The organism is Limisphaera sp. 4302-co, assembly GCF_049537155.1.
Taxonomy (GTDB): Bacteria; Verrucomicrobiota; Verrucomicrobiia; order Limisphaerales; family Limisphaeraceae; genus Limisphaera.
The window spans coordinates 1-57,671 of record NZ_JBMVQZ010000009.1; the positions used below are offsets into that span (position 1 = coordinate 1).

General features: G+C 65.9%; 50 protein-coding genes. 29 read left to right on the forward strand and 21 right to left on the reverse strand.

Features of this window, described 5'->3' with window-relative positions:
• The 3 genes from ACPDIX_RS09905 to ACPDIX_RS09915 form a co-directional block, all read left to right on the forward strand.
• A partial coding sequence (locus tag ACPDIX_RS09905; RefSeq protein WP_423431634.1) for a hypothetical protein occupies positions 1–264 on the forward strand: 264 nt, incomplete at its 5' end.
• A 28-nt stretch (positions 265–292) separates the two neighbouring features.
• Positions 293–1,063 (forward strand): ribonuclease H-like domain-containing protein, encoded by a 771-nt coding sequence (locus tag ACPDIX_RS09910; RefSeq protein ID WP_423431635.1) that lies wholly within the window; start codon positions 293–295, stop codon positions 1,061–1,063.
• 58 nt (positions 1,064–1,121) lie between these two features.
• The gene (locus tag ACPDIX_RS09915) at positions 1,122–1,826 is read left to right on the forward strand and encodes a hypothetical protein (protein WP_423431636.1); all 705 of its coding nucleotides are present in this window, start codon (positions 1,122–1,124) and stop codon (positions 1,824–1,826) included.
• On the opposite strand, the gene ACPDIX_RS09920 is transcribed toward ACPDIX_RS09915, so the two are convergent.
• A complete protein-coding gene (locus tag ACPDIX_RS09920) occupies positions 1,816–3,051 on the reverse strand; it encodes an efflux RND transporter periplasmic adaptor subunit (RefSeq protein WP_423431637.1) in 1,236 nt (411 codons plus the stop codon). The two genes, ACPDIX_RS09915 and ACPDIX_RS09920, sit on opposite strands and share 11 nt — an antisense overlap.
• Positions 3,052–3,397: 346 nt before the next feature.
• Here ACPDIX_RS09920 and mgtE point away from each other — a divergent pair, with 346 nt between their 5' ends.
• Together mgtE and ACPDIX_RS09930 are read left to right on the forward strand one after the other, a co-directional pair.
• Complete coding sequence (gene mgtE, locus ACPDIX_RS09925; protein ID WP_423431638.1) at positions 3,398–4,711, forward strand: magnesium transporter; 1,314 nt, start codon at positions 3,398–3,400, stop codon at positions 4,709–4,711.
• 113 nt (positions 4,712–4,824) lie between these two features.
• Positions 4,825–6,132: a bifunctional folylpolyglutamate synthase/dihydrofolate synthase gene (locus ACPDIX_RS09930; RefSeq protein ID WP_423431639.1), complete on the forward strand. Its 1,308-nt coding sequence runs from the start codon at positions 4,825–4,827 to the stop codon at positions 6,130–6,132.
• A gap of 42 nt (positions 6,133–6,174) precedes the next feature.
• On the opposite strand, the gene trpA is transcribed toward ACPDIX_RS09930, so the two are convergent.
• On the reverse strand, positions 6,175–6,975 hold the full coding sequence (gene trpA / locus ACPDIX_RS09935; RefSeq protein ID WP_423431640.1) for a tryptophan synthase subunit alpha: 801 nt from the start codon (positions 6,973–6,975) through the stop codon (positions 6,175–6,177).
• 169 nt (positions 6,976–7,144) lie between these two features.
• On the opposite strand from trpA, the gene purS reads away from it, so the two are divergent.
• Positions 7,145–7,390: a phosphoribosylformylglycinamidine synthase subunit PurS gene (purS, locus tag ACPDIX_RS09940; RefSeq protein ID WP_423431641.1), complete on the forward strand. Its 246-nt coding sequence runs from the start codon at positions 7,145–7,147 to the stop codon at positions 7,388–7,390.
• Between the two features lie 20 nt (positions 7,391–7,410).
• The gene (gene purQ / locus ACPDIX_RS09945) at positions 7,411–8,133 is read left to right on the forward strand and encodes a phosphoribosylformylglycinamidine synthase subunit PurQ (protein WP_423431642.1); all 723 of its coding nucleotides are present in this window, start codon (positions 7,411–7,413) and stop codon (positions 8,131–8,133) included.
• 122 nt (positions 8,134–8,255) lie between these two features.
• Here the strand turns inward: purQ and ACPDIX_RS09950 are convergent, their stop codons facing one another.
• From ACPDIX_RS09950 to ACPDIX_RS09965, 4 genes are all read right to left on the reverse strand, one after another.
• Entirely contained in the window at positions 8,256–8,753 is a 498-nt protein-coding gene (locus tag ACPDIX_RS09950) for a hypothetical protein (protein WP_423431643.1), read from the reverse strand.
• Positions 8,750–9,319 (reverse strand): hypothetical protein, encoded by a 570-nt coding sequence (locus tag ACPDIX_RS09955; protein WP_423431644.1) that lies wholly within the window; start codon positions 9,317–9,319, stop codon positions 8,750–8,752. Before ACPDIX_RS09955 ends, ACPDIX_RS09950 begins: the two co-directional genes overlap by 4 nt.
• A gap of 338 nt (positions 9,320–9,657) precedes the next feature.
• A complete protein-coding gene (locus tag ACPDIX_RS09960) occupies positions 9,658–9,825 on the reverse strand; it encodes a hypothetical protein (RefSeq protein ID WP_423431645.1) in 168 nt (55 codons plus the stop codon).
• 402 nt (positions 9,826–10,227) lie between these two features.
• Complete coding sequence (locus ACPDIX_RS09965) at positions 10,228–11,298, reverse strand: dipeptide epimerase (protein ID WP_423431646.1); 1,071 nt, start codon at positions 11,296–11,298, stop codon at positions 10,228–10,230.
• Between the two features lie 234 nt (positions 11,299–11,532).
• Here ACPDIX_RS09965 and ACPDIX_RS09970 point away from each other — a divergent pair, with 234 nt between their 5' ends.
• The 10 genes from ACPDIX_RS09970 to ACPDIX_RS10015 all read left to right on the forward strand — a co-directional run bounded on the left by ACPDIX_RS09970 (position 11,533) and on the right by ACPDIX_RS10015 (position 23,597).
• Positions 11,533–11,814 (forward strand): hypothetical protein, encoded by a 282-nt coding sequence (locus ACPDIX_RS09970; RefSeq protein WP_423431647.1) that lies wholly within the window; start codon positions 11,533–11,535, stop codon positions 11,812–11,814.
• Between the two features lie 392 nt (positions 11,815–12,206).
• Complete coding sequence (locus tag ACPDIX_RS09975) at positions 12,207–13,673, forward strand: PQQ-dependent sugar dehydrogenase (protein WP_423431648.1); 1,467 nt, start codon at positions 12,207–12,209, stop codon at positions 13,671–13,673.
• 264 nt (positions 13,674–13,937) lie between these two features.
• Positions 13,938–14,492 carry an NfeD family protein gene (locus tag ACPDIX_RS09980; protein WP_423431649.1) on the forward strand — a complete coding sequence of 185 codons (555 nt, stop codon included), beginning with the start codon at positions 13,938–13,940 and terminating at the stop codon, positions 14,490–14,492.
• Between the two features lie 12 nt (positions 14,493–14,504).
• Positions 14,505–16,073, forward strand: coding sequence for a flotillin family protein (locus tag ACPDIX_RS09985; protein ID WP_423431650.1), 1,569 nt, complete (start codon positions 14,505–14,507; stop codon positions 16,071–16,073).
• A 4-nt stretch (positions 16,074–16,077) separates the two neighbouring features.
• Positions 16,078–16,479, forward strand: coding sequence for a PLD nuclease N-terminal domain-containing protein (locus tag ACPDIX_RS09990; RefSeq protein WP_423431651.1), 402 nt, complete (start codon positions 16,078–16,080; stop codon positions 16,477–16,479).
• A gap of 391 nt (positions 16,480–16,870) precedes the next feature.
• The gene (locus ACPDIX_RS09995; protein ID WP_423431652.1) at positions 16,871–17,560 is read left to right on the forward strand and encodes a PEP-CTERM sorting domain-containing protein; all 690 of its coding nucleotides are present in this window, start codon (positions 16,871–16,873) and stop codon (positions 17,558–17,560) included.
• Positions 17,561–17,565: 5 nt separating this feature from the next.
• Complete coding sequence (locus ACPDIX_RS10000) at positions 17,566–18,342, forward strand: type II secretion system protein (RefSeq protein ID WP_423431653.1); 777 nt, start codon at positions 17,566–17,568, stop codon at positions 18,340–18,342.
• 55 nt (positions 18,343–18,397) lie between these two features.
• Positions 18,398–19,642, forward strand: coding sequence for a carbohydrate-binding module family 20 domain-containing protein (locus ACPDIX_RS10005; protein ID WP_423431654.1), 1,245 nt, complete (start codon positions 18,398–18,400; stop codon positions 19,640–19,642).
• Positions 19,639–21,006, forward strand: a complete 1,368-nt coding sequence (locus tag ACPDIX_RS10010) for a glycoside hydrolase family 53 protein (RefSeq protein ID WP_423431655.1) — start codon at positions 19,639–19,641, stop codon at positions 21,004–21,006. Before ACPDIX_RS10005 ends, ACPDIX_RS10010 begins: the two co-directional genes overlap by 4 nt.
• Before the next feature lie 113 nt (positions 21,007–21,119).
• Entirely contained in the window at positions 21,120–23,597 is a 2,478-nt protein-coding gene (locus ACPDIX_RS10015; protein WP_423431656.1) for a glycoside hydrolase family 2 TIM barrel-domain containing protein, read from the forward strand.
• 17 nt (positions 23,598–23,614) lie between these two features.
• On the opposite strand, the gene ACPDIX_RS10020 is transcribed toward ACPDIX_RS10015, so the two are convergent.
• Positions 23,615–26,101, reverse strand: coding sequence for a c-type cytochrome domain-containing protein (locus ACPDIX_RS10020; RefSeq protein ID WP_423431657.1), 2,487 nt, complete (start codon positions 26,099–26,101; stop codon positions 23,615–23,617).
• A 2-nt stretch (positions 26,102–26,103) separates the two neighbouring features.
• Positions 26,104–26,964, reverse strand: coding sequence for a cytochrome c3 family protein (locus tag ACPDIX_RS10025; protein WP_423431658.1), 861 nt, complete (start codon positions 26,962–26,964; stop codon positions 26,104–26,106).
• A gap of 113 nt (positions 26,965–27,077) precedes the next feature.
• Here ACPDIX_RS10025 and ACPDIX_RS10030 point away from each other — a divergent pair, with 113 nt between their 5' ends.
• From ACPDIX_RS10030 to hemN, 8 genes are all read left to right on the forward strand, one after another.
• Positions 27,078–29,216 carry a glycoside hydrolase family 65 gene (locus ACPDIX_RS10030; protein WP_423431659.1) on the forward strand — a complete coding sequence of 713 codons (2,139 nt, stop codon included), beginning with the start codon at positions 27,078–27,080 and terminating at the stop codon, positions 29,214–29,216.
• A 136-nt stretch (positions 29,217–29,352) separates the two neighbouring features.
• On the forward strand, positions 29,353–32,253 hold the full coding sequence (locus tag ACPDIX_RS10035) for a DNA topoisomerase III (protein WP_423431660.1): 2,901 nt from the start codon (positions 29,353–29,355) through the stop codon (positions 32,251–32,253).
• A 101-nt stretch (positions 32,254–32,354) separates the two neighbouring features.
• Positions 32,355–33,332 carry a tyrosine recombinase XerC gene (locus ACPDIX_RS10040; RefSeq protein ID WP_423431661.1) on the forward strand — a complete coding sequence of 326 codons (978 nt, stop codon included), beginning with the start codon at positions 32,355–32,357 and terminating at the stop codon, positions 33,330–33,332.
• A gap of 460 nt (positions 33,333–33,792) precedes the next feature.
• Positions 33,793–34,653, forward strand: a complete 861-nt coding sequence (locus ACPDIX_RS10045; RefSeq protein ID WP_423431662.1) for a hypothetical protein — start codon at positions 33,793–33,795, stop codon at positions 34,651–34,653.
• Between the two features lie 198 nt (positions 34,654–34,851).
• A complete protein-coding gene (gene moaA / locus ACPDIX_RS10050) occupies positions 34,852–35,823 on the forward strand; it encodes a GTP 3',8-cyclase MoaA (protein WP_423431663.1) in 972 nt (323 codons plus the stop codon).
• A 162-nt stretch (positions 35,824–35,985) separates the two neighbouring features.
• Entirely contained in the window at positions 35,986–36,444 is a 459-nt protein-coding gene (locus tag ACPDIX_RS10055) for a rhodanese-like domain-containing protein (protein WP_423431664.1), read from the forward strand.
• Between the two features lie 199 nt (positions 36,445–36,643).
• Complete coding sequence (hemE, locus tag ACPDIX_RS10060; RefSeq protein ID WP_423431665.1) at positions 36,644–37,699, forward strand: uroporphyrinogen decarboxylase; 1,056 nt, start codon at positions 36,644–36,646, stop codon at positions 37,697–37,699.
• A complete protein-coding gene (gene hemN / locus ACPDIX_RS10065) occupies positions 37,696–39,075 on the forward strand; it encodes an oxygen-independent coproporphyrinogen III oxidase (RefSeq protein ID WP_423431666.1) in 1,380 nt (459 codons plus the stop codon). The genes hemE and hemN overlap by 4 nt, the downstream gene beginning before the upstream one ends.
• 26 nt (positions 39,076–39,101) lie before the next feature.
• Here the strand turns inward: hemN and ACPDIX_RS10070 are convergent, their stop codons facing one another.
• From ACPDIX_RS10070 to ACPDIX_RS10080, 3 genes are all read right to left on the reverse strand, one after another.
• Complete coding sequence (locus ACPDIX_RS10070) at positions 39,102–40,943, reverse strand: CAP domain-containing protein (protein WP_423431667.1); 1,842 nt, start codon at positions 40,941–40,943, stop codon at positions 39,102–39,104.
• Between the two features lie 316 nt (positions 40,944–41,259).
• Positions 41,260–42,573, reverse strand: a complete 1,314-nt coding sequence (locus ACPDIX_RS10075; RefSeq protein WP_423431668.1) for a Gfo/Idh/MocA family protein — start codon at positions 42,571–42,573, stop codon at positions 41,260–41,262.
• A 46-nt stretch (positions 42,574–42,619) separates the two neighbouring features.
• Positions 42,620–43,987, reverse strand: coding sequence for an MFS transporter (locus tag ACPDIX_RS10080; protein WP_423431669.1), 1,368 nt, complete (start codon positions 43,985–43,987; stop codon positions 42,620–42,622).
• A gap of 294 nt (positions 43,988–44,281) precedes the next feature.
• Between ACPDIX_RS10080 and ACPDIX_RS10085 the strand changes: the two genes are divergently transcribed.
• The 4 genes from ACPDIX_RS10085 (at position 44,282) to ACPDIX_RS10100 (ending at position 46,736) form a co-directional block, all read left to right on the forward strand.
• Complete coding sequence (locus ACPDIX_RS10085; RefSeq protein ID WP_423431670.1) at positions 44,282–44,545, forward strand: DNA-directed RNA polymerase subunit omega; 264 nt, start codon at positions 44,282–44,284, stop codon at positions 44,543–44,545.
• Positions 44,546–44,612: 67 nt separating this feature from the next.
• Complete coding sequence (gene smpB / locus ACPDIX_RS10090; protein ID WP_423431671.1) at positions 44,613–45,074, forward strand: SsrA-binding protein SmpB; 462 nt, start codon at positions 44,613–44,615, stop codon at positions 45,072–45,074.
• Between the two features lie 121 nt (positions 45,075–45,195).
• The gene (locus tag ACPDIX_RS10095) at positions 45,196–45,753 is read left to right on the forward strand and encodes a UbiX family flavin prenyltransferase (RefSeq protein ID WP_423431672.1); all 558 of its coding nucleotides are present in this window, start codon (positions 45,196–45,198) and stop codon (positions 45,751–45,753) included.
• Positions 45,750–46,736: a UbiA-like polyprenyltransferase gene (locus ACPDIX_RS10100; RefSeq protein WP_423431673.1), complete on the forward strand. Its 987-nt coding sequence runs from the start codon at positions 45,750–45,752 to the stop codon at positions 46,734–46,736. The genes ACPDIX_RS10095 and ACPDIX_RS10100 overlap by 4 nt, the downstream gene beginning before the upstream one ends.
• 86 nt (positions 46,737–46,822) lie before the next feature.
• On the opposite strand, the gene ACPDIX_RS10105 is transcribed toward ACPDIX_RS10100, so the two are convergent.
• The 10 genes from ACPDIX_RS10105 to ACPDIX_RS10150 form a co-directional block, all read right to left on the reverse strand.
• The gene (locus ACPDIX_RS10105; RefSeq protein ID WP_423431674.1) at positions 46,823–47,365 is read right to left on the reverse strand and encodes a hypothetical protein; all 543 of its coding nucleotides are present in this window, start codon (positions 47,363–47,365) and stop codon (positions 46,823–46,825) included.
• A 1,345-nt stretch (positions 47,366–48,710) separates the two neighbouring features.
• On the reverse strand, positions 48,711–49,217 hold the full coding sequence (locus tag ACPDIX_RS10110) for a hypothetical protein (protein WP_423431675.1): 507 nt from the start codon (positions 49,215–49,217) through the stop codon (positions 48,711–48,713).
• Positions 49,218–49,223: 6 nt separating this feature from the next.
• Positions 49,224–49,466 carry a hypothetical protein gene (locus ACPDIX_RS10115; protein ID WP_423431676.1) on the reverse strand — a complete coding sequence of 81 codons (243 nt, stop codon included), beginning with the start codon at positions 49,464–49,466 and terminating at the stop codon, positions 49,224–49,226.
• Between the two features lie 86 nt (positions 49,467–49,552).
• Positions 49,553–49,858 (reverse strand): hypothetical protein, encoded by a 306-nt coding sequence (locus ACPDIX_RS10120; protein ID WP_423431677.1) that lies wholly within the window; start codon positions 49,856–49,858, stop codon positions 49,553–49,555.
• Positions 49,859–50,475: 617 nt separating this feature from the next.
• A complete protein-coding gene (locus ACPDIX_RS10125; RefSeq protein WP_423431678.1) occupies positions 50,476–52,854 on the reverse strand; it encodes an alpha-L-arabinofuranosidase C-terminal domain-containing protein in 2,379 nt (792 codons plus the stop codon).
• Between the two features lie 132 nt (positions 52,855–52,986).
• Positions 52,987–54,306 carry an endo-1,4-beta-xylanase gene (locus tag ACPDIX_RS10130; protein WP_423431679.1) on the reverse strand — a complete coding sequence of 440 codons (1,320 nt, stop codon included), beginning with the start codon at positions 54,304–54,306 and terminating at the stop codon, positions 52,987–52,989.
• 1,200 nt (positions 54,307–55,506) lie between these two features.
• Positions 55,507–55,839, reverse strand: coding sequence for a hypothetical protein (locus ACPDIX_RS10135; RefSeq protein ID WP_423431680.1), 333 nt, complete (start codon positions 55,837–55,839; stop codon positions 55,507–55,509).
• Complete coding sequence (locus ACPDIX_RS10140; RefSeq protein WP_423431681.1) at positions 55,839–56,636, reverse strand: DUF1559 domain-containing protein; 798 nt, start codon at positions 56,634–56,636, stop codon at positions 55,839–55,841. Before ACPDIX_RS10140 ends, ACPDIX_RS10135 begins: the two co-directional genes overlap by 1 nt.
• Positions 56,633–56,965, reverse strand: coding sequence for a hypothetical protein (locus ACPDIX_RS10145; protein WP_423431682.1), 333 nt, complete (start codon positions 56,963–56,965; stop codon positions 56,633–56,635). Before ACPDIX_RS10145 ends, ACPDIX_RS10140 begins: the two co-directional genes overlap by 4 nt.
• A 191-nt stretch (positions 56,966–57,156) precedes the next feature.
• Positions 57,157–57,621, reverse strand: a complete 465-nt coding sequence (locus ACPDIX_RS10150) for a hypothetical protein (RefSeq protein ID WP_423431683.1) — start codon at positions 57,619–57,621, stop codon at positions 57,157–57,159.
• Positions 57,622–57,671: the final 50 nt, after the last annotated feature.

Below are 57,671 nucleotides of genomic sequence, written 5' to 3' on the forward strand. Positions count from 1 at the left end.
TTTTTTTTGTGCGTCGCGCAAAAAATTGTTGCCAAGATGACGCTTGCTTGTGTAGAAGCGCGCTTGGACAGCGATGGCAACGGCGCACATTACTCGCAATTGCAAGCGGGTTGTACCCTTCACCGCCATGCCTCTTCTTCTCTCCGCTTCAGATTTTCCCGTCCTCAAACCGTGGAACCATCAACCCTGGTTGGAATGGAGGTGAGAACCGAGATGGCAACCAAGAAAAAAGCTGCCAAGAAAAAGGCTGCCAAGAAGAAATAAGGGCTGACGAATACCAGGATGGAAGACCGTGCCGGCAACCGTCTGCCGGTCTCCCATCCTGGTTTTCTTTTCGGGGGAAGCCATGGCCTGTCTGGTGTTTGACATCGAAACGGCCGCGCTGCCGGTGGAGGAATTCGACGAGGCGCAACGCGAATTTTTGTTTCGCGACGCCGAGCGGTTGCCCGACGAGGCGGCCCGGTGCCAACGCCGCGAGGAGATTGTTCGCCAGATGAGTCTGTGGCCGCTGACCGCCCGGGTGGTGTGCATCGCCATGCTCAACGCCGACAGCCTGCGCGGACAGGTGCTTTTCCTGGCGGAGGATTATGAAGAGGACGCGGAGGCCGGGCCGGTGGAGTTTGTGCCCTGCATGGACGAGGTGGAGTTGTTGACGGCGTTCTGGGACGTGGCCCGGCATTACGAGGAGGTGGTCACCTTCAACGGGCGCAGTTTCGATGTCCCATTCCTTTATCTGCGGTCGGCCCTGTTGAACGTGCCCATCAGCCGCAAGGACTGGCTGGGCTACCGTTTTGCCACCTCGCCGCACTGTGATCTGGCGGAGCAACTGACCTTCTACGGCGTCAGCGGCAGGGAAGGGGCGGCGCGGCGGTTCAACCTGGACTTTTACTGCAAGGCTTTCGGCATTGATTCCCCGAAGGGGCACGGCGTAACCGGTCGCGACGTGGGCGCCCTGCTGGCCGCCGGTCGGTATCGCGAGGTTGCCGAGTACTGCCTGGGGGACGTCCGCGCCACGGTGGAGTTGTACCGGCTCTGGCGCGAGCGCCTCGCGGGTATCAAGTGAACGCGCCCGCCCCCGGCCGCCCGGTACGAGCGATGAAACCAGCCGAGTGGTCCGTCCCGTGAATGTTTCACGTTCTTCTGTTGGCCCGGCCGGTGTTTGGATCTGTTGCGCCCTGACGGTGGAGGCGGGGACCCTGCGCCGGCTGCTGCCCCCCTGCCCGGGAGTGGAGATCCGGGTGACGGGCATGGGGCCGGAACGGGCGCGCGGAACGGTGGCAGGCTGGCTGCGGACGTGCCGGCCCCTGCTCGTGTTGAACGCCGGCTTTGCCGGCGGACTGAACCCCGCCCTGCCGGCGGGCACGGTGCTTTTCGCCACCGAACATCCGGACTGGGCCCGGCGCCTGCGTGCCGCCGGGGCCGTTCCGGGCCGGTTCACCACCACCACACGGATCCTGCGAACCGCGGCTGAGAAGACGGGATTCTGGCGTGCCACGGGTGCCGATGCCGTGGACATGGAATCGGAGGCGGTCGCGGGCGCCTGCCGCGCGGCCGGCGTACCCGTGGCGATCGTTCGAGCGATTTCGGACGGTGCCGGCGACGACCTGCCGCTCGATTTCCCGGCCTTCCTCCGGGAGGACGGTTCATTGGATCTGCGCGGTTTGACAGGCGCCGTGTGGCGGCGTCCGCGGGCGTGGGTGGGGCTGTGGCGATTGGCCCGGCAATCGCGCCGAGCGGGTCGGGCCCTGGCACAGGTGCTTGCGCGCGTTCTGGGCGAGGCGCCGGTGGAGTGCCTTTCCCAAGGCCGCCGGTCCGTCACGGGCTGATTGAGACCGGGCGGATCCGCTGGTTTTCGTGGACCCGTTCGCCGGGGTAGAGGATCACGGTCTCGCCCTCACGCAATCCTTCCCGGACCTCGGCCTCGCGTTCGCTGCGGTGGCCGAGAACCACGCGGCGCAACCGGGCCCGGCCATCTTCCAGGACGAAGACCGCCCAGTCCGGACCGCGCCGGAACAGTGCGCCCAAGGGGACCTTCAGCACGTCGTTCCCGGACCAGACGATCACCACCGCCTCCACCCGGTATTGATCGCCCAGGCCCGGGCGCTGTTCCACCGGACTGACCAGGTCGGCGATGACCCGCACCCGCTGTTCTTCCACGCCGAGCGCGGACACCTTGGTGAATGCGGAAGGTTCGATCCTCCGGATTCGCGCTTCCAGAGGTGTTTCGCCTCCCCACTGTTCCAACCGCACCGGCATGCCCGGCTGCAATCGCACCGCTTCCTGCGACAACACCTCGATCACCACTTCTAGATCGCCGGGGTCTCCCACCTCGAGCAGGGGCGTGCCGGGGCTCACCACGCGGGCGCTGGGCTCGTACACCCGCAGGACCTGCCCGTCCACGGGGGAACGCAGTTCGACCTGTTCCCCTTCCGGGAGTGCCCCGTCGGCGGCGTCCGTGAACAGTTTTCGTTCCGCCTCAGCCATGCGCAGGCGGTGCTCGGCCGCGTTCAACTGCTGGGCCGCGTCTTTCTCCCGCCACACGGCGGCGTCGAGTTCCTGCGGGGTGGCGGAGCCGGTTTCGTAAAGGGACTGGACCCTGCGGGCTTCCGCCCGCGCCCAGTCCCAGGCGGCGCGGGCGCGATCGCGTTCGGCCCGCGCGGCGTCGCGGCGGGCCTCGGCCATGGCTCGTGCCCGTGGGTCGAGCAACGCTGCAGGCAGGGGTTCGATTCGGGCCAACACAGTTTCACCCGCCTGCACGGGGTCGCCCGGCTTGAGGAAGATGCGCCGGAGCCTGCCGGCGACCGGTGCGCTGATCAGGTAGCGCTCTTTGAGCCGCGTTTTGCCCTCCTCGCGCAAGGTGGCCTCGAGGGGACCGCGCACGACCTTGCCGACTTCCACGGGTTCCGGCCCCGGTCGGAGGCCCCAGGCCAACAAGACCAGGACGGTGCCCGCAACCAGCAGGGTCGGTATCCAGCGGCGCCCGGGCTGCCGCTTCGGGACCCGCCCTTCCGACTCATCCGATGAACGCCCCATGATGACCTGCATCTGCATCCGGGCCACGTTTGGATCCCGGCCCGGTCCCGGAAGCTTAAGAATGTGAATCGGGTGGGGGAAGCCGGGAAGCCGGGACCCGCCGCAATGGTGCGCCGCCGACGGGCGGATGGAGAGGGGAAGGAGAGGAAAACCCACCGCGGCCAGGTCCGGATCGGTCTGGAAGAGCCGCGCACTCGGGCATCGGGCAGGGCGGGTTTGCCTGGTCAGGGTCGGCCGGGTCAAAATGGACTGCTGGTGGGGCCGGACGGGCGGGACGGGCTTGCAGCGCGCGTGGACAGCGTTGCCCTGCCCGTGCCGGGGGCAGATCCCGGGCCGTTACAATCGAAGGACGCGAGAGGAAAGCATGATTCAGGAAACCCCGGTTTTTCTGAAGGAGTACCTGCACCTGCATGCGGCGGACCTGGCCGATCGTCTCCAACGGTTGGATACCGGGGAGGCGCGGGAGTTGCTGCGTCAACTGCCGCCGGAAAAGGCCGCGGCCGCACTTGCCGAAGTGGACCGCGAACGGCTGGCCGGGCTGCTGAAGGGATTTGACGCCCACCAGTTGAGCGGTCTTTTGAGTTCCCTGCCGCCCGAGGACGCCGCGGATCTGTTGCAGGAGGTGTCAGCCGGTACCCGGCGCGAGGTGTTGGCGGAGCTTCCGCCTGAGTCCGCCGAGGGTCTGCGGGCCCTGATGCAGTACCCGGAGGACACCGCCGGCGGGGTGATGAGCAACCGCTTCATTGCCCTGCGGACGGACATGACGGTGGAGGAAGCCCTGCAAGTGCTCCGGGCCCGGGCCCGCGAGGAAAATCCGGAGGACATCAGCTACCTTTACGTCACCGATGCCGACCGGCGGTTGGTGGGCATCGTAAGCCTGCGCGATCTGGTGTTTCGGCGGCCCGATCGGCGGATCTCGGAGATCATGAACCCGGACGTGAAATTCGTGCGGGCCGAGACCGATCGGGAGGAACTGGCGCGGCTTTTCGAACACTACCATTACCCGGGGCTGCCGGTGGTGGACGCCGAGGGCCGGCTGGTGGGCGTGGTGAAGGCCAGCGACGTGCTGGAGGTGGTGACCCGCGAAGCCACCGAGGACATGCAACTGATGGTCGGTCTGTCCGGGGAGGAACGGGCGCTGTCCCCGTGGTTTTACTCGGTCAAACGGCGGCTGCCCTGGCTGTACATCAACCTGGCGACTGCTTTCCTGGCCGCGTTCGTGGTGGGTCTGTTCGAGGACACCATCGCCCGTTGGACCGCCCTGGCGATTTTTCTTCCCGTGATCGCCGGCCAAGGCGGCAACGCGGGCATGCAAACACTGACCGTGATCATTCGCGATCTCGCTCTGGGTGAACTGGCCCCGCAGGATGGTCGCCGCGCCCTGTTCAAGGAGCTCCTGGTGGCTTTGCTCAACGGGTTGGCGGTGGGGATTGTTGTGGGCCTGATCGGATGGTGGTGGAAGGGGAGTCCGGCCCTCGGCCTGGTGGCCGGTGTGGCCATGGTGCTGAACCAACCGGCGGCTGCCGTGGCCGGTGTGTGGATCCCGCTGGGTCTTCGCGCCGTGGGGCTCGATCCGGCGCTGGCTTCGAGCATTCTCCTCACCACGGTGACGGACCTGGCGGGGTTCTTTTTCTTCCTGGGCCTGGCGTGGTTGGGGTTGCACTGGAGCGGGCTGTGAATCGCAGGGCACTTGCGTCAGCTGCCGGGGTGCTGCAATGTACCGCCCGCCCGGCGGGCCGGCATGGTCGCGTTGCCACGTTGGAAACGCCCTGACCGACCCGGGGAGGGTTCATGACCTACGACGAGGCCATCGAATTCCTGTACGGACTCCGTTGGTTCGGTGCGAAACTGGGGCTTGAGAATCCCCGGCGACTGGCTGCATGGGCCGGTCATCCCGAGCGGCAACTCCGGTTCATCCACGTCGCCGGCACCAATGGCAAGGGGTCCGTTTGCGCCTTTTTGGAAAGTGTGTACCGCCGGGCCGGATACCGCGTCGGCCTGTTCACCTCCCCGCATCTGGTCCGCTTCGGTGAACGGATCCAGGTCAATCGCCAGCCGATCCCGGAATCCGCGGTGGCCCGTCTGGTGGCGCGGATGCAGCCGCGGCTGCGCCGGTTCCCGCCGGATCAGCATCCCACCTTTTTCGAGGTGGTGACGGTGATGGCCCTCGAGTACTTCGTCGAGCAGGAGTGCGAGGTGGTGATCTGGGAGACCGGCATGGGCGGCCGGTTGGACGCCACCAATATCGTGACCCCGTTGGCCGCCGTCATCACCAACGTGCAGTACGATCATCAGCGGTGGCTCGGGTTCACTCTCCGGGAGATTGCCACGGAAAAGGCCGGGATCCTGAAACCGGGCCGGCCTGCCCTCACTGCCGCGGACGAGCCGGAGGCACTGGAGGTGATCCGCACCACGGCGCTGCGACTGGGCTGCCCGCTGCGATTCGTCGGCTCCGACGCCGCGCAAGCCGCGTGGCTGCGGTCGCTCTCCCTGCCCCTGCCAGGGGAACATCAGCGGCGCAACGCCGCTCTGGCGGCCGAGACCGTGCGTGTCCTGCAGCACGAACTGCCCGTGTCTCAAACGGCCTTGGAGACGGGTCTGCAGGAGGCCTTCTGGCCCGGCCGTTTCCAACGGTTGCGCCTGCCCGGCGGCGGCGAGCTGGTTTTGGACGGCGCCCACAACCCGGCTGCCATGGAGGCGCTCTGCCGCACGCTGGACGAACAGTATCCAGGGATCCGACCCGTTGTCGTTCTGGGTGTCATGGCGGACAAGGACCTGGCCGGGATTGCGCGCCATGTGACGCGCCGGGCTGCGCGGGTGCTGTGTGTGCCGATTCCCAGCGAGCGAAGTGCCGATCCGGACCGACTGGCCCGGGCATGTCAGGAGGCCGCGCCGGACCTGCCGGTGCGGGTCTATCCCTCGCTGGCCGCCGCTTGGGAGCAGGTGCGGGAGGAGCGCCTCGTGGTGGTGACCGGCTCTCTCTATCTGGTCGGGCAGGCCCTGGAACTCCTCGGCAGCCTCGGCACACCGGCCAGGGACGAAAAACCGTTGAACACCTGGACCGCCCCGGCACTGTCGGGGCAGGCCCCCGGCGTCTGAAGGTCCGCCCTGCTCAAGCGCGATCCGCCGAGGGGCAAAAGTTCAGACGGATTTGACCGCTTCGACCAGAGTGCGCACGAAACCCGTCACGGCCGGCACCAATTCCGGGCTGCGCCCCAGTTGGCCGATGCGGTGCACCACCGCGCTGCCCACGACCACCGCATCGCCCAGCGTGGCCACGGTTCGTGCCTGTTCGGGTGTGGATATGCCGAAGCCGATGGCGATGGGCAGGTCCGTGTGGGCGCGGATCCGCGTCGTCATGGTCCCGATGTTGTCGGCCAGTTGATCGCGCATGCCGGTCACGCCCTCGCGCGAGATGTAATAGATGAACCCGGAAGCGCGCCTGGCGATCGTTGCGATGCGCGCCTCCGGTGTAGTGGGTGCGACGAGATAGATGGGGCACAGGCCCGCCCCGCGCATGGCCTCTTCGTAACCTTCATTTTCATCCGGCGGCAGGTCCAACACCAGCAAACCATCCACCCCGGCCTCGCGCGCACGCTGGACGAACCGTTCCACCCCCATGCGGTGCATCAGGTTGTAGTACAGGTAGAGCACGACCGGGATTTGAGATTCCCGGCGGATGGCCGCCACCGTTTCCAGCACGCCGGCCGGGGTGGTGCCGGAGGCCAATCCCCGCTGGGCCGCCAGTTGGTTCACCAGCCCGTCGGCCAACGGGTCGCTGAAGGGTACCCCCAGTTCGAGGATGTCCACACCCGCGCGATCGAAGGCCAGCGCCAGTTCCCGTGTGGCGTCCAGGTCGGGATCGCCGGCCCCGATGTAGACGATGAGGCCTTTTTTGCCCTCCCGGCGCAGGGCCGCAAAACGTTGTTCGATGCGGTTCATGCCCGCGGCAGGATACCGGAGGTTAACGTGCCTTCAACGCCGGAGGCGGGTTCTCCGAGCCCTGGACGGCCCAAGGGGCCGGCCCGGGAAATTTGCTCGCCGGCCGGGCCGCGCCCCGGCAAGATGCGGGCCGGTTTTTCGGGAGAGCGATTGTTCGGCGCACAACCACATGAAGGCACGCATCATTGTGACACCGAAAAAGGCGGTGGTGGATCCGCAGGGCAAGACCGTGCAGAATGCCCTGGCGCACCTGGGCTACACCGGGGTGCGGGCCGTGCACGTGGGCAAATACATCGAGATCGAGCTCGAACCCGGCACCGACCGTGCCACGGCCGAACGTGCACTGGACGACGCGTGCCGCAAGTTTCTGAGCAACCCGATCATCGAGGATTACCACCTGGAGATCGTGGACTGAGGGACGGAGGGGCAGGCAGGATGAACGTGGCGGTCGTACAGTTCCCGGCCAGCAATTGTGATCAGGATGCCGTGCACGCCATCCGGGTGCTCGGGCACTCGGCCTGGCTGGCCTGGCACCGGGACACCTCCCTGGGCCCGGCCGATGCGGTCATCATTCCCGGTGGATTCAGTTACGGGGACTACCTCCGCTGCGGGGCCATCGCCCGGTTCAGCCCGGTGATGCAGGCGGTTCGTTCCTTTGCCGAGCAGGGCGGGCTGGTGCTGGGGATTTGCAACGGGTTTCAGGTGCTGACCGAGGCCGGTCTGCTGCCGGGGGCGCTGGTGCGGAACCGTTCCCTCCAGTTCCGCTGCGAGCACGTGTTTCTGCGGGTGGAGCATGCGCGGTCTCCGTTCACGTGGCGGGCGGATCCCGCCCGGCCGTTGCGGATCCCGATCGCCCACGGCGAGGGTTGTTACTATGCCGACGAGGAGACGCTCGACGCCATGGAGGCCCGGGGTCAGGTGTTGTGGCGTTATTGCAATGCGGCGGGTGAGTGCACGGAGGAGGCCAACCCCAACGGGTCGCTGCGAAACATTGCCGGCGTCTGCAATGAACAGGGGAACGTGGCGGGACTGATGCCCCATCCGGAACGGGCCTGCGAGGCCATTCTGGGCAGTACCGACGGTCGGTTCATCCTGGAGAGCATGCTGGGCTGGCTCGAACGCCGCGCCGCCGGCGCTTCCGCACCCGCCGCGGCCTGACATTTCCCGTCCGTCCCACTCCGGTCTGATGGGCCGAACGAGCCTCGAATGGAGGTGTTTCCCGTGGCCTTTTGCCGTCTGCAACCTCGGCGAGCAGGCCGGTGCGGCGGCAGTGAGCCTCTTCACGCGCCGGACGAGCCTGGTGGAGGCGCGAACGTTCCGTTGCAGGGATTACCGGCCGGGGTACGCGCCTCACAGGAGACGTCCCGCGTGGTGATGCGCACGCTCCACGTGCAGGTGACGGGATCCACCGTTTGTTCGACGACCTCCACCTGCCGGGTCGCCGGCCAGCGCACGAAACCGTCCTTTCCTTCCACACGATGGATCACATCCCAGCAGGCGTAAGGAAGCACTGTTACACCCGGAAAGTCGGCCTCCTGGCGAAGTCGGACCCCCGTGGGCCAGTCGACCCAGATGTCCAGTTCGGCAAGGTAGCAAGGGGTGGTGCCGCGCGGAGGCGTCAGGCAATGTCCCGCAGGCAGACAAACATCGTTCGTCTGAACGTAGCATGCACCGGCAGCCGCGAGGACCATGGCGAACAGCGCACCGGAAAGCACCCGGGGGCTGGCGCCGCCCGGAGCATGGCAAGCTGCGGCAGGAACAACAATTGGCTGTTTCATGGTCGGTTCTCCTTTCCACGAGTTCGACGTCTGGGATGCAACAGAACGCCAAGGGCTCCGAGGGCGAAAGCCAGCCAAAGCAAGAGGAGCGTGGTGTGCCAAGCCGATCGGCCGCCGGCCGCCGGCTCGCCCGGAATGGCAGGCACGGGCGCCGGGGCCGCCAGTGTCTGTCCATGCCCGCCGCCGACACGGACCCAACCCTGGGTGGTTTCATAAAGGATCATCTCCGGCACGGTCACGCTTCCCCGGGTTACGAACGGATTGGAGGCCGGCAGAAACGCGGATGCCTCGAGGGGTTCGGGCCACCACTCGAACTGATGGATATGAAATCGTTTGTCGAACAAGCGAACGCCCGGCCGCACAATGCGGCAGCGAGTGAGAGTGCCGGGGTACGACCCGAACGGCCATGATCGGTAATCGGCAAACTCGATCACCCATTCTTTGATGTTGCCCGGGCCGGTGACCTCCATCCGGTCCAGCGCATTCCCCCGGATGGAAAAGGTGACGTTTTTCAACTGTCCCGTGGAAACCACCAGCACGCCACGGTTCCCGTAGATCCATTGCACGGTGTACAAGTCAGGGATTCCCAGCCGCAGTGTGGCTTGGAGCCAAAGGTGGACCTGGGAAACCAGGTGGCGGGTCGTATTCCCCCGGAGTTTCTCGAAGTCGAACAAAGGGGTTGGCGTCCGCTCCTCCCTCGCTTTCCAGCGGCCCGCGGGCCAGGTTGACGTCCACATCCGGCGTCAGCGTCCAATGCAGGTTCGAAGGGGCATAAAAGGCGTGAATCTTGTTGCCCGTGAACACCCGGCCTTTCGGGGTGCGGTAAGCAAATGGGGTCTGGAACGCCCCGAAGCTGTTTCCCTGAACGAACGCTTCGAAAGGATCCGAATAATGTTCGACTGAATTACCCTCCCTGGCGTTTCTCCAGCGGCCCGGCGCCCCGCCGATTCGGATCGTGCTGCACCTCGAAGACCAGCCGGAACGATGCAGAAGCCGTCCGGAGGGTGAGGAAGGCGGGAAAAGGATCGGGCAGGATGCCCGGATCTCCGGCCCAGAGAGGCAGGGCGGTCACCCATGCACATCCCAGGGCAAGGGCCGTGCCGGCACGAGTTCGCTTTCTTCCTTTCCCTGGCTCCAAGAGGCGGTTCAAACCGGCTCGGGCTTCGGACGTGTCGAGCAGATCCTTGACCTGTGGCTTTTGCAGCTGGAGCGTACGATGCTGTCGGATGGGTCGAGGAATATCCAGAGCCAACTCTCTCTCGCTCTCGACTTTGTCAAGTGCCTCTTTGCAAACGGTCGGTCTGACAAACCGGGGCGGGGAGGCACCCGCTTCCACGGCGGCACAGGAAGACCGTGGAGGGCTGGGAGTGGGGGCGCGACGCATCCTCGCGGGCCAGCCCGAGCCGGGGAAACGGTAGGTTTTATCCGAGGCTCCCCGGCCGGGAGGTTCGGTGGTTGCCGGGCCCGGCCCGGGTCAGTCCGTCAGCCAGCTGGCGAAGGGCGTTCCCGGCCGGGGGCAGACCCGCAGGCCGGTGCGCTCCGGCGTGGCAGCGAACGTCAGCCGGCCTGCCTCCTGGGTGACCCCGAGGAACGGGTCGTTGCTTATGAGGAGGTTTCCGTCCAGGTCGAGGTGATCGCACAAACCGGCCAGATGCGCGCCGGCGCTGATCAAGACGCTCGTTTCGATCATGCACCCCAGCATGGTGCGAAGTCCGAACCGCCTTGCCTCCTCCAGGGCGGCCCGTGCGCCGGTCAGGCCCCCGGTTTTCACCAGCTTGACGTTCACCCCGTGAAAACCCTCGGCACAACGCGGCACATCGGCCGCCGTCTGACAGGATTCATCGGCAAAGATGGGCAGGGGCGAGCGTTCCTTGAGCCAGATCCAGTCCGCGATCGGCCGGCTGGCGGGCATGGGTTGTTCGACAAACTCCACCGCGGGATCGCGCGCGAGCCATTCGAGCTGGCGCAGGGCCTGCCCGGGGGTGGGCCAGCCTTCGTTGGCGTCCACCCGGATGCGCGCCTGCGGGGCGGCCTCGCGCACCGCCGACCACACGGCTGCGTCGTTGGGTCCGCCCAGCTTCACCTTGAGCACCGGGAGATGGGCCGCGGCTTGTGCCTTGAGACGCATGACGGCCGGGTCGTCCAATCCCAGCGTGAAGGAACTCAGGTGTCGGCCCTCTTCGAACCCCAGTCCCAGATAATCGTAAAGTGCGCGGCCGGCCCGACGTGCCGCCCCGTCCCACAGGGCCACGTCCAGTGCGCAACGGGCAACCCTCGGCATGGGCTCAAGTTGGTCGAGATACTTCCGGCTGCTTTCGGGATCTTCCAACGACAGGCGACGTGCATCCACGCGGGCGAGGGCATCGAGCACCGCGGGCACGCTCTCACGGTAACGCAGGGAAGGCGCGGCTTCGCCCCAGCCCACCACGCCGTCTGCATCCCGCAGGGCGACGATCACCACCGTCTGGGTGCGGGTGACCGGCACGTTGGCGATTTGCCAAGGGTGCGTGAGGGCGAGGTCAACGGCTTGAAACTTGAGTTCCACGGCGCCAGGAAAACCTGGCGGGGTGGCGATGGCAACTTCACGATGGCGGGGCGCCGGTCCTCGACCGGCCGGGCTGCGCGGCAACCGGAGGTGCAAACGGTTCGTGCCGGACGGCGTGTGTGAGGAGCGTCCCGGTTGCAGGAGCTCTGCCCCGCAGGTAACGTCGGGGGCGTCGGGCGTTGTGGATCAGGCTCGAATGAAGCGGAAGCGCAACCACCCGGGAGCAAGGATGCCATGAAGACAGCTTACGAAATTGCGATCGAACGGCTCAACAAGACCGCACCGTTGACGCCGTTGACGGAGGAACAAAAGCGGGCCATTGCAGAGGTGGAATCGCGGTACAAGGCCCGCATCGCGGAACGAGAGATCACGTTCCAACAGCGGATCGCTGCGGCCAAAGCCGCCGGCGAATGGGATCGGGCCGCTGTCCTGGAGCAGGAACTGGCGGCGGAGCGGCGCAAGCTCCAGGAGGAACTCGAGGCTGAAAAGGAGAAGATCCGGCAACGGCAAAGTTGATCCCGCTCGCACGGGGCAGGGCTGTCCCGGTGCGCGACGGACGGACGGTTCCGTCCGGAGTTGCCCGGATTCACGGGCAGATGGTGGAGCAACGGCACCGGAGGCGGGGCGCCCATCGGGGGCCGTGCCGGCACCGATGTGCTGTGCTTCCCTCGCAAAACCAACCGCTGCCACGCCCACCTCGGGGGTTGTGACCGTGCCTCGTGCTTGCGGGTTGCCCGAGCCAGTCTCCGGGGCTTCACCTTGGCAAACTTTCTGAGAAGCCCCTCTCCCGAGCCGGCTCTTTGCGCGGGTGTCCCGTGGCGGGGATGGAATGAACCGGGCCGGCGTCCCGGGGACCATTTGACACCGGCCACGGTTGCAGTCCAACTTCCGCGCCGCCCATGAGAATGATGAGTCAAGACGTTCTGCTCCGCCGGATCAGCCGGATGAAGAAACTCGTCTGGTTGCTGGTCCTGGCGCTGCTCGGATGGGATCCGCCGCAGGCGCATGCGCAGACTGCGCGGCGCAACGTGGCCTCCCTTTACCAGGAACTGTGTGCCAACTGTCACGGGCCGGACCTGCGGGGTGGCCAGGCCCGGAGCTTGTTGGATGACGAATGGGTCCACGGCAGCGGGGACGACGCGACGTTGTTCGCCGTGATTCGCGACGGGGACGAGCTCAACGGCATGCCGCCATGGAAAAACGTCCTGAGCGACGAAGAGATCCGTGCGCTGGTCATTTACATCCGGGAAAAGGCCACCGAGGCGCGGCATGCGGCCACCCGGTACGCACAGCCGCGGCCTGATCAGGTGGTCGGGAGCAAACTGCACCGGTTCCGGGTTCGGACCGTGGCGGAGGGGTTGGCGGCCCCGTGGTCCATGGCCTGGTTGCCCGACGGCACGATGTTGGTGACGGAGCTGCCCGGGCGCCTGCGGCTGGTGCGGGAGGGCCGGCTGTTGCCGGAGGCGGTCAAAGGGCTGCCGGAGGTCCGGTACCGTGGCCAGGGCGGGCTGATGGAGGTGGCGGTCCACCCCGGTTACGCCACCAACGGCTGGATCTACCTGGCATACAGCGAACCGGGTCGGGACCAGCAGGGCCGCGACGTCAGCATGACCACCCTGATTCGGGGTCGTCTCCGGGGCCTGACCTGGGCTGACTCCGAGATCGTCTGGCGGGCGCCGCTTTGGAGTTTTCGTCCCGGCAACATCCATTTTGGCTGCCGTATTGCTTTCGGCCCCGACGGTTACCTCTACTTCTCCCACGGCGAACGCGGGCACGGACCGGACGCCCAGGACCTGCGCCGGCCCAACGGCAAGATCCACCGCATCCACGACGACGGACGCATTCCGGCCGACAACCCCTTTGTGGGGCAGCCGGAGACCTTTCCCTCCATTTGGAGTTACGGCCATCGCAATCCGCAGGGGCTGGCGTTCCATCCGGTGACCGGCGAATTGTGGGAAACCGAACACGGCCCGCGCGGCGGCGATGAATTGAATCTGATCGTCCGGGGACGCAACTACGGTTGGCCGGTCATCACCTACGGCATGAACTACGACGGCACACCCATCACCGCGCACACGGCCGCCGAGGGGATGGAACAGCCGGTGGTGCACTGGACCCCCTCCATAGCGGTGTGTGGGATGGATTTTTACCGGGGCGAGCGGTTCCCGCTCTGGCGGCATCACCTCTTCGTGACCGGGCTGGCCTCCCAGGAACTGCGACGACTGGAGATTCGCGGCCATGCGGTGGCCGAGCAGGAGATCCTGTTCAAGGGAATCGGCCGGGTCCGTCACGTGGCCACCGGGCCGGACGGATACCTGTACGTCGCATTGAACGGGCCGGATCGGATCATCCGATTGGAACCGGCTGATCAGTAGGATCCGAACGCCGTTGAAGGGCCCCTGCCGGTGACGGCTTTTTGGGGGCGGGCGGGAGACAACCGCGGCGAAACGGGACGTCCTGCCTCTTGAAGGAACTCGCACCGGGCACGGCACGGTACGACGGGTGTGGTGCGGCGCGGGTTTTTTGGGCGAACCATCCGGGCCGTTGGACGTTTGTACTGTGTGCCTTGCCGGGTTCGCACTTGCCACGAATCCGGGCCGGGACTTTACTGGTCGCGAATCGCGAATGACGGCCCGGCTATGGAAATCTGGATCTACGCGATCTGCCTCGTGCTCGGGTTGATGTTCTCCCTGGTGAGCGCGATTCTGGGGCACATCTTCGGCGGGGATGGTGAAATAGGCACGGGCGGCCACGCCGAGGCCGGCATCACCGACAGCGGTCTGCCCGGGGTTTCGTTCTTCAGTCCCACCGTCATGGCGAGTTTTGTGACGGCTTTCGGGGCGGCGGGCTTGATTCTTACGCGGATCGAGGCCACGCGCAGCGTGTGGATCAGCGCGCCTTTGGCGGCTGCGTCCGGCGGGGTGATCGCCGGGCTGACCTTCTGGTTCTTCAACACGATGTTCAAGAAGACGCAGGCCTCCAGCGAGGCACGCGTTTCCCAGGTGATCGGCACCACCGCTTCGGTCATCACGCCCATTCCGGCCAATGGCGTGGGAGAGATTGCCTATGTAGTGGCCAACACACGGTATTCGGCGCCGGCCCGTTCGGAGGGCGGAGTGGCGATTCCGGCGGGACGGCCCGTCCGCATCAAGCGGATGGTCGGCACGGTGTTTTACGTGGAACCCATCGAGTAAGGAGCAGCGATCATGAACCTCCAGACTCCGGAACCGGTTCCCCTGTGGCTGGCGGCTGAGTTCAGTTGGTCGCCGGTGATCCTCGGGGTGGGAGCGGTGCTGATTGTGTTTTTCCTGTTCCTGGCGATCTGGGCGCGCCGGTACACCAAGGTGGGTCCCAACGAGGTGCTGATCATCTCGGGACGCAAACGCAAGGTGGTGGACCCGGACGGCACCGTGCGGCAGGTCGGGTACCGGATCGTCAAGGGCGGCGGCGTGTTCGTGTGGCCCGTCCTCGAGAAGGTGGACGTGCTGAAGCTCGAGCTGATGACCATCGATGTGGTCACGCCCGAGGTGTACACGGTCAAGGGCGTGCCGGTCCGCGTGGACGGGGTGGCACAAATCAAGGTCAAGGGCGACGACATTTCCATTGCCACGGCGGCCGAACAGTTCCTCAGCAAGGGGGTGGACGAGATCCGGAACATCGCCACGCAGACCCTGGAAGGTCATCTCCGGGCCATTCTGGGCACGATGACCGTGGAGGACATCTACCAGAACCGGGACGCCTTTGCCGCCAAGGTGCAGGAAGTGGCGGCGGGGGACATGGCCAACATGGGGTTGGCCATCGTCAGTTTCACCATCCGCGACATTCGGGACAGTCAGGGGTACCTGGATGCACTGGGCAAACCGCGCATCGCGCAGGTCAAACGCGACGCGGTCATCGCACAAGCCGAGGCCGACCGGGACGCCACCATCCGCAGCGCCCAGGCCCAGCAGGCCGGTCAGGAGGCCCGGTTTGCCGCCGAAACCAAGATCGCCGAGGCCCAGCGGGATTATCAGATGCGCGTGGCCGAGTTCCAGGCCGACGTGAACCGCAAACGGGCCGAGGCCGACCTGGCGTATGACCTGCAAAAGTTCAAGACCGGCCAGCTGGTGAAGGCCGAGGAGGTGCAGGTCCAGATCGTCGAAAAGCAAAAGCAGATCGAGCTGCAGGAACAGGAAATCAAACGCAAACAGCGCGAATTGGAGGCCACCGTCCAGCGCCCGGCCGATGCGGAACGTTACCGGGTCGAAACCCTCGCCAATGCCCGCAAGTACCAGTTGGAAACCGAAGCCGCGGGACAGGCCGCCGCCACCAAGGCCACGGGGCTGGCCCAGGCCGAAGTCATCCAGGCCACCGGCCTGGCCGAAGCCGAGGCGCAGAAGGCACGCGGGTTGGCGGAAGCAGCCGTGATCGAGGCCCAGGGCCGTGCCCAGGCCGAGGCCATGCGGCTCAAGGCCGAGGCGTTCAAGCTGTACAACGAGGCGGCGGTGATCGAGCTCATCATGAAAGGGCTGCCCGACCTGGCCGGGCGGATCGCCGAGCCGCTCAGCAAGACCGAGAAGATTGTCATCATCAACGCCGGCCCCGGGGGCGGCGCCAGCAAATTGACCGGCGACGTCGCGCAGATCCTGGGTCAATTGCCGCCCGTGGTGGAAAGCCTTACCGGCGTCAATCTGGAAAAGCTGCTGCAACAGGTCCCGGCCTTGCGGAAGAGCGCCGGGGCCGCGCCTGCGCCGGAAAGTCAGCCCTCCCACCCCTCCGCCTCCGTCACCACCTGAGACCATGCTCGCTCTCGCCGGAGCCGAGGCAGCCATCCTGAGTCTCCTTCTCACCGCCTTCCTGGTGGTGGCGGGCCTGATGGTCATGGTCGGCCTCTTCGTGTTCTGGATCTGGATGCTCGTTCACGCGCTGCGCAATCCGGGACTCAATGATGGAGAGCGCATCTCCTGGACGGTGGTATTGTGCGTGACGCATTTGTTGGGGGCGGTCCTGTACTTTTTCCTGGGCCGGCCCCGGGCTGCCTCGGCTCTGAACCGCAACGGTGCCGATCTCCGCCGGAGGGCCCTGCTCCGGCCGGTGCCTCCGCCGGTCCCGCCTCCGCCACCTGCCGCGCGTGGCGAAGCGACCCATGCCCTCACCGCCGCCGGAGGCCCTGCAGGCTCGCAACCGACTTCTGCCCCCTGAATGCTGCTGCCGGGCAGACGTCGGTCGCATCGCCCATTGGCGGATCGGGGGGCCGGTGCTTCCGCCATGTCAACGATTCAGTACATACCCGGCTTCGCGGATAGCTTCCCACGCGTGCCGCCCGGCGTTCGCGGGGACAGGGGCGCGTGGTTTCCGGTCGAGACTTTGGGGACGGCGTTCCCCGGTGCGCGCCGGCCGTGGGCGCCTGCCTGCCTTCCGACCTCTGCAGCTGCCAGCGGGGGCGTTCTTCCCGAGGCGCGCAGGACGCGCCCCGGTGTTGGACCCTCCGAAAAACCATACATTTGTGAGGGTGGCGGGGTGGGTCGAACCGCTGTAGAGTGGCGACCGCCCGATGGGGCAGAGACTGTTCATGCAACGCAGCAAGGCGCCCATGAAAACGACGTTCTGCTCGACCCTGGTCCTGGCGGCTGCCACGGTGCAGGTTCTGGCTGCCACGGTCTATCCGGACGCGACCGGTGATTTCACCCCTGGAGGTTTCGGCTATCTGGACATCACCTCCGTGGAGGTGGACAACGACGACGTGACACTCAGCTTCCGCATCAACCTGGCTGACAACCCGCTGGTGGTGGACTGGGCCAAGTATCTGATCGGGCTGGACACGGCGGCCGGCGGGAACACGACCGGGCCGGACGCCTGGGGCAAACCCATCTCGATGAGCATCGGCGGCATGGATTATTTCATCGGAAGCTGGATGAATTTCGGCACCGGGGCCGAGGTGCGTGTCTGGGACGGATCGGCATGGAACACCGTGTCGGATTCCGGTATCACGGTGACGACCGATCCCAGCTCGGTCACACTGGCCCTGCCCTTCAGCGTGTTGAATCTGAATCTGGGGGACACCTTCCGGTTCGATGTCTACACGACCTCGGACGGCAACTCGGTCCTGGACGCCGCCGGCAGTACCGCGCCGCTGACCTGGAACAACAATCCGTACGATTCCGGCCAAAACGTCCTGAGCTACACCCTGGTGCCGGAGCCGACGCTGCCGGCATTGCTCCTGGTGGGAGGCGCAGTCTGGTTCGGCTGGCGCAGCCGGCGTGCCCGGGGGAGCGCAGCGTGAGCGCCATGGCCAACCGGATGGATCCAACGACACCCGCCCGGCAGCGGGCCTTTACGCTAATCGAACTCCTGGTGGTGATCGCGATCATCGCGATCCTGGCCGGGATGCTCCTGCCCGCGCTGGGGAATGCGAAGTTCCGCGCCAAGGTGGTTCACTGCACGTCGAACTACCGCCAATGGGGCGTGGTTCACGCCATGTACAGCGGCGACGACGCCCGGGGTCGGTTGCCCTCCTTTCCCGTGGGGGGTGTCTCCGGGCAGAACGCCTGGGACGTGTCGCTGCAGATGATTCCGGCGCTGGCGCCGTATGGGTTGACGGTGCCGCTGTGGTTCTGCCCGGTGCGGCCCCAGGAATGGCAGGAGGCCCAGGAATGGTTTCAGCGTCGTTACAACCGGCCCATCAGCTCCCCGGAGGACCTCAACCTCTACGCGGGCATGCTTTACAACGGCACGTTCGCCGTGTTGCGTCACGCCTGGTGGGTGCCGCGGCCGCTGGCCGGCGCGCCCCGGGTCACGTTTCCTTCGCCGGATCCGGGCCGGAGTCGGGAAACGATCGGTTGGCCCACCCGACCGGATGATCCCGTGGCCCGTGTCCAGCCGGTGATCAGCGACTATTGTTTCACCCCCGGCAGCCTGCGTGACGTGAACCGGGCCGGAGCCGGGCATTCCGCCAATGGACAGTTGCGATCGGTCAACCTGGGGTTTGCGGACGGGCATGTGGAAACCCGGCCGCGACAACAAATCCAGTGGCAGTACACCGGAGTGGACACGGCGTTTTATTGAGACCACGACGCGACCCCGGGGCCGACGCCCCGGGCTTGAAACAGGAGGACCCACCATGAAACCGCGAACGCTGATGCTGTTGATGTGCCTGGCGCTGTCCGGCGCGGCCATGTCGGCCCGGGCGGTGCAGGTGACGTTCAGGGTGAACATGAGCGTGCAGATCGCCATGGGCCGGTTCAACCCGGACACCGACCTGGTGTATCTGGCCGGCACGTTCAACAACTGGAGCACCACCCAGGACCTGATGATGCGCAGCACATCGGAGCCTGACATCTGGGAGATCACCCTGAATCTGCCGGCTGGCACCTGGCCGAACTACAAGTTCGTCATGTTGCGGTCCGGCACCGGTTTTGCCTGGGAAACGCGGGGAAACCGATGGTTTCAGGTCCCTGAAACCGACACGGTACTGGACGTGGTGTACTTCGACGACATCACCGAGGTGGTGACGAACAAGCAGCCGGTGACGTTCCAGGTGGACATGAGCGTCCAGATTGCCAACGGGGTCTTCGACCCCTCGTTTGGCACGCTGGCGGTCTCCGGCGATGCCATTGATGACTGGGCCAACCGGGGCACGCACCTCCTGGCGCCCACCCCGACCAACCAGGCCCTCTGGGTGGGCACATTCGAAATCACCGCCCCGGTGGGGGCCACGGTGAATTACAAGTTCATCATGAACGGCAACTGGGAGAGCCGGCCGAACCGCAACTTCGTGATGACCAACGAGCCGATCGTGTTGCCGGTGGTGTTCTTCAACGATGTCACCAATCCCGCCGTGCCCATCCCGGTCACGTTCTCGCTGCACATGGGCGTGGCGGTCGCCCGGGGGTGGTTCAATCCGGACACCGACTTCGTCGAGGCCCGGGGTTCCTTCCTGACCACCGCCGGGGGCGCTTGGGTCGGCGGGTTCCAGCTCACCAACAGTCCCTCCCAACCCTACATCTACACGGGCACGTTCCTGACCACCAACCAGGCGCCGGGCAGCGTGATGCTTTATCAATTCGTCATCAACGGCGCCACGTGGGAGACCACGGGCGACCGCACATGGACGTTCGCCGGCACCAATGCGGTCGCGCTCCCTCTGGCGTATCTCAACAACGTGACGTCGCTCGGCCCGGTCGCCCTCCAGCTCGGTGACAGCGGCATGGTGGAACTCGGATGGGAAGCCGGGCCCCGCGTACGACTGCAATCGGCCCCGGCCCTCACCGGACCTTGGACGGATGTGCCGGGTACGGAAGGCGTGGGGACCTGGTCCGGCCCGCGGGACGGCACGGCACGTTTCTATCGTCTGATCGGGCCGTGAGAGTGTTCCGACGTCCGGGCAACCGCCGGTCAGGTGGGAAACCATGGCCGGGTGCGGCCTTCCTGGCCTGCGCGGTCATGGCCGGTGTGGCGGGGAGTGTGCAGGCCGAACCCGCCCAGGCCGGCGGGGTGGATCTCCCCTTTCTGGCCGGGGCAGACATGTCCCACCTCCGATTCTTCGAGGATCGCGGCGTGGTGTACCGGCGAGACGGCCTGGCCACCAATGCGATGGTCATCCTGCGCGAGCTGGGCATCAACTGCGTCCGACTCCGGCTGTTCACCAGCAGTTCCCAACAGGCCGCCGCCGATCCCTACAATGCCATCAACAATCTCGATTACACCGTTCCCCTGGCCGTCCGCGCCAAAAACGCCGGGCACCGGCTGTTGTTGGACCTGCATTTTTCCGACAGTTGGGCCGACCCGGGGAAGCAACGCCTGCCTGCGGCCTGGACGAACCTGAGCTTCGAGGAGCTCGTTTCGACGGTGCGGAACTACACGAGCAACGTCATCCAGACCTTCCGCGCCGCGGGCGCGGCGCCGGAATACGTTCAGGTGGGCAACGAAATCACCCAGGGCCTGCTCTGGCCGCACGGGCACGTCGGTGGGACCAACGACACGCCCGTGCAATGGGCCCGCCTGGGTCAATTGCTGCGAGCGGCGATCCAGGGCATCCGCGATGCCGTTCCCGCCGGCGGTCCACGGATCATGATCCACATTGACCGGGGCGGGGATTGGTCGGGGACGCGCTGGTTTTTCGACCGGTTGCAGACCCAGAACGTGGCCTATGATCTGATCGGACTGAGTTATTACCCCTTCTGGCACGGCAGCCTGGAGGACCTGCGGCAGACGCTCCACAACGCGGCCGCCCGATACGGCAAGCCGGTGATCGTGGTGGAAACGGCGTTTCCGTTCGAGGGCGACTCCGATCTCTGGGGGATTCCGCCCACGACCAACGGCCAGGTGCAGTATGTTCGTGCGCTGGCGGAAGTGGTGAAGAGTGTGCCCGGCGGGTTGGGCCGGGGCATCTTCTGGTGGGGTGCTGAGTACCAGTCGTTGTGGGGTTGGCGCCTGGCCGGGTTCGATCGCCGTTCCTTGTTCGGTCCCGGCGGCGAGGTGTTGCCCGCCGCGGCTGCCCTGGGGCGTCTGACCGCACCGGTGCGGCTGCACGGCCGGTTGAGACCCGGCGGTCTGGAACTGCAATGGCCGCTCAGCGGAGCCGGCATGATCCTGGTCAGCACCACCAGTGTGGCCCCTCACAGCATCTGGCAACCCGTGGCGGTCGAGCCGACCGCCGAGGCGTTGGGCTATCGCGCCGTGCTGCCGCGGGAGGGTCCCACCGCGTTTTACCGGCTCCGATCGCCCTGAAACAGGGCCAGCCCCCCGCGCGCAGGGGCCACCCATCTTTCGAGCGGAACACAGTCATGAAGGCAACAAGGAGGCTTGCAGGAACAACTGCGCTGCTTTGTCTGGCGAGCACGGTGGTCGCGATCCTTGGCGAACCGTTCAACGACGATTGGCGGTTCCTGCGCGACGATGTCCCGGGCGCGGAACGACCCGGGTTCGATGACACGGCCTGGGAGAAGGTCACCCTGCCGCACACGCCGCGGATCGAGACCCTGGTCTGCGGGAGTGAGTCGCCGCAGTGGCAGGGTGCCTGTTGGTATCGGAAGTCGTTTTACGTGCCGCCGGAGGTTTCGAATCGCGTGGCCATTCTCCGGTTTGAGGGGGCGATGAACGAGGCCCGGATCTGGATCAATGGTCGCGAGGCGGGCCGGTTCATGGGGGGATACCTCCCCTGCGTGCTGGACGTCACACGCCTGTTGCAGCCGGGACGGACCAATCTGGTGGCCGTGCGTCTGGACAACCGGGACAACCCCCTTACGGGTCCGAAACCCCTGCGAGACCTGGACTTCAATTTGTACGGCGGGTTGTACCGGCCGGCCGCCCTGATTTACAAGGACCCGCTGCACATCACGGACCCGATCCTTGCCGACCGCCCGGCCGGCGGAGGCGTGTTCGTGACCTATCCGTGGGTGACGGAGACCGGTGCTGTGGTGCGCGTGCAGACGCACGTGGTGAACGCCGGCGACCGGGACCGGGCCTTCCGGCTGCGGGCCACGTTGCGGGATGCCGGTGGATGGTGGATCGCGCGGGCGGAGCGACCCGCCCGGTTGCCGGCCGGACAGGACCTGACAGTGGTGCAGGAACTGACGGTGACCCGGCCGCGGCTCTGGTCGCCGGCCGACCCCTACCTGTACCGGTTGCAGACGGAGCTGGTGGAGGACGATCGCGTGGTGGACGCGCACGAGGAACGGATCGGCATCCGTCACATTCGCATCACCGCCGAAGGGTTCTGGTTGAACGGCCGGAAGATGTTCCTCCGCGGGGTCAACCGCCACCAGGAATACCCGTGGATCGGCAACGCCGTGCCGGATGCAGCCCAGTGGCGGGACGCGCGCAAGATCAAGGAAGCCGGGTTCGATTACGTCCGGCTCTCACACTACCCCCAGTCGCCCGCCTTCCTCGAGGCGTGCGATGAGCTGGGGCTGCTGGTCATGAACTGTCTGATGGGCTGGCAGTACTTCAATCCCGATCCACGCTTTGCGGAACAGAAACTCCGCGAGGTGCGGCAGCTGATCCGGCGCGACCGCAACCATCCCTGTGTGGTCCTCTGGGAGGTTTCCCTCAACGAGAGCCATCAACCGCGCGAGTTCATCGAACGCGCCCAGGCCATCGCCCATGAGGAGTATCCCGGAGACCAGATGTACACGGCGGGCTGGCAGCGCGGTTACGACGTCTTTCTGCAGGCACGACAACACGGCGGCTGCAAGGGCATCACCCACCTGCCGTGCGTCGTCAGCGAGTACGGCGACTGGGAATATTACGCGCAAAACGCCGGCCTGCAGCAGCACCTGTGGAAGGATCTCAAACCGGAGGAACGCAACAGCCGCCAGCGGCGTGGCGACGGCGAAACCCGCATGCTGCAACAGGCGCTGAACTTTCAGGAGGCGCACAACGACAACCTTCAAACCACGGCCTTTGCCGACGGCCTGTGGGTGATGTTCGACTACAACCGCGGATACGCGCCGGACATCGAGGCTTCGGGGTGCATGGACATCTTCCGGCTGCCGAAGTTCGCTTGGTGGTTTTACCGAACCCAGCGGGATCCGGAGGAGCTGGTGTTGGGCCGGCCGGCCGGACCACTCGTCTTCATCGCGTCGTATCACCGGCCCGGTTCGCCCCGCAGGGTGCGGATCTACAGCAACTGCGAGGAGGTGGAACTCTTCCGCAACGGCGTCTCATTCGGTCGGCGGGGACCCGACCGGGACCGCACCAGCACGCATCTCCGGCATCCACCGTTCACCTTCGAGCTGCCCGATTTCATCCCGGGCACCCTCCGGGCGGTGGGTTACCGGGCGGGAGAGCCGGTGGCCGTGCACGAGGTTCGGACTCCCGGAACATCGGCGCAGTTGGCGCTGTGGTTTGACCTGGCAGGCGTACCGTTTGGCGTTCACGGCAAGGACGCCGTCTTCGTGCACGCCGAACTCCGGGATGAACACGGCACACTGGTCCCCGCCAACGGTCAGCCCGTCGCGTTCGGCGTCCGGGGGCCGGTGCGGCTGGTGGGGGAACCCGACCTGCCCACGGAGGCGGGCGTGGCGTCGCGCCTGCTCCTGACGGAGAAGCCGCAGCCGGAGGCGGTGGTGTTTGCGCTCACCGCCGTGGAGAGCGACGCCGGTGTGCAGGTTCTGACCGCGGTGGGCACGCCCACGGGAACACGGCTGCCCCGGACCGTGGTGCGTTACACCCTGGACGGATCGCCCGTGACGCCGATGTCACCGCGGTATCGCCGGCCGCTGCCGGTGGAGCGGGCCGGGCAATTGCGCCTGGGCCTGTTTGTGGGGCGCGAGTGTGTGGCGGAGTATCCGCCCCGGGCGGGGGAGGCGTCGCGCTGAGCGCGGGCGGGTGCGGGTCACTGCCACCGCCAGGTGAGGTTCACCCAGGCCAGGTGCGCCAGTACGTCGTTCGCTCCGCCGGAGGTGGGCTCGTCATATTTCCACAGTCCGTAACGCAGCCCCACGGTCAGCCGTTCGCCGCACCGGCGTCGCACGGCCAGGCTGAGGTACTGCTCCCGCCACAGCACCCCGATCGGCAGGACGGTTTCGAGGTTGTCCCTGTGGAAGTCGCTCATGGCCCATTCGTAGCTGAACTCTGCCTCCGTCCGGTCGTTCCACGTCCAGCGGGCCAGCCCCTGCAGGCGGTAGGAGCGTCCCGCCCAGGCCGGGAGCGTGGCTGCGTCGTCCACCGCGCTTCGGACGCGATGGTCCTGCAACGAGCCCTGCAACCGGAACGACCACCGCGTCACCGGCCGCCACGACAGTTGCAGGGTCCACGCGTGGACATCGGACTCCGCGCCCAGGGTGCGCGTGCCGGGGGTGTAAAAGCCCGGCACGGGTTCGAAGGTTGCCGGGTCGAAACCGTCCAGGGGGTCGGTCGCACTTTCCGATCGGCTGCCCAGAAAGCGGTAGAGCAGCGCGGCGCGCCATTGCGGGGCCGGGCGCCAGGTCAGTCGGGCTTCGATTTGTTCGGTCCGGTGATGCCGGTCGCGGATGAAGGCCGGGTACCCGGAGTTCGGGAAATCGCCGAATTCGGTCGGAACGACGTCCTGGCGGTGATCGAAATCGGTGTCGCGCAGTCGCCACCGGTAGGACGCGCCCAGGGTGAAGTTCGGGAGCGGGGTGGTGTCGAAGCCTGCGCGCAGGTCCCATGCGCGGCCCTCGGCCAGGGTGTCCCGCCGGAACGGGGTGTCGCCTCCCGGTTGTTCCTCGAAAAGCTCGACCTTGTCCTGCTGCGCCGCCGCTTCGGCAAAAACCACGCTGCGGGGGATCGGTTCCCCCCGCAGACCGAGTCGTTCGGTCAGGACGAACCGGTCGCGCGCGCTCTCCTGAAGCGTGGGCTGCAGAAACCACTCGTCTGGCGAAAGTTCGTAGTCGAACGATGCCCGGCCCAGTCCGTGGTGGCGGGTCCATTCCGATTGTACACCCGTCACGATCGTCCAGCCGGCCCAGGGGCCTGCCACCAGGTTGGCGTTGGCCACGTGGGCGGAATGCTCAAGGGTGATCGAAGGGCTGTGCCACCGGCGCACCACGCCGGGAGCCGGGTTCAGCGGCGCTTCGTCGAGTGCAAACGACCTGTCTGCGTCGTACCGGCTGTAGAAGTAACCGCCGTTGGCGCGCAGCCAGGGACGAAAGGCGCGGTCGAACCGAACGGCATTGGCAGCTTGAAAACTCTGGTGGGTCTCCGCGACGCGGGTGAGGAACCGGGCATCGCCCTCGGGCGGATTGAAAAGCGCATTGGTCCGGGAGGTATGGCGTTCGGTCCATTGCAGCCGCAGATCTTCCTCGAACCGCCAGTCGCCCACTTCATGGTGGGCATGGAAACGGAGAATGTGGCTTTCCTCGTCCACGACCTCGTAAGCGGGCCAGAGCAGGCGCTTGGGAGTGCCGTCCGGCGGGGCGGACCAGGAGGTGATCGCCCGCGAGCCGTCTCGGTACCGGTGCTCGTAATCCAGGTGCAGTCCGGGCCAGTTGCGCCGGTCAAGTTCGAGCGTGACCCGGGCGCGGCCGATGTCGAGCGCCGGTTCCCTGTCCAGCAGGCCCACCTCTCCCGAAGGGAGTAACGGCCACTGGCCGCGGTCGGGACCGTACCATCGGTACTGGCTGACACCGAGGCTGGCCCGGCCCCACTCGGGCAACCATCCGTCCATTTGGAGGAAGGCATCGTCGCGAAGCGCGCGGGCGTGAAGGGTGAAACGCGGTCCTTCGGGGGGCTCGTGCGACCAGAAAAGGTTCTCCAATCCGCCGTCCCAACCCGAGGGCCGTTGCCACACGGAGCGCAGGAAGCTGGCGGGAGCCGATCCACCGCGCCAACCGGTGGCGACCGTCACCTCGATGCGGTCCGCGGGGCGCGGCGGCCCGGACGTCCAGGGCAGACCCTGATCAATCCAGGCCCGCAACAGTCCGATTTCTTCCGCGCTCAACGGCGGTGTGCGCCCCTCCGGCGGCATCCAGAGGTCCTCGGAAATCTCGGGCGAGCGCGCCACGGCGTGGATGAGCCGGCTGGCGGCGCTGTTGCTGAGGACCACCACGGGCCCGCCGTCACCGCCGGCCAGTATGCCCTCGCGCGTGTCCAGTCGCAGGCCGCTGCGCGGTCGTTCAGGCCCGTGACAACGCAGGCAGGACCTTTCGAGGATGGATCGGATGTCCCTTTCGAAATCCACCGGCCCGGCGGCGGGGGCCGGCAGTTGGACGCCGGTTGGAGAGGTGGGTTCCCCGCCCTGCGCGGCGGTGAATCGTTCCACACCCGTCAGCAACAGTGCGGCTGCGCAACCGACAAGGCCGGCGCGGCACGTCTTTGCCCGGTGGGAACAGGCCCGCGTCATGTGGCACGAGGAACACATGCTCAGTAGAGCAGCCGGGGGTGAACGTCCGATCCGTGCACGGCGGTGTGACAGCCGGCACTCCAACAGGTTCCCATGCGCAGGCGGTCGGTATGGTCCACCTGGCCGATGAAGATTCTTCCCGACGCCACGCCAGGTCCGGGCGTCTGGACATGGCACTGCAGGCAGAGGTGATTGTCGCGGTCGGTCAACAGGGCCGCGTGCGGTGAACCATGCGGGGTGTGGCACATTGTGCAGCCCTCGCGCAGGGCCTCGTGTTCGAACACGAAAGGACGCGCCTGGGCCTCATGACAACCGGCACAGCCCTCGTTGAGCCGGGCCCAGCCCGATCCACCGGCCGGTTTCATGATGTCCATGCCGTGTGGATCGTGACAGTCACTGCAGCTCATCCGGCCTTCCCGTACCGGATGCCGGGAGGGCTGCCGGAAATCGGCGGCCACGTCCAGATGACAGTCCAAACAGATCTGCGGGTCGCGCCCCGGATTGAGAATGAACCGGCCGCGCCCGCCGCCGGCTGCCACGTGCAGACTCCCCGGCCCGTGGCAGAGTTCGCATCCGGCGGGTTCGTGCGTGCCGGGCATGCGCAGAGGCACCCGGGCATGCGCACTGGCGGGGAAGATCCGCACCAGATTGGTGTGGCACTCGTAACAGGCGGTGTTGCCCACCAGAGCGGCCCCCTCGATCCGCGGGGGCTCCACCGTGCCGGGCCCCACGGAGGTACAGGCCACCCAGCCGAGCAACCCCGCCACCCCGCCAACCGCCGCGCCAACGGCCCGTCGAAGGAGAACGGCGACCCGCCCGGCCGGAAGTTGGGAGGGAGGCGATCCTTCCCCCCGAGGCGGCCAGGGCGGAGAGTCATTCATGGAGCGAATGCTAGGTAGCAGAGCCGTTAACGTCAACCGCTCGGGGGTGGGTGGCCTGCGGTGACTGCATTCGGCTGGACGCGCGAACGGGTTGGCTCATCTTGGGCCCTGACATGAGGCTTTGGACCAGACGCGATTTTCTGCGGGGTTTGACTGTTTTGGCCGGCAGCGGATGGATCATGCCGTCGTGGCCTGTGGCCGGTGTGGAATTGGACCGGCGCGCCATTGTCCGGCGGCACGAACCGCGCTTTTCACGCTTCGATCCCTACGGGGCGCTGACGGTGGGAAACGGTCGGTTTGCGTTCACCGCCGACGTGACGGGACTTCAGACGCTGGCAGAAGCGTGTGAAAAGGAGTTTCCCCTCTGCACGACGGCCGACTGGGCCTGGCATACCACCCCGCTGCCGGCAGGTTTGGATCCGGCCGCGTTCCGGTACGAGGAATACGACACCTACGGTCGCAAGGTCGGGTACGCGACGCGGCCGGATGGCCAGGAGGAACTGTTTCGGTGGCTGCGGGAGAATCCGCACCGGTTGCACCTGGGCCGGTTGGCTTTTGCCGCGGGAGAACGGCCCCTGCGCCATCTGCGCGCGGACGAGATCCGGGAGGTGGACCAGCATCTGGATTTGTGGGAGGGGCTCTTGACGAGCCGGTTCGAGTGGGCGGGGCAACCGGTGCGGGTTCGATCCTGTTGTCATCCGGAGTGGGACCTTTTGGCGGTGGAGATCGAATCGGGTGCGATGGTGGACGGTGGCCTGGCGGTGGTGTTGCGATTTCCCTACGGATCGCCAGCCGTGGCGATGGCGGATTGGTCGGTGCCCGAGCGTCACACGACGCGCGTGGAAAGGCAACGGCCGGGCGAACTGCGGCTGGAACGGTCCCTGGACGACACGCGTTATCACGTGGTCTGGGCATGGGAGGGCAGGGCGGTGGCGGAACCGGGCGGGCCGCATGAATGGGTGTTGCGGAGCCGCGATCCGCAACTGCGTTTCGTGTTGGCGTTCGGTCCGGAGCCGTTGCCACGGCGACTGCCCCCGGTGGGAGCGACGTTCCGGGCTTCAGCCCGGCACTGGAATGCGTTCTGGTCGGAGGGTGGGGCGGTGGATTTCGACGGCAGCACGGATCCGCGGGCGCAGGAGTTGGAACGGCGCGTGGTGTTGTCCCAATACAACACGGCCCTGCATTCTGCAGGCCGTCTGCCGCCGGCCGAGACGGGCCTTCTCTTCAACAGTTGGTACGGGAAGTTCCATCTGGAGATGCACTGGTGGCATGCGGTGCATTTCGTGGCATGGAACCGGTTCGAGCTGTTCGCCCGGGCGCTGCCGTATTACCGGGCCATCCTGCCGGAGGCCCGCGCGCTGGCGCGGCGCCAGGGATATCGGGGGGCGCGCTGGCCCAAGATGGTGGGGCCGGAAGGCCGGGACTCCCCCTCGACGGTCGGCCCGTTGTTGATCTGGCAGCAGCCGCACCCCATCTACTACGCCGAGTTGTGCTGGCGCGAGCGGCCCGTGCGGGAGACGTTGGAAACCTGGCGGGAGGTCGTCTTCGAAACGGCCGAATTCATGGCCTCATTCGCGCACCGGGACCCTGCCACGGGCCGGTACGTGCTTGGCCCGCCCCTCAAGACGGTTTCGGAAAACACCGATCCGCGCGCGACGCGCAACCCGACCTTCGAACTGACCTACTGGCGGTGGGGCCTGACCACGGCGCAACGGTGGCGTCGGCGGTTGGGGCTGCGACCGGACCCGCGCTGGGAGGCCGTGCTGCAGGGACTGGCGCCCCTGCCCGTGGCCGATGGCCTGTACCTCATGCAGGAGGGGATGACCGACACCTACACCCGGTGGAACTGGGAGCACCCGGCTCTTCTGGGGGCGTTGGGGATGTTGCCGGGACCGGGTGTGGACCGCCAGACCATGCGCCGCAGCGTTCGACGCGTGATGGAGGTCTGGCAATGGGACCGCTGTTGGGGCTGGGATTTCCCCCTGACGGCCATGGCGGCAGCCCGGTGCGGCGAACCCGAACTCGCGGTGGATGCCCTGTTGCTGCCTGCGGTCAAAAACCGGTACCACCCGAACGGACACAACTATCAGCGGCCGGGGCTCACAGCCTATCTCCCGGGCAACGGCGGGTTGCTGGCGGCCGTGGCGATGATGACCGCCGGCTGGACGGGCGCACCGCCGGAGCCCCAGCCGGGCTTCCCCAAAAACGGGCGTTGGAAGGTCCGGGGCGAGAACCTCCGACCGTGGCTCTGAGGCTGGAAGGGATGGTTGCACTTCGCCCGGCCGGGTCCACCTTGGGTGGCGGCGCGCAGCCCTTGCACCGGAAGTTGGCATTGCACAGGACGGTCGCTTGGCGTTAAAAGCGAGCCAATTGTTGCCACAAAACGTTATGGGCAAGGCCCTGGTCATTGCAGAAAAGCCGTCGGTGGCCGCCGACATTGCGCGGGCGCTGGGCGGCTGCAGGAAAGTGGGTGACCACTACGAGAACGACCGGTACATCATCGCGTCGGCCGTGGGGCACCTGCTGGAGTTGACCCCGCCGGAGGGGGTGGAACCGGCCCGTGGCAAGTGGAGTTTCAACCACCTGCCGGTCCTGCCGGACCATTTCGACCTGATGCCCATCGAAAAGAGCGAGGCGCGGCTGAAACAACTGGTGCGTCTGATCCGGCGCAACGACGTGGACGAAATCATCAATGCCTGCGACGCCGGACGGGAAGGCGAACTGATCTTTCGCAACATCATCCGGTACGCCGGCACCCGGAAACCGATCAAGCGACTGTGGTTGCAGTCCATGACACCGGCCGCCATCCGGGAGGGGTTCGAACACCTGCGTCCGGACGAAGAGCTGCAGCCGCTGGCCGATGCGGCGTTGAGCCGGGCGGAGGCGGACTGGCTGGTGGGCATCAACGGCACGCGGGCCATGACCGCCTTCAACTCGCGTTCGGGCGGCTTTTTCAAAACCACGGTCGGCCGCGTGCAAACCCCCACGCTGGCCATCGTGGTGGACCGCGAACAAAAGATCCGGCGGTTTGTCCCCCGGCCGTACTGGGAGCTCGTCGCCACCTTCGAGTGCGCCGCCGGCACCTACACGGGACGGTGGTTCGACGAATCGTTCGTCAAACCCGAGGGTCGCGAGACCGATCCGGACTTGAAACCGGAGCGGTTGTGGGATGCGGCGCGCGCCGAGTCCCTGCGCCAGCGCTGTCTGGGTCAACCGGGCGAGGTCACCGAGGAGAGCAAACCCTCCACCCAGGCTCCACCCCTGTTGTTCGATCTGACCAGCCTGCAGCGGGAGGCCAACGCGAGGTTCGGGTTCAGTGCCAATCGCACCCTGCAAATCGCCCAGGCCCTGTACGAACGGCACAAGGTCATCACCTACCCGCGCACCGATTCGCGCGCCCTGCCGGAAGATTATCTGGGCACGGTCCGTGCCACGCTGGAGAATCTCACCCGCACGGCCTACGCCCCGTGGGCCGGCGAGATCCTGCAACAGAACTGGGTGCGCCCCAACAAGCGCGTGTTCAACAACGCGCGGGTGACGGACCATTTCGCCATCATCCCCACGCCGCAGCTCCCGCGCGGCCTGAACGAGGGCGAACAAAAAATCTACGATCTCGTCACACGCCGGTTTCTGGCGGTGTTTTATCCGGCGGCCGAGTTTCTGGAAACCACGCGCATCACCCGCGTGGCGGGTGAACCGTTCAAAAGCGTGGGCCGGGTCCTGGTGAAGGCCGGTTGGTTGAGCGTGTACGGACGCGAGGACCGGGCCGACGACGAAAACCCGCAGTTGCCACCGGTGCAACCGGGCGAGACGGTTCAAACCCGCGAGATCGAGGTCCGCGCCAGCCAGACCAAGCCGCCGCCGCGGTTCACCGAGGCCACGCTGCTGACCGCCATGGAGGGCGCCGGCCGGCTGGTCGAGGACGACGAACTCCGCGAGGCCATGCGCGAAAAAGGCCTGGGCACACCGGCCACCCGGGCGGCCATCATCGAGGGATTGATCCAGGAAAAGTACCTCCTGCGCCAGGGCCGCGAGCTGGTTCCCACGGCCAAGGCCTTCGCCCTGATGGAGCTGCTTCACGGCCTGGGCATACCGGAGCTGACCAAGCCCGAGCTGACCGGCGACTGGGAGTACCAGCTCCGGCAGGTGCAGCGCCGGCAGAAAAGCCGCGAGGAATTCATGCAGGGCATCCGCGAAATGACGCGGCGCATCGTGGAGCGGGCCAGGCAGTATCAGTTCGACACCATCCCCGGCGATTTCGGCGTGCTCAAGGTCCCCTGCCCGAAGTGCGGGGGTGAGGTGCACGAAAAATACAAGGCCTACCAGTGCGTCCAGCCGGGCTGCGAATTCTCCGTGCCCAAGATCCTGGGCGGGCGGATGTTCGAACCCGAGGAGGTGGAGACACTGCTGCGCGACCGCCAGATCGGCCCCTTGCAGGGATTCCGCAGCAAGACCGGCCGGCCTTTCAGCGCCATCCTGCGGCTGACCGACGCCGGGCGGGTCGAATTCGATTTCGGCCAGAACAAAGGTGCCGAGGCCGATGGCGATGCCTCCGGCGAAGGCTCCTCCATGCCGGATTTCTCGAACCGGGAACCGCTGGGCCCGTGTCCGCGTTGCGGGGGCCGCGTCTTCGAGGCCGGCATGCATTACGTGTGCGAAAAGGCCGTGGGTCCGGACAAAGGCTGCGACTTCCGCGTGGGCCGCGTGATCCTGCAGCAACCGGTTGAACCCGCCCAGATGCGCAAGATCCTGACCGAGGGCCGGAGCGACCTCCTGAGCGGTTTCGTTTCCAACCGCAACCACCGGAGATTCGAGGCGCACCTGGTCCTGAAAGACGGCGATGTCAAATTCGAGTTCGCCCCCCGCGAAGCCGGCAAGGGCCGGCGCACTTCGAAACCGAAGCGGCAGGCTCCCGAGCCGGTGGACCTGAACGCCTGCACGCCTCTCGGCTCGTGCCCCCGCTGCAAACGCCGCGTGTACGAGACGCCGGCTGATTACCGGTGCGAGGGGACCCAGGACAGCGACAAACCGTGCACGTTCCTGCTGCCCCGGGTGCTGCACCAGCAACCGCTGGAGCCCGAACAGGTGCGCAAACTCCTGACCGAACGCCGCACCGACCTGCTGCGGCAATTCGTTTCTTCCAAGACCGGCCGGCCTTTTTCAGCTTATCTGGTCCTGGGTCCGCGCGGGAAACTTCAGTACGAGTTTCCCGAACGGGGTGAGCAGGAGGAATCGGGCGGGGCGGACACGTCCGCCGCCCCGGGCAAGGCACGGTATCCAGGTCCATGAACGAGGGCTCCAGACTTGCCCGGCCGGCTGACGACCGCCGGCCCGGCGCGCCTGCCGCGTCCCAACCCGCTCCGTCGGGAGAGCCGGTTGCAGATCCCTTCGTGGAATCGTTCCTGCAACATCTGGCCCACGAACGGGGTGCCTCGCCCCACACCTGCCGCAACTATCGCCACGCCCTGGAGACCTTCGCCCGATGGTGCCGGTCGGAACAGGGACAACCGCCGGACTGGCCGCGCTTGGAACGCGATGATTTCCGGTCGTTCCTCCGGTACCTGGCCCGGCAGAACCTCGGCCGCATCACCATCCGCCTGACCTTCAGTGCGCTGCGCAGTTTCTACCGTTTTCTGGTGCGCCGCGGGCATGTCGCCGCCTCGCCTGTGCACGACCTTCACCTGCCTCAACCGCCCCGGCGGTTGCCGCGGCATCTGTCCGTGGAGCAGCTCCTGCAACTGCTCCGGGCCCCGTTGCAGGCGCTGGAAACGGCCGAGCGGGACGAACCGTCGGTCGCGCGCCGGGGGCGACCACCCCTGCGCGAGGCGTTTTACCGGGACTACGCCATTTTGGAGACGCTTTACTCCTGCGGATTGCGCATCAGCGAGCTTTGCCAGCTCCGTGCGGGCGACCTGCACTGGCAGGAGGCGTTGGTGCGGGTCCGAGGCAAGGGTCGCAAGGAACGGCTGGTCCCCATCGGCCGGCCCGCCCTGGAGGCCATCCGCGCCTACTGGTCGCTGCTGCCGCAGCCGCCGGCGCCGGATCATCCGGTGTTCCAATCGCATTCGCCCCGGGCCGGGCGGCCCTCTGCCAAAAGGAAATCCGGGGACGGGTCGCCCCAACCCATCACGCCCGGCCTGCTGCAACGCCGGTTGAAACAGTACTTGGTACGGGCCGGACTCGATCCCGACATCACACCCCACCAACTCCGCCACAGCTACGCCACTCACCTCTTGGAAGCCGGGGCGGACCTCCGCAGTGTGCAGGAGCTGCTCGGGCATGCCCACCTGGTCACCACCCAGGTGTACACCCACGTGACCACCGAGCGGCTGAAACGGGTATACGACGCGGCGCATCCCCGGGCGTGAGAAAGCCCCCGGCCGGTGACTCCCCTTGAACACCGGGGGTACTTCGGGGGCATGCCTGCTCCGAAGGGGAGACAGGTCCACCGCAACTGCGGGTGAACCGGGACCGGAGCGGCGCTCGCAATCTTCAGGTCCGACCCGCCACAGATCCTGGCAAGAACCGGCCGACCGCAGGAGACACCGCCGGGCGTCGTGCAGGGCCGGTGATCTGAAGGCCCGTGCCGGGCCGGGTGATGCCGTTTCCGCCCTTCCCCGGCCCGGGCCCCCGGGTGAAAAAGATCGGGGTGTGCATCCAAACGCACAGTTGTCGGTTTGCGTCCCCGCGTTAGAGTGGACCTGGTTTGAAGCGATCGGCGCGCCTGGCGATCTGCACGACTGGACTTGTGGACAGACTGGCGAAACGATGAGCAGGTAAGGCGGGCAGTCGGCGGATGGCCAGGCGCAACCTGAACCGGAAACCCTTATGCAGCCGCTGACGGCCATGTCCGGTCCCACACGCGAGGCGCGGCGATGGGCCCGCCGGAGGTTGGAATGGTTGGAGAAGATCCTTCACACGGGACCGGGCCCGCAGTGGAACCAGTTGAGCGAGTTCGAGCAGTTCCTCCGCGACTCGGGTTTCCCTCCCAACAGCGAATACTTCGAACGACTCGCACGACTGCGGGAGGTCCTGCGCACCCGCGCCACGCCGCCTGATGCCGCCAAACGTGATTATGCCGGTTACGCCGCCGGTTGCTGGATGCAGGTCCAGTCCGTTTACGATCACGCTTTTCTCTCGGTTTGCTACGACGGCCGGTTCAACGGGCAGCGGGGCCGCATCAAGGTCACGCACCGATTCAACCGGGCCGGGCGCATGGATTTCGTCGAGGCCAAACTGATTCGGTCGTTGGACCCGCGTCTTCATGGTGCGCTGCGCAAGCTCGTTACCATCCGGGAATATCCGCATCGCGATCCCGCGTGGTGGACAGCCCCGGCCTACGCGCTGCGCGTGTTGCCCCGCGAACTGCTCTTTCTGCACCCGGACCTTTTCCGGCATCCGCGCCCTGCGTTGTTGGCCTGGCTGATCAACATCGGGCACCGAACCGTGGCGGACCTGGTCCGGGAGTTGTCCCAGACGGAGTCCTCAAGCCCGGCGGTCCACGGCGGCCGTCAGTATCCACTGGATTGGTTGCCAGCCGATGCCGTGGCCTGGCCCATCCTGCAGCAGGCCGGCCAGCTCGAAGCCCTCGTCGAGCCCGGCGACTCGCCTGACGTCCATCACGTCCGCTACCTGCGGCGGCTACCCGTGCCCGCTGACGCCGAACAGGCAGCGGCGGCGACCTCCTGATCCTCCGGTCGCCACGGTTCGATCCTCCGTCTGCGTCGGGAAGGTGTCGCCGGGCTCGTCTCTCTCGTCCCGACGGTCCGGATCAATCAGGCTTGTTCCCCGCCTCCATCAGGTCTAGTTTTCGCGCAACGAACCGGCGCGCCGGCACCCGGGCCGCGGGCCCGCCGCAACCCGGGCGGTGAAAAGGCGGAAGCAATCATGGACAGTTTCGGACGCACGATAGATTATCTGCGGATCTCGGTCACCGACCGCTGCAACGAGCGGTGCCTCTACTGCCGGCCGCACCAGTACAAGGGTTGGATCGCTTCCGGTGAGGGGCTTTCGGATACCGACCTGCTCCGGATCGTGCGGGTGGCGGCCGGACTGGGCTTTCGAAAATTCCGCCTCACGGGTGGGGAACCGTTGCTCCGGCCCGGCCTGGTGGAATTGGTCCGTCAAATGGCGCGCATCCCGGGCGTCGAATGCATCGGGCTCTCGACCAACGGCGTGAAACTGGCCCCGCTGGCGGCCGACCTCCGCGCAGCGGGATTGCGCACCGTCAACGTCAGCCTGGATGCCCTCGACCCTGCGCTTTACCACCGCATCACCGGCGGCCGGATCGAACCGGTACTGGAAGGCATCCGGGCTGCCGTGAAGGCCGGGTTCGAACGCGTCAAGCTCAACACCGTCCTCATGCGTCACGTCAACGAGCAGGAGATCTGGCCGTTGATCCGGTACAGTGCGGAGCATCAGCTCCCGCTGCGCCTGATCGAGTTGATGCCGTTGACCTCGCGCGATGTGCTGACGCCGGAAAACTTTCTCTCGGTGGAAGAGGTCATGGAACGGCTGCAACAGGAGGACGAACTGGTGCCGGCGCCGGAGGCACGCCTGGGACACGGTCCGGCCCGTTACTACCGCCTGGTCCGCTCCGGCGCCATCATCGGCTTCATCGGCGCCATGACCCAGACCCACTTCTGCGACACCTGCAACAAGATGCGCCTCACGGCCGACGGCCGGCTCCGACCCTGCCTGGGTCACCACGACGAGATCAACCTTCACGAGGCCCTGCGCGCGCCGGATGACGAACCGCTGCGCCGGCTCTTCCGTCACGCCCTGGCCATCAAACCGCGCGAGCACGAATTCCGGTCCTGCTATCAACCCGGTCGCCCCATGACCGCCATCGGTGGTTGACGGCCGGCGCCGCTTTTTGACAGGGCAAACAGCCAGGGAACGCCCCATCGGATCCGGCCCCGGTGCCCCTCCCGCAGGGGTACACTTCGGCCGGCTCCGGATGACCAAAAACCGGGACACGGCGGGCTTGAACGGCCCGGCCCCCGGTGCATGTTGGAAAGCATGAATTCGGGGCCGAATACGTTCTGGTTGATCATCCTGCCGTGCCTGGCTGCTGCGGTCGTCCTTGCCCTGTTCATCGGCAGGTGGCGCGTGTCTGCGACGGAGCCGGACGAACGCTCTTTGGAAGAGCTGCGCGCCTGGCTCCGTGGGGGCGCAGGCGTCGTGGACGTCCGGTCCCCCGAGGAATATCGCCAAGACCACGTCGCCGGTGCGACCAACCTGCCGCTGGATCAGTTGAGCGAGCGCGTCCGGGAGGTTTTTCCCGACAAGGACCAACCGCTGCTGCTGTACTGCCGGAGCGGTCGGCGCAGCGCCCTGGCGCAACGTCAGCTCTCCCGAATGGGCTACACACGCCTGTGGAACCTGGGCGGGTTGGACCGGGCCCGGTGCCTGTTGGAATCCGCGGCGGATTCCCCGCCTCAGACCAACGGCCCCTCCGCTTCCCCGGCGGGGCGGTAGGCCCCGGCGGCGCAGGCTGGCCTGTCGCAGCCGCCGCAACCAGCCCGCCCCAACCCCGCGCCCGACCCGGGACGCAAGGGCTCAAGAGTCAGACCTTGTGCCGGGGAGTGGACGGAGCCCGGTTCCCTGGAAGACCGGTCCGGCCGGCGTTGTCCTTGCCCCGGGCGCCGCTTTGTGCCCAACCTGCGCACCTGCGATCATGACCGCACGAGAACGTTTTCTGGCCGCCTGCCACTGCCAGCCGGTGGATCGGCCCCCCGTTTGGCTGATGCGCCAGGCAGGGCGCGCATTGCCGGAATACCGCGAACTCCGCAGGCGCCATCCGTTTTTGGACCTGGTTCGCACGCCGGAGCTGGCGGCGGAAGTGACCTTGCAGCCGGTGCGCCGGTTCGGTTTCGACGCGGCCATCCTCTTCAGCGACATCCTCGTGGTGAACGAAGGACTCGGCCAGGGATACCGCTTCCGGGAAGAAGGCGGGATCGCCATGGATTTTGCGGTGGAAACCGCGCGGCACGTGGAACGGCTCGATCCGGGTCGGGTGCGGGAACGACTGGCCTATCTGCCCGACGCCATCCGACGCGTGCGGCAGCACCTGGGGGATCAGACCGCGTTGCTCGGTTTTGCCGGGGCGCCGTGGACACTGGCCAACTTTGCGTTGGAAGGCGGCAGCGCCGATGCCTGGGTGCGGGCCAAAAGGTTGTGGTGGGTAGACCGCCCGTTTTACGAGGCGCTCCTGGACCGGTTGACACGGGCTGTGATCGAGGCCCTCAAAATGCAGATCGAAGCCGGGGTGGACGCCGTCCAGCTTTTTGACAGTTTGGCCGGTGAGGCGGGGCCGACGTTGTACGCCGAGGCGGCGCTTCCCTGGCTGGGCCGGGTGGTGGAAGCCGTGGCCGGGCAGGTCCCCGTCATCGTGTTTGCGCGGGGTTACCACGGCGCGTGGTCCCGGCTGCTCCTGCCGGGGGTCTCGGTGCTGGGCCTGGACTGGCAGGTGGAACTTTCCGATGTGACGGCCGAACTACCCCCCACCACGGCGGTCCAGGGCAATCTGGATCCGTTCGTCCTGACGCTCGCACCGGAGGTCGTGCGGTCGGAGGTCGCCAGGCTGATGCACGCCATGTGCGGTCGGCCCGGCTGGATTTTCAATCTGGGTCACGGTGTACCGCCCGGGGCGCGCCTGGACGCCATCCAGGCCCTCGTGGACACCGTGCGAGGGTTTGCAGCCACGGTCGGAGCCGGTAGATTGACCTCATGACGATGCTGTCCGTGGACCTGGACCTGGCGCGCAAGTACAACGTGCCGGGTCCACGTTACACCTCCTTCCCTCCGGCCAATCATTTCCGCGAAGGCATTCCCTGGTCGGAGGTGGAAACGCGCATCCGGGAGAACAACCGGACGGAGCGCGATCTTTCGCTCTATTTTCACATCCCCTTTTGCGAGACGCTCTGCTGGTTCTGCGGCTGCACCACGGTCATTACGTTGAACCATGACAAGGGCCGGCGGTACGTTGAAACCCTGGGCCGCGAGGTGGCCCGTATGGCAGCACTGCTCAATCCCCGGCGCAAGGTGGTGCAACTGCATTGGGGGGGCGGCTCGCCCACCTTTCTGCGCCCGGAAGAAATCCGGCGTCTGGGGGAGATCATCCACCGGCATTTCACACTGGCACCGGACGTCGAGGCGGGGGTGGAAATCGACCCACGGCGGCTCACACGGGACCACCTGGTCGCCCTGCGCGAGGTCGGGTTCAACCGGGCTTCCATGGGCGTGCAGGATTTCGATCCGCAGGTCCAGAAGGCCGTGCACCGGATCCAACCGCGCGAACTGACCGAGCAGGTCCTGCAATGGTGCCGCGAACTCGGCTTCCAATCGGTCAACCTGGACCTGATCTACGGCCTGCCCCATCAGACGGTCGAATCGTTCAACCGGACGCTGGACATCGTGCTGGAACTGAGGCCCGACCGGCTGGCGGTGTTCAGCTACGCCCACGTGCCCTGGATCAAACCTGCCCAGCGGATCCTGGAAAAAATGCATCTGCTGCCCGCGCCGGAGACCAAACTGCAGTTGCTCAAGCTGGTCATCGAACGTCTGACACGTGACGGCGGCTACGTGTACATCGGCATGGACCATTTTGCCCTGCCCACCGACGAACTGGCCGTGGCCCAGCGTCAGCGCAAGTTGCAGCGCAATTTCCAGGGCTACAGCACCCGCGCCGGGGCCGACATCTACGCCTTCGGCATGTCCAGCATTTCCCAGACACCGGACATGTATTGGCAGAATCAAAAGGAACTCCCGGCCTACGAACAGGCGGTGGAATCGGGAGAAGCACCGCTGCATCGCGCCTACTTCCTCACCGAGGAGGATCAACGCCGGCGCGAGACCATCATGCGGGTCATGTGCGACCTCGGCCTCGACTATGCCGAGATGTCCGCCCGGCTCGGCGTGGACTTCGAACGCCACTTCGCCACCGAACTGGCATCTCTGGCCCCGCTGGAAGCCGACGGTCTGATCCGGCGCAGACCGGGTGGATTCGAGGTGACCGACACGGGGCGGCTTTTCATCCGCAACATCGCGATGTGCTTCGACAACACGCTGCCCCCGCCCGAACAGCGGCGTCATTCCCGCACGGTTTGAACCGGAGCCCGGCCGGAGAGACCGTCTCAGTTCACGCTCAGGCGGTACCACCCCTGCATGGCCGAGGCCGGGGCCGTCACCTTCCAAAGCGTGTTGCCCGAGAGACTTTCGAACCGGGCCGCGGTCTCTTCCAACCACGGTCCCGCGGGCTGCGGGGCCCGCCACAGCCGGAACGTCATCCCCGCCTGTGGCGCACCGACCTCGAACGTTGCCGTGAACACGCCCCCACTCCATGTGACGGGCCACGCGAACCGGAGGGTCGGCAGCGCCAGCGCCCGGACCTGCACCTCGCGCGCGGGTCCCCAGGGCAGCGTGCGGCCCGGCAGTTGAGCCCGCACCCGCAGCAGATACGTTTCCGTGGTTCCCGGCACAAAGACAAACCGTGCCTGGGATCCCGTGTCGGTCACCGTGCCATCCAGGATCCGGCCCGCATTCTCCACGCGGATGTCGTCCACCAACCAGCCCACGTCGGTCGAGGTCTGGTAGAAATACTGGCCGCCGGTGAAGTCATAGACGAAACGCAGTTGGGCAGCCCGCCCGGCGTAAGCCGACAGCGGGACCGTGACGGTGCTGTACGCGGACTGTCCGCCGTCGCCGGTGCCGGCCCGGCTCCAGAGCTCGTTCCATGTGCGGCCCTCGTCGGTGCTGATCTGGAGGCGCGCGATCTGATTCGGCGTCGCCCAGCCGAGCCGCGACGCGAATCGCACCTGGCTGTTCGCCCGGATCCAGAACACCGGGTTGAGTTGCAACACCTGGGCCGTGGCCGGGGATGGATGCGCCAGGTGAAAAGCGAAATTGCCGGAGGCGACCCTGCCGGTCACGTGCGGATCGTACCCCTCTGACACCGTGAATGTGACCTGCGAGAGACCCCCTTCGCCGCCTTCGAAAAAGGGGTCGTTGAGCAACCGGCTGGATTCCCACTGATAATTGGTGGCCGCGGCCACCGGGCTCCAAGTGTAGAGGTTCTGGTTGGTGAGCGCGGCCGGGTCCGGCCCTGCCGGATGGGGGGCCATGTAGGGGGGAGTGAGGTCCAGCTTCACATTCCCGAGGTTGACCACGCTGACGTTGGTCACGTGCGTCAGCCCGGGTGCGCTGAATGTGACCGTGTAAGACCCGTTGCCGGGCACCGGCACGGCGTATCCTCCGGACACGGCGGTGCGACCGTACCAGTTGTTGCCGCTCACGACCACCTCGATCCCTCCGATGCCCTCGCCCAGGTCATAAAAACCGTTCGTGTTCAGGTCGAAGTACGCCACACCGGTGATCAGGGGCGTGGCGCCCGAACGGGTGGCAAAATCCTGGGTGACCACCTGGGGGCCCACATCCGGATGGTTGGTGTTCACCACGCCGATTCCCACCTCGCGGAAGTTGGCCCCGTGAATGTTGAGACGGTGCCCCGGCGGATCCTGCATCCCTCCGGGACCGGTGCCCCAGTCCACTTCGAAAGCTGCATGGCCGTGGAAGACCGACCGCGCATAGGCATAGACGTTTTCACCGTACGTGCTCCACGGATAACCCGCCTGCGTGATCCGATCGCCCGGGTCCGACCCGTCCGAGCCGATGTGACCCTGATACCCCTGCATGGCCATGTCCAAAGTGTGTGCGCGGGCCGCCTGGAGCAGTTGGGCGTTCATGGCCAGGGGCGGCACCGGCGGCAGCGACGCAACGTCCGCCTGCATCTTGTCGAGGTCCACCTGGAAGAAGGAATAGGCCGACAACACTTGCGGGTCGGTGGTGTTGGCCAGGCGAACGGCCTCGCCGGCCGGATCGAGCCGCGCGCGATTGATGTACTCGAGGTAAAGCTGCTCCTCGTCGGTGGGCTCGCCAATCGACCACAACGAGGCGCCGGGGGGCGGGTCATGTTGCATTTCCCCCGCGGCGAAAACGTCCCTCGATACCACGGGCGGGGCCGGTGGCGGCGCCTGAGGGACGGTTGTCTGCCCCTTAAGGATAGTTGGGAAAAACAGCAGAACCGCGCCCAGACCGGGCAAACCTCGAGGCATGGGGCGCCGCGTGCGCACGGGATGGCATGGCATGGACCTCGCAACGACATCTGCATCCCGTTCGGGGACGATCATCGCCGGTGCGGGAGTCGGCCACCCGCAGGAATCGTCATCGGCCATGGCCCCACCATAGCCGCCGAAGGCGAGCCTGGCAAACTTCGGCGAACCGGCGCCGCCCCGCTCACTCTTTCAACCCCCGCAGGTCCACTTCCCACGCCTCGTTTGCCCGCAGCATTTCGTCCCAGGTTACCTCCGCACGGCGGTAGGCCGCGGTGCGCCCCAGGATGGCGGTGAGATTGCTCCGCACACTGGGTGCCACGGTGGGATTGGAGACGTCCCCCGAACGGATGGCCCGATGGAATTCGGCGATGTTGTTTACCGCACCCTCCGTGTACAGGTTGGCCAGTTCCCCACCGTTGAACAGGTCGTCGTCCGCCCGCACCATGACCCGGCCGAAATAGTGCGTGTCGGCGTACCCTTTGAACCCGTACACACGGCACATGATGTCGTCGATGCCCGACCCCACCTGCTTGGAAAGGAAATTCACCAGCAGATCGTTCGGGAAACGGAACACGCAGGAAAAGTGGTCCCAGCAGTCGCCCACAAAATCCCGTTTGCGGCCGCCGCTGCCCCACGCACTCACCGGCGCGGCGTCCAAAAACCAGGTGGCCACGTCAATGGCGTGGATGTTCTGTTCCACGATCACGTCGCCGCTGAGTTTGCGGTCCACACCCCACGCACGGAGACGGATCTCCGGGTTCGTGGGATCGGTGCGCAGGAGCCGGTCCATGTGACGCCATGTGGGACCGCACAGATAACTGGCCTCACCGTTGATCAGCGCGCCGATCATGCCCCGGTGCACACGGCGCACCGCCTCCTGGTAGGACGGATGCGCCCGGGTCTGGAAATCCACCAGAAAACACAGCTTTCGTTCCGTGGCGCGGCGGCCGGCTTCTTCGATCCGGCGACACCCGGGTACGTCCACGGCGATGGGTTTGGCCAGGAAGACGTGTTTGCCCGCCTCCACACTGTCCCAAGCCTGGGCCGGATGAAACCAGGGCGGCGTCTCGATCACCACCGCGTCCACCGGCTGTTCCAACAACCGCAGGTACCCTTTCAACCCTGTGAACCGCGCCTGCTCCGGCACACCGAACTTCTCCCCCGCCTCGGCGACCCGGTCGGGAAAGTAATCCGCCACGGCGGTAATCCGGTAACCGCCATGCTTGAGAAACAACCCGCCGATCCACTGGCCCCGGTTGCCGCAGCCGATCAGGCCGAGGGTCAGCATCTCCTGCGCCGCCGTGCCCCGCACAAGCCCGGGCCGCAACAGCGTCAATCCGGCCGCCGCCGCGCCCGCGGCCAGGAACCGCCGGCGCGTGATCCCGCCCGGGCGGGTGCCCCGCGTGTGAGGTTCGGAAGGACCGAACCCGCCGGCGTGGGCGTCCGGTGAGCTGCGTCGTGTCAAATCAGCCTCGGAATCTGGCCTCGCATTCATGCGCATGTGGGATTTGCAGAACCGGCCGCGCCGATGGCGGTGCCGATCATGACTGCTGCGTGCCCTTGCGGGGCCGCGACGAGTCGAACTTGCCATGAGCCACCATCATCAACAAGCCCCCGATGAGCCCGAACGGCGCCATGAAATAGAAGTAATTGCCCAGGTTCTGATCCAGCAGCCGGCCCAACACGATCCCCGCCAGACTGCCGCCGAAATACTGGAAGGAATCAATCACCCCGAGCGCAAACCCGGACATGCGACGTCCGCCGATGTCCATGGGAGCCGCACTGCCCAGGATCGAGTGCGTCGAATTGGCCGTGAACGAGATCAGCACCAGGAACACAATCGCCGCCGTGACACCGTGGAACCGGGCGGCCAACAGAATCAGCGCCGTTTCCATGAAATAGAGCACGGCCGCCACCGGCGCCCGGTGCCCCTTGAACAGCGTGTCCGACACGTAGCCCGCCAGCAACGAACCCGCCGACGCCATGAATGGAATCAGGAAGGCCAGGAACTGAAACTGCGCCGAGCGCAGGTCCACCTGGTAGAGGTCCTGCATGTACCGAGGAAACCACTGGTCCACCGCCTGGCGCACCGCGCCCGTGCAGGCGTAGGCGGCCGCCGTGATCCACACCACCGGCTGACCCGCCACGGCTCGCAACACCTCGCCGATCTTGGCCCGCACCTCGCCCGGGGCCTCCGCAACTGCCGAGGGATCCGAAGGCGAAGTGTCCGGTACGACCCCCGCGTAACCCGCCTGTTCGGGCGTCTCCCGCACCCACAGCGCCACCGCCACGGCCACTAGCACGCACAGCACCGACGGCACCCAGAACAACCAGCGCCAGTGCAACGGCGGCACCTGCAACAGCCCTGCCACGCTGAACCCGGCCAGCAAGGCCGGACCCAGCGTGAAGATGCCAAACCGCCCCAGATTGATCATGAACCCGAAGATGCCCGAGAACCGGCCGCGTTCGCGCCGGGCGAACCAGGCCGTGTTGATCTTCACCATGCCCGGCGCGCCAAAGGACTGGAAGTAACCGTCCAACGCACGGATGGCCACGAACAGGCCGAGCATCCCGGCGAACGACGCCGCGCCAAACAGGAGGTTCATCGCCACCGTGCCGGCCGCCCCGATGAGCATGGCCCGTTTGCCCCCCAGCCGATCCGCCAGGGCGCCGTTGACGATCAACCCCAACGCGTAGGCCAGGAGGGCCGCGCTGATGATGTGACCGATCTGCTCCCGGCTGAACCCGAACTCCCGGCTGATCTCGGGGTTGGCCAGCGAGAGGTTGTACCGGCACATGTAAAAGCTGGTGTAGAGCAACCCCAGCCAACCCCAGTTCCATCCCCTTCGGAGCCGAAAACCGGGTGGGTATCGGGGACGGGCGGTTTCATGAATCTCGACCTGGTCCATGATTGTCTGCTGCTGCGTGAGGTCGCGCCGCGGCGCGCCAGCTAACCAGACCCCCGGCCGGGCCGTCAAAAGCTTTTGCCCGGTTGCCGCGAAAGCCACCGGCTCACCGGCCCATCCCCTCCGGAGAAGCGAAGCGCTCGGGTAGCGACCCGCCCGGCAGGGGCAGGTAGGGCGCGGACCTGCCCGGTCGGGCCCGCCCTCTTGGATCGAGGTCTTCTGCCGGTGCCAATTTCCGGTTGCGGCGCCGCCGGTTTTCCATATGCTGTACGGGCTCTGGACGTTTCGAGCCCAACGATGAACGCCGAACTTTGCAAGCGAGCGCTGGAAAAGGTCGGGGACCCGAACATCCTGGTGAACATTGTTTCCCGACGGGTCCGGCAACTGCTCTCCGGTTCGGGCGGTTTGAGCCGCCCGCAGGTGGCCCATCATCCAAACATGGACGCCACGGACATCGCGCTGCTGGAGATCGCCGAGGGAAAGATTGTCTGGGAATTCCCCGAAGCCGACGAGGCAGGGGCACCCGCAGAAAAGCCCCGGCGCCGTACCCGGCGGAGCTGATCGGGTTTCCCACGTTGACCCCACACCGCAACTGGCCAGGAGGGCGACCTTCTGGCAGTTGTAGTTTATGGACCGGATCGTGACCAACCCGAAAGCCCGGCACGACTACCACATCGTGGAGACGGTGGAGGCCGGAATCGTGCTGCGGGGTACGGAGGTCAAGGCCCTGCGGGAGAAACGGGCCAGCCTGCGGGAGGCCTGGGCCGAGGTCCGGAACGGCGAGGTCTGGTTGCGCAACGCGCGTATCGAGGAGTACAAGCCCGGCGGTTGGACCAATCACGCGCCCCAAGGCGACCGCAAGCTCCTGTTGCACAAACACCAGATTCACCGGCTCCAGAGCCTGACCGCCGCCAAGGGCCACACCCTGGTGCCGCTCTCGATGTACTGGAAAAACGGTCGCGTCAAAGTCGAACTGGCCGTTGCCCGCGGTAAATCCCAGGTGGATCGCCGGGAGGAAATCAAACGGCGCGAAAGCGAGCTGGAACTGCGCCGGGCCCTGGCACGAAAGGATCACCGGCCCCGAACATGAACCGCCCGCCTGCGCACCTCCGCTGCCGCGTTGTCCGGCGCCGCCCGGTCGGTCCCCAACCGGTGCCGCCCGCTGGGACAAGCTCCACCGGGCACGGTCACCCCGCGGGTGGACGCATCCCATGAGGTTCCTGGTTGCCATCACCGGCGCCAGCGGCGCGCTGTACGCCCAGCGCCTGCTGGACAATCTGGATCCGAACCAGCACGAGGTGCACGTGGTGCTGAGCCGCTATGCACCGCAGGTGATCGAGGCGGAGTTGCCCGGGGGATTGCGCCTGGCACCGGGCGTGCGCATCCACAACGCCCGGAGCATGAACGTCCCCTTTGCCAGCGGCAGCAACCCGCCGGACGCCATGGTGGTGATCCCCTGCACGATGGGAACGCTGGGACGGATCGCTCACGGTTACAGCGAGGACCTGCTCCTTCGGGCAGCGGACGTCGTGCTGAAGGAACGGCGCAAACTGATCCTGGTCCCGCGGGAGACGCCGCTGAACCTGGTCCACGTGCGGAATTTCGAGCTGTTGTTGCAGGCCGGCGCGGTGATCCTGCCGGCCAACCCCTCGTTTTACACCTGCCCGACCACGGTGCAGGCCGTGGTGGACACCGTGGTGGCACGGGTGCTGGATCACCTGGGCGTGCCACACCGGCTGGTCCCGCGTTGGGCCGAAGAGCTGGAATGAACGAGCAAAAACCAACGGTTTCGTCTGCCGCCCGCGCCTCGGTCGCCGGGGAAGCACCCTCCGTGCCCCGGCCCCGGCGGGGGCCGATCGCCCAGATCCGCAAATGGCTTTCGTTCGTGCGCTTTTCGCACACGATCTTTGCCATGCCGTTCGGCCTGGCGGGCATGGCGGTGGCCGCGCGTGAGAACCGCGGTTGGCCGGGCTGGCGGACGTTTCTGCTGATCGTGGCGGCCATGGTCTGCGCGCGGACCTGCGCCATGGCGTTCAACCGCATCGTGGACCGCCGGTTCGACGCGCTAAATCCGCGCACCGCCCACCGGCACCTGCCCACCGGCCAGATCAGTCTGGCGTCGGCGTGGTCCTTGTGGGCCCTGAGCGGGGCCGGACTGGTTCTCACCAGTTGGTTTCTAAATCCGCTCTGTTTCGTGCTGTCGCCGGTGGCGTTGTTCGTGCTCTGCTTTTACTCGGTCACCAAGCGGTTCACCCCTTACACGCACGTGTTCCTGGGGGTCGCGCTGGCGCTGGCACCCGTGGGGGCCTGGCTGGCCGTCAAGGGTGGCGACCTCACATGGTGGGACGGACTGCGGATGGCCACTCTGGCGGCGGCGGTGGTCTTCTGGGTGGCCGGATTCGACATCATTTATTCCATCCAGGATTACGAGTTCGATCGCCGACACGGACTGCATTCGCTGCCGGTGGCCTGGGGCCCGCACAACGCCCTGCTGGCCGCCTTCCTCAGTCACATGATCATGATGGGTTTGCTGCTGTTGTTCGGCCTGTTGTGCCGGTTCCGCGTCGCCTACCTGGTGGGCTGGTTCTTGATCCTGCTTTGTGTGTTGCTGGAACATTGGATCGCCCGTCGTCGCAGTCTCAACTGGGTGCAAACGGCCTTCTTCCGACTGAACGCGGTGATCAGCGTGATCTTTTTGGCCGTCACCCTGGCAGAGGTGATCTTCCAGGGTGGGTTTCGGTTGCGGTTGTGAAAGGGACCGGCACGGCATGCGGGAATCCACCGGGACCCTTGCGCCCTCCCGGCCCGCCCGGCACGGCCCCCCGGGGAGAGCCCGACCTAACGGTACCAACGCGTCGCGATGTCGGCGGGTCCGACCACGCCTGCCCTGCCGGGTCCGGCGATGGTGAGCCGGTAATCGAATTTGTTGGTTCGACTGAACTCGCCGAGGCAGCGATAGTCGCTGTTGACCACCACCGCCACGACCACGTTGTTTCGTATGGGCCTGCCCGGGGGAGGCGCGAGACTCACCGGCCCGGATCGCACGGGCTTGCTGTAGACGACCGAACCGCCGGTGGTGCGGTACACCAACTGGCAGGTCAGGTTCGAACCCAGTGGGGTGAAAAGGATGCCGACCATACCCGTGGCGTTGGAGGTGAGCAGGGGAATCTGATTGGCGCCTGACCAACCGGGCAGGGTCCCCCGTTCCGGGACCAGGGTGCCGTTGAGGTTGGTCGTCACGACATGGCAGCGGGCCGTCCAAGGCGGGGTATCGATCCAGAACGGTTCCCACTCCGCGCGGATCGTCCGGCCCAGTTGTCGTCCAACAACCGCCGAAAAGCCGCCGACCAACGGCCGAAGCCGCAGAAGCCGGGCGGGCACGAAACTCGCGGATCAACCGTCGCGTTTGAGCCGGGCCGGGACCGTGCGGGGCGGTCGCCAGCCCTTCCAACACCCGGTTGGTGCAACAGCACCAGACCCAGGCCACTGCTCCCGGCGAGACGATCTCGCCCAAGAACCGCGCAAAACACTCGCCGTACTGCGTGCCGCCCAGGAGATTTCGCCAAGTGCAAATCTGCACCCCGTTCGAATACAGGTTGACCCCCTCGGCCGATGGACAGCCGAAGCTGTCATCTTGGAGCCAGCCGCCGTAACACTCGATCGGCATGAAGGGCGCGATCATGGCGCCGGCACTGAGCCAGCCCATGCTGGAGTAGTTGCCGGTGCGCCGGGCGGTGGCCTCACTTTGCAGCCAGGTGTTGCCGCCCTCGTGAAACCACGCGGCCTGTTTGCAGCCCGGCATGTCGGCCAGGATCGCGTGGATCGCCTCGTGAATGACCGCCTCCTGTCGCCAGAAGCGGTCGGGATAGGGACAGGCAGGATCGAACGAGTAGACCGGATCATACGAGAGCAGGAACATGGGCCAGGATTCGTGGTTGTGGGTGATGCTGCCCATCCAACCGCCGGTGTCGTCGGGGCGGCCACCCACGCAGGTGCCCGATCCGTACAGGTAAACGCTGCTGTTGTACCCTCGCTTGGCCCGTTTGTCGGGGGGCAGCCCATGACCTCCCGGTAGTGGAAGAATTCCTCGTGCAGCCGCCGGAGCATGGGGATCCAAGCGTTGGAAGTGACGAGCGGATGTTTGTCCGGCCCGAATCTGAAGCACAACCAGTTCCCCGGCAGCGTGACGGTGGTCGTCACACCGGCGCAATCGTCCAGCACGTTGGTGGGCGCCGGAAGATCCGGGTACTCGTCAGCAAAATTCCAATTCAGGTCGGGGTCGTATGCCGGCCAGGTACAGGGTGCGTCGGGCCGGTCTGCCACCCCTTCCACCCGGAGCGGCAGCTCCCGTTGTTGCAGACCGCCCCGCACCCGCAGGCGCATCTCGAACCATCCGGGCGGCGCGTCCGGGTCGGCTTCGAGGGTGAGCAGACAACGACCGGTCTTCAACGTCGAGGGGTGCAGCTCGGCGCTCACGCCGGGTGGCAGGTTCGTCAGTTCCAACCGGACCCGGGCGGCGAATCCCTCTTCCGGATGCAGGCTCAGCCAGCGGGTGGTCGCCAAGCCCTGGGTCTCCACCAGATCGCCGGCGGGCAGGGCCACGGAGAATCCCGGCAGGGACACGTTCAGCCGAAAAAACTGCCGGGGCTGTGCCGGCTGGATCGTTGCGTGATTTGTTTCGCCCTCCCGGACCGGCTCCGGCAGGTCGCAAGTTGTCCAAGCCGGGTCAGGGGCCGACCTCATCGGTCCGCTCCAACAGGTGGTCCCGAGCCGGCCACCGCAATTGGAGCGCACCGGTTTTGGTTCGGATGATGTGCAACCGGTTGGCGTCCCGTACGAAGGCCACAAACGCTTCCGGGCCCTGTTGATTGGGATAACGGGTCCGTATCCAGGCCGCACTGCGTGAGACCGATTCGACGCGGTATTCATCCAGAATCCCATGGAAGAGCCGGTCCCAACCCCCGCCGACGCAGAATGCCTCGCTGCCCGTGGCCGGCAGCGAGCTCTTCTGCCACCTGGCCACCCGCGGGTCGTCCACATAAAGTTCCGCCCGCAGGCCGTTCTGCACGGCGGCCAGGTGGATCCAGCGTCGCAGTGCCCCTGCCGGACTGATCGGAAACCGCATGTCCCCGCCCCACGGCGCGGTTTCGCACCGGAAAGCGTCGCCCTGTTGCCACAAAAACATCCGCCCCACTTTGGCCAGGATGACACCGTCCCGGATCTCGTCCTCCAACCAGACTCAGGCGGAGACGGTGAAGGCCGTGGGCACGCGCAATGCCGGGCCCACGACGGTCCGGTTGTCGTTTCCCAAACGGCCGTTGAACCGCTGGGCCGGCCCCACCACTCCGGGCACGGTCCGCACCGCAGCGGGCACCGGGATGCGTTGGACATGGTAACCGTTGCCCGTGGCATCGCGGATGTGGTTCGTCTCCATGTGCCAGACGGCAGCGAAGCCCGGACCGGCAAAGTCGTTCCGTCGCAACGGTAGGATGGTTCGGAAACGCCGTCGGCGCCCCACCAGACGCGCACGGTCAGCCCGTTGCTGAGCATGGGCATGCGGATCCACATCTAGGAATCGTCGGTCGGGTCCCACAGCTCGATTTGCGAGGGCAGTTCGTCACCCCTCTCATCCACGAAACGCAGTTCGGAGGCCGTGGGGGATCTTACCTGGCTGTAGCGGAACCCAGGCAGGTTGGTGCTGAACTTTACCAGGAGCGGAAAATCGGTGAGGACATCGTCGCCCTCGAGACCCGCCACCGTCAAACGGGCACTGTGGCGGTATCCGGTTGGATCGAACGGTTCCTGCGCCGGGCTGTTCCCCCGGCCGAACCCTGCGAGGAGCAGGTAAATGAGAATCCGCAGGAAGAGCATCATGCACCTCCGCCCAAGACCCTACCGGGCCCGCCGCCGCGGGGACCAACGGCCGGTTGCACCCAGGCCTATTCGGAATACCCACCCGGGCCGGCCTGCTGCGCTCCGGCACCGGGGCTTTGAGTTCGCGGAGCCGTCCGCCGTGCAGGGCCCTTCCGGCAGTTGGGCGGAATCATGGGCCCGGGCTCACTTCTCGGGAGGGTTGTGGCGCCGAGCTCTGGCCCGTGGGCACGAGCTTTTCCCATGCGGCCTTGCCCTCTGGACGGTGCAGTCCGGGTCGTGCACCCGGGAGCCGGTTTGCCCTCGCAAAGCCCGGCGTTCCGAATCCGGCTCGCACCGTGGCACGCGCGGGTCGAGGGCAGCTGGGGCCGGCCTCGCCGCCCCTGTCTGGGTTCCCCCCTTCCCAGGCGGAGCGATGTGCGCATGCGCGCTTCCAAGCGGGCGGGCACTTCGTACCGCAGCCCGCAAGATCGCTTCCGTTGTTGCGGATGTTTTTCCCCGGGACTGCAGGGGGTGCGTCGGACCGGCCGCCCTCCGCGCCGCTGCAAGGGCGCGTCCGGCGGGGCGCCGGATGAAGCCGGGGGCAGCCGCCGGTGAGGGTGCCTGCGGCACGGGCGAACCTACTCGGCCTCCCAGGAAACCAGGGTCACGCTGCAGGGCGCCACCTCGATGCGGTCGGTGGCGCCGTCGAACGGCACCTCCTCGATCCGCACGCGCAGGGGCTCGTCCGGGTCATTGAAGAGTTGCGGGTCTGTGCCGGCGATCTGCCAGCGCTTGCCGCTCTGTTTGAGCTGCGCACCGCGGATTTCGAGCGGGATGACCTGGGACTGGAGCGTGGGATTTACAATGCCCAGCGTGAACCGGCGCCGGTCCAGGCTCCAGGCCGCCTGGGCGTCAATCAGACCTTCGGTCCGCGTTTGCACGGGGAGTTCACCGAACTGATGCCGGTAAAGCAGCAGCACCAGGCCCGTGGTCTCGAAGGCGGCGTTGCGCCGGCTGGTTTTGATTGCCCCGATCACGTTGACCGTCTGCGCGTAAAACGCCGAGTGGATCAGGTCGCTCTGCCGGGCGTACTCGTGCAAGCCGGCGGCGATGCCGAGTGCGTCCTTCAGGAAGTAACGCGTGCCCAGCTCGCCAAAAACGTGCGGGCCGTACCAGTAGTTCCATTCGGTCATGGCGATGCGGATGTCCTTTCCCTTGAGCTGCGGAAGCTCGGCGCGCATCCGCCGGTGGAACTCCGCCTTGGCACGGATGTTGTCCGGGATCTGGCGCACATGCGCGGCCAGGCCGGACCGTTCCTGACAGTAGAAGTGTTCCGCGATCGCTTCCATGTGATCGGAGCAGCGCTCCAGCAGACCGCGGCTCCACGGACCCGCGTTGCCCGAGGCAATGCAGAAGATCGTGGGATCCACCTCCCGCATCTTGTCCACCACCCAGTTCTGTTTGATCACGTAGTGATCCAGCGACATGTAGCCCAGCTGCCACGATCCCCACATCTCGTTCCCCACGCACCAATAACGGATGCCGAAAGGTTGGGGCGACCCGTTGCGGGCGCGCCGGCGGCCCCAGTAGGTGTCCGCCGGTCCGTTGCAGTATTCGACCAGGGCGGCCGCCGAATGGGCGTCGCCGAAGCCGGTGTTCACCGTCACCAGCGGTTCCGCACCCACCAACCGGCAGAAGTCAACGAACTCGTGCAGCCCGAAGTCGTTGTGTTCGACGCCGGTCCAGGCCGGGTTGGTTCGGGGCGGCCGGCGGTCGCGATCGCCGATGCCGTCGCGCCAGTCATAGCCGCTGACGAAATTCCCGCCCGGCCAGCGGTAGATGGGCGCGGCCAGTTGGCGCAGCAGGGCCAGCGTGTCCGCGCGCATACCGTGGATGTTGTCGGCGGGCATCAGCGAGATCGTGCCCACGAGCAAATCACCCTGCTCCGCCCGGAGCTCCAACGAGGCGTCGTCGGTCGTCAGCCCGGCTTGGAAACGGAACGGATACTTCCGGTAATCGCCGCCGCGCACCCGGATCTCCACCGTTTGTGCATCGGGATCCCCTTTGCCCCAGCGCAAGGTGATCCGCGCGCGTCCCGGGCGCCTCTCGGCGGGTTTCAGCCAGACGTAACCCACATACTCCTTGCCCGCGGTCACGCCGAGGTCGTGCTGGCGGATGCCGGTGCCTTGCCTCAACAGGGGCGTGTGCCGGCCCACGAACGGCGCGTTGGTGGTCATCGCCACACCGTCAGGTGAACCGACAATCTCCCAGGGCGAGGCCCCTACCACCGGGTATTTCGTGTTCCTCAGAGAAGTGTAGGGTGCGTAGTTCGATGTGATCGGATGGTAGAACTTCCGGTCCTCCAACATCTCGGCCCAAATGCCGCCGTAGATGCAGCGGCCCAGGTGCTCGATGAACTGCCCGTAGACCAGGGGGGACAACGGTTCGCCCACCCGGGCGGCATCCACTTCGATCCGGGGCGCCGGTGGTTGCCGTTGTGCCACCTTCTCCAACGCGACGTCATCGAACCAGGCACGACCCCGCGCGCGGCCCCAGCCACCGTAAAGACAATTGATCTGTAACTCGGTTTGATCCTCGACATCGAACTCCACCTCGACCCGCGTCCAGTCGCGCGTGCCGGTCACCGCCGGGGTGACCGCGCCAGACAACCCGTGAACATTGAGCAAAGTCCCACGGCCGCCCTGGACCGGCTCCACCTCCTCCGTTCTGATCCATCCCGAAAGACGGTATCGCGCAAAAGGATCCACCGACACCGTCGTCGCCCAGGCCGCATCGGCGCCTGCCTGCGAGGAGATCATCACGCTGCGCTCGCCACTGCGCCCGCCGGCAACCCACTGGAAGTTTGCCTGCCCGGCCCATGTCTCGGTTCGCCAGCCCCGGGGCCGGTCCCCTTGTCCCGATTCGAAGGAAGAATTGCGCAGGAGATTCTCGGCGTGTCCCCCACACACGACCAGCCCACCTGCCACCAGACCAATTGCCCATGACCGCGATTTCATAAGCGTTATTAAGAAAACCGTCGCGTCCCGGGTCAAGGACTACCGAACGCCCTCGTCCGACGCCCCGCCTCCTTCCCATCCGGACCGTCCAGGGCCCGCACGAGGGCCCCTCGAGGCAACCGGCAGACCCCCTCAAATCCGGATTTCCAGCACATCCGCCGCCCTTTGCCCCCAGTAAGCTTCCCGGATCCGTTCCCGACCGCCCGCGTCCGTAACCACGATCCGATACCACCCGTGAAACGCCTCACAACTCCACGCACCTGCAGCATCTGTTGTGCCTTCGGCACGCGTCCACCAGCGTTGCCGAAGCAGGTTTTGCAGCCGTTCGTAGGCGGGTTTGGGTGACATGTCCGCACGCAGCAGTCCGGCCGCGGCCCGTTGCCAGGCGCCCCGGTCGGACAAGTCCCACCAGGTGATGGCCTCCACCGCCGGATGCCCGAACAACGTCGTGTACAACTTCTCCACGTACTCCGCCTGGAGTTGTTCCAGTTCCGGCGTCGTTGGCCCCCAGTTCTCGCCCGGCCCCAGTCGCGGGCCGCTGAGCACCGTCACCTCGGTGAAGTGGAGCGGCCGCCCCAGCCGGGCGAATTGCTCGCATACCCGTTCGATCCTTCGAAGCGGCCAGGGGCCCCCGTGCATGTGGCTTTGCAGGCCCACCGCATCGTACAGCGGTTGCCCATCGGGACCACGCAAAGCATCGAGAATCTCGTAGTACCGCTGGTCCAGCCGGTAATCGTTCACCAGCAGCCGAGCCCCGGGATTGGCGGAACGGGCCACTTCGAGAGGCCGACGCGCGTAGGCCACGGGTCCCAACTTCTCCCCCCACCGGGCCATCCGCGTTCGATTCGCGCGGTCCGGCAAATGGGTGGGCTCGTTCACCACGTCCCAAATCTCCAATCGCCCACGAAACCGGCCCACAATCTCACGCACGCGTTCTTCCACGCACCGCGACAGGGCTTCGTCCTCCTCAGGCAACCAACGGGGTGAAGCGGCCGGATGATCCCACACCAAAGGGTGTCCCTTGCAGACAATCGCATGCTCACCTGCCCAGCTCAGTGCGCGCTCCACGCGCTCGTGACCGGGTTCCCCCCGCCGGGGTTCGTACCAGCTCCAGTAGAAGCCCAGCGTGGCAAAGTTGAACAGATCCGCAAAACGCCTGCGATAATCCTGCTCGAGTGGATCGTCCCTGAACCTGCCGAACTGAAAAAGGTTGCAACCGAACAGGAACTCGTGTCGCACCATCTCCACCCGGACACCCACACCGGCCACAGGGCGGCCCTCCGCATCCCGGACGACCACGGTTCGACGCCGCCTGCGGTGACGCCGGATCCGATCCTCCGCCTGACCGAGCAGATCCAGCTCGGCCGGCTCATCCCCCCTCGTTCGCCCCAGCATCCAGGGCCCCGCCGCGGTGACCAGCAGCCCGCGCCGGAAAAACTCGCGTCGCGTCATGCCCTGATCAGAGACGACGATGCCCTCTCCACGTCAAGTACAACGGTTTCGGGCAGGACCCCATCCCCTCCTGAGCCCCGGCGTGCCGGTCGTGACACAATCCCGCCTCGCACGGATCGGCGCCCCGCGGCATCCAACAGCGCCCACCACCGCGCCCGTGGCCCGCGAGACTCTGATGCCGCGCGCCCCGCCGAAGGTACAATTCCCGCATGACCTCTTGCCCTGCGGGGCCGCCCCCCCGGAAAAAATGGTCCGGAACGAGAAGGCGCTGCGCCCATGGCCCGCCGAACCACCCGTCCGCTCCTGATTGGAACATTCCGTCATCTGGGGGATTACCCGTATGTGCCTCCCTCCCACTCACGAACGAGATTGCCCGCGCAATCGGACAACCAACCATGCGCCCGCGGTAAACACACAGCCGCTGTAAAGGAAGGCCCACCGGACCCAAACGCAGTCCACGATGCGCCCAAAACCGCACTGGAGAGAAAGTCCTCCACCCGGTCCACGGTGGCAAGCCATCCAAAGGCCATCCCATGTTGGTCTTCAGACACCAACTCCGCACAAAGCGAATCTTCCAGCGTCTCCTCAACGGCAACATAACTCCCAGAACGAACCCGGCCACAAGGGTCCCCGGATGCGGTGGCAGCCCGATGAAGATGCCGGTCATCAGCGCGGACAGACCATGACCGCCGGCAAGCACGACCGGCTTGGGAAAGCGATCCGCCAGCCGGCCAGCCACGGCTTCACACACCGCGTAAAGCACGTTGTGTGCCACATAGAGCGCCACCGCCGCGCTTGCCGAAGATCCAGAAGATGCCCGAGCTCACCAGCACAACAAGGAACGCAACGAGCAGAGTCCTCTTCATCACCGTGACGGCGTCCTGTATATTTGCGTTTTGCAAAATTGCACATTGTTTTCGCCGAAAGTACCCAAAAGGGGGCCAGTGCGCATGACAGCGCTAGTCGTCCGGCAATTCCCCGGAAATGCTCAGTCCCGAGGGCTGTGCGAGCGCCTGGAAGTAGCGCCCCTCAGCAACGTGGCAGCGCGGTGAGCCGCCGGCCAGGTGCCGCCCGCGGCGGCAGCGGGCGGGCTGAAAACCGCATTCGTTCACGCATAACCGGGCACACATTGTATCCCCAGCACAAAGCCGCCCGGGGCAACGCCACTTTTCAACAGCCTGCGATCACAGCGATCAGGACTCAGACATCAATGAAATCTCTTAATTCGTCTTTCACCCATTCCACGCGCCGTGGGCCGAATGGCGCCCCCATGAGTTCTTGATAAACGCAGCAATAGGCTTTGTGAAGGCGACCTTGTGCATCCTTGTAAATGACTCGAAATGATATTGTGTTCCACCACCCTTTTGCCCAATAGGCAAAAGGAATCCACCAAATGTGGAGAGGTTCGCAGCCGCGTTCCCACAAATCTCGTTTGACGGCTTCACGAAAATACATTGCGCCCAAAAACCACAGTACGGCCACGATGCAGACTGCACCTGCCAGTAAAAAGTAGGGTTTCACATCCTCGCTCATTAGCCCCACCTTTCCCGATGCGGTTCGTTGTCATAATTCCAGCGGCGGGCAGCGGCGTCGCTGAATTCGACCCACTTCCACCAACGATTCCATTCCAAGTGGCCGTCGAGAAAGAGCATGTTCGCGCCCTGGCTGTGTACCGTTCCAACTCTCACCGGGCGGCTGGAGTCCAACGCGCTTTGGAGGTAAACACCGTGAAATACACCCCAACCCGTCAGTTTTACCCAATTGCAGGGCCCACTATTTGTTGTTCCGATCATCTCGTCGCCAATCGCAATCATATCCGAAGGCATTCGGATTTCGCTTGGCTGACGAGTAACGGTGTCCGCATTCAGTGGAGTTGCCTTGACAAGCCCCCAATTGGCTATCGACACGCCATTTGCGTTGATGGCGTAACAGAATGGACGGTTGCCCTCGATGTTTGTTGGATACAAATAACCCAGCGCCGAGGGATCGGTTGTCCAACGGAAAAAGGATGGAAACGACGGGCAATTAAAAACCTCCGAATTGTTGGCTAGATACGGTAGAATCAGCGCATTCCAAAGGCTCACCGCCGAACCCTTCGGATCAGCAGCGCCACGCCCCGCCGGAAGCCAGCGAAAGCAGGTGTGATACTGGTTGTGTTCGTCGGCATATAAATTCAACGCCAATCCGAGCTGGCGAAGAGTGTTTTGGCAAACAATTCGCCTCCCCTTTTCTTTCGCCCGATTCACTGCGGGTAATAACAACGCCGCTAAGATCGCAATAACCGCGATTACCACGAGCAACTCGATCAGGGTGAACGCGCTTTTCTTCATGACCGGATTTTGTAAACCGCCTGCCAAGCAAAGAATCCCCCGAGCAAGCTTCCCCATCTGAGAACGACACGAGCAACACGCCAAGTCCAAGAGCGATCCTCATCGGGCGGAAAGCCACAGGACAAAGCGGTAAAGACGGCAAGTCCAATATATCCGAGTCCGCTCAACAGGGCTGCCGTGCCCTTCACCTCTACAAAATGGAATGAGTAAAGCGGCGTGTAGCGTTCATGGACGGGAATTGTCGCGTGCATGAACACGATACACTTTAAGCCGTAGCCACCTGCTATGATTGCTGGCGAATTGCTGAGCAGAAATCTGATGATTTGCACGGGCGTTCGTATTTTGATTTGCGTCCAGGTTCGGCTCCTAAATTAATAACCGTCATACCACCCGCGCATGCCGTTAAGCGGGAACGATTGTGATCTGTAAAGGAACTCAACTACTTTTGCAGCATCAGGTTGAGCCGTTCTTAGCACCTGCAATTTGCTGCGTCAAGCTTTCTGCAAAGCTCGGCACGGCATCAAAAAGCGGCTCCGAAGCATGGCGACGCCCGATGCTCCATCCAAAACGGCGTGGCGACGATCCAGAGAAGTGGCGCGCCGAGCAGCCAGCGTTGTGCAGCGGCCAGATCGAGCGGATCAGCAAAGAACAAGAGCGGAGGCAGCAACGTGCCCGGCAGGGCCAGGGCGGACAGGAGTTGGGCGAGGCGTTTCATGAAGTGACAGGGCTTGCACCGGGCAAGGCGGAAAAGTGTCGTTGCATCAGCGCGCTCAAGCCGACGTAGAGCAACAGGCGACATGACCAGGATGGCTGATTTATAAAGTAAATCTGCAGGCCCTGGCAGAGCAGCAGCCGGGGTGCTGACCACCATGCCGAGCATCACCAGCACCGGTGCGTAGAGCGAACCGCCGCCCTTGCCGAACATCGAGAAGACCCCCGATGTCACGAACACCACGAAGAAAGCGATGAGTAGAGTCGTGTTCATCCTGTTCCTTGACGGGCGGGCGCTGATTCCCCGCCGGGCTGTTGCGTTCT

What these genes read in the sequence shown, in the direction of transcription:
- ACPDIX_RS09920 (WP_423431637.1), bottom strand. Translation starts at nt 3,051, where the DNA reads ATGCAGATGCAGGTCATCATGGGGCGTTCATCGGATGAGTCGGAAGGG.
- mgtE (WP_423431638.1), top strand. Translation starts at nt 3,398, where the DNA reads ATGATTCAGGAAACCCCGGTTTTTCTGAAGGAGTACCTGCACCTGCAT.
- ACPDIX_RS09930 (WP_423431639.1), top strand. Translation starts at nt 4,825, where the DNA reads ATGACCTACGACGAGGCCATCGAATTCCTGTACGGACTCCGTTGGTTC.
- trpA (WP_423431640.1), bottom strand. Translation starts at nt 6,975, where the DNA reads ATGAACCGCATCGAACAACGTTTTGCGGCCCTGCGCCGGGAGGGCAAA.
- purS (WP_423431641.1), top strand. Translation starts at nt 7,145, where the DNA reads ATGAAGGCACGCATCATTGTGACACCGAAAAAGGCGGTGGTGGATCCG.
- purQ (WP_423431642.1), top strand. Translation starts at nt 7,411, where the DNA reads ATGAACGTGGCGGTCGTACAGTTCCCGGCCAGCAATTGTGATCAGGAT.
- ACPDIX_RS09950 (WP_423431643.1), bottom strand. Translation starts at nt 8,753, where the DNA reads ATGAAACAGCCAATTGTTGTTCCTGCCGCAGCTTGCCATGCTCCGGGC.
- ACPDIX_RS09970 (WP_423431647.1), top strand. Translation starts at nt 11,533, where the DNA reads ATGAAGACAGCTTACGAAATTGCGATCGAACGGCTCAACAAGACCGCA.
- ACPDIX_RS09975 (WP_423431648.1), top strand. Translation starts at nt 12,207, where the DNA reads ATGAGTCAAGACGTTCTGCTCCGCCGGATCAGCCGGATGAAGAAACTC.
- ACPDIX_RS09980 (WP_423431649.1), top strand. Translation starts at nt 13,938, where the DNA reads ATGGAAATCTGGATCTACGCGATCTGCCTCGTGCTCGGGTTGATGTTC.
- ACPDIX_RS09985 (WP_423431650.1), top strand. Translation starts at nt 14,505, where the DNA reads ATGAACCTCCAGACTCCGGAACCGGTTCCCCTGTGGCTGGCGGCTGAG.
- ACPDIX_RS09990 (WP_423431651.1), top strand. Translation starts at nt 16,078, where the DNA reads ATGCTCGCTCTCGCCGGAGCCGAGGCAGCCATCCTGAGTCTCCTTCTC.
- ACPDIX_RS09995 (WP_423431652.1), top strand. Translation starts at nt 16,871, where the DNA reads ATGAAAACGACGTTCTGCTCGACCCTGGTCCTGGCGGCTGCCACGGTG.
- ACPDIX_RS10000 (WP_423431653.1), top strand. Translation starts at nt 17,566, where the DNA reads ATGGCCAACCGGATGGATCCAACGACACCCGCCCGGCAGCGGGCCTTT.
- ACPDIX_RS10005 (WP_423431654.1), top strand. Translation starts at nt 18,398, where the DNA reads ATGAAACCGCGAACGCTGATGCTGTTGATGTGCCTGGCGCTGTCCGGC.
- ACPDIX_RS10020 (WP_423431657.1), bottom strand. Translation starts at nt 26,101, where the DNA reads ATGTGTTCCTCGTGCCACATGACGCGGGCCTGTTCCCACCGGGCAAAG.
- ACPDIX_RS10025 (WP_423431658.1), bottom strand. Translation starts at nt 26,964, where the DNA reads ATGAATGACTCTCCGCCCTGGCCGCCTCGGGGGGAAGGATCGCCTCCC.
- ACPDIX_RS10030 (WP_423431659.1), top strand. Translation starts at nt 27,078, where the DNA reads ATGAGGCTTTGGACCAGACGCGATTTTCTGCGGGGTTTGACTGTTTTG.
- ACPDIX_RS10035 (WP_423431660.1), top strand. Translation starts at nt 29,353, where the DNA reads ATGGGCAAGGCCCTGGTCATTGCAGAAAAGCCGTCGGTGGCCGCCGAC.
- ACPDIX_RS10045 (WP_423431662.1), top strand. Translation starts at nt 33,793, where the DNA reads ATGCAGCCGCTGACGGCCATGTCCGGTCCCACACGCGAGGCGCGGCGA.
- moaA (WP_423431663.1), top strand. Translation starts at nt 34,852, where the DNA reads ATGGACAGTTTCGGACGCACGATAGATTATCTGCGGATCTCGGTCACC.
- ACPDIX_RS10055 (WP_423431664.1), top strand. Translation starts at nt 35,986, where the DNA reads ATGAATTCGGGGCCGAATACGTTCTGGTTGATCATCCTGCCGTGCCTG.
- hemE (WP_423431665.1), top strand. Translation starts at nt 36,644, where the DNA reads ATGACCGCACGAGAACGTTTTCTGGCCGCCTGCCACTGCCAGCCGGTG.
- hemN (WP_423431666.1), top strand. Translation starts at nt 37,696, where the DNA reads ATGACGATGCTGTCCGTGGACCTGGACCTGGCGCGCAAGTACAACGTG.
- ACPDIX_RS10070 (WP_423431667.1), bottom strand. Translation starts at nt 40,943, where the DNA reads ATGCAACATGACCCGCCCCCCGGCGCCTCGTTGTGGTCGATTGGCGAG.
- ACPDIX_RS10075 (WP_423431668.1), bottom strand. Translation starts at nt 42,573, where the DNA reads ATGAATGCGAGGCCAGATTCCGAGGCTGATTTGACACGACGCAGCTCA.
- ACPDIX_RS10080 (WP_423431669.1), bottom strand. Translation starts at nt 43,987, where the DNA reads ATGGACCAGGTCGAGATTCATGAAACCGCCCGTCCCCGATACCCACCC.
- ACPDIX_RS10085 (WP_423431670.1), top strand. Translation starts at nt 44,282, where the DNA reads ATGAACGCCGAACTTTGCAAGCGAGCGCTGGAAAAGGTCGGGGACCCG.
- smpB (WP_423431671.1), top strand. Translation starts at nt 44,613, where the DNA reads ATGGACCGGATCGTGACCAACCCGAAAGCCCGGCACGACTACCACATC.
- ACPDIX_RS10095 (WP_423431672.1), top strand. Translation starts at nt 45,196, where the DNA reads ATGAGGTTCCTGGTTGCCATCACCGGCGCCAGCGGCGCGCTGTACGCC.
- ACPDIX_RS10100 (WP_423431673.1), top strand. Translation starts at nt 45,750, where the DNA reads ATGAACGAGCAAAAACCAACGGTTTCGTCTGCCGCCCGCGCCTCGGTC.
- ACPDIX_RS10120 (WP_423431677.1), bottom strand. Translation starts at nt 49,858, where the DNA reads ATGATGCTCTTCCTGCGGATTCTCATTTACCTGCTCCTCGCAGGGTTC.
- ACPDIX_RS10125 (WP_423431678.1), bottom strand. Translation starts at nt 52,854, where the DNA reads ATGAAATCGCGGTCATGGGCAATTGGTCTGGTGGCAGGTGGGCTGGTC.
- ACPDIX_RS10130 (WP_423431679.1), bottom strand. Translation starts at nt 54,306, where the DNA reads ATGACGCGACGCGAGTTTTTCCGGCGCGGGCTGCTGGTCACCGCGGCG.
- ACPDIX_RS10135 (WP_423431680.1), bottom strand. Translation starts at nt 55,839, where the DNA reads ATGAGCGAGGATGTGAAACCCTACTTTTTACTGGCAGGTGCAGTCTGC.
- ACPDIX_RS10140 (WP_423431681.1), bottom strand. Translation starts at nt 56,636, where the DNA reads ATGAAGAAAAGCGCGTTCACCCTGATCGAGTTGCTCGTGGTAATCGCG.
- ACPDIX_RS10150 (WP_423431683.1), bottom strand. Translation starts at nt 57,621, where the DNA reads ATGAACACGACTCTACTCATCGCTTTCTTCGTGGTGTTCGTGACATCG.